The sequence below is a fragment of the Paracraurococcus lichenis genome, assembly GCF_030657435.1.
Taxonomy (GTDB): Bacteria; Pseudomonadota; Alphaproteobacteria; order Acetobacterales; family Acetobacteraceae; genus Paracraurococcus; species Paracraurococcus lichenis.
Genome location: NZ_JAUTWS010000042.1, coordinates 1 through 52,281, shown reverse-complemented (window position 1 = coordinate 52,281; position 52,281 = coordinate 1). Strand labels below are relative to the sequence as shown.

30 protein-coding genes and 2 pseudogenes are annotated in these 52,281 nt (G+C 66.6%); 18 read left to right on the top strand and 14 right to left on the bottom strand.

Annotation, left to right across the window (positions count from 1 at the left end):
- The 5 genes from Q7A36_RS28010 to Q7A36_RS27990 form a co-directional block, all read left to right on the top strand.
- A partial coding sequence (locus Q7A36_RS28010; protein ID WP_305107075.1) for a hypothetical protein occupies positions 1 to 1,041 on the top strand: 1,041 nt, incomplete at its 5' end.
- Between the two features lie 714 nt (positions 1,042 to 1,755).
- On the top strand, positions 1,756 to 2,271 hold the full coding sequence (locus tag Q7A36_RS28005) for an HPF/RaiA family ribosome-associated protein (protein WP_305107074.1): 516 nt from the start codon (positions 1,756 to 1,758) through the stop codon (positions 2,269 to 2,271).
- A gap of 1,450 nt (positions 2,272 to 3,721) precedes the next feature.
- Positions 3,722 to 4,114, top strand: coding sequence for a response regulator (locus Q7A36_RS28000; protein ID WP_305107073.1), 393 nt, complete (start codon positions 3,722 to 3,724; stop codon positions 4,112 to 4,114).
- Positions 4,115 to 4,316: 202 nt separating this feature from the next.
- Entirely contained in the window at positions 4,317 to 4,736 is a 420-nt protein-coding gene (locus Q7A36_RS27995; protein WP_305107072.1) for a MerR family transcriptional regulator, read from the top strand.
- Positions 4,737 to 6,887, top strand: a complete 2,151-nt coding sequence (locus tag Q7A36_RS27990) for a PAS domain S-box protein (protein ID WP_305107071.1) — start codon at positions 4,737 to 4,739, stop codon at positions 6,885 to 6,887.
- Between the two features lie 198 nt (positions 6,888 to 7,085).
- Here Q7A36_RS27990 and Q7A36_RS27985 read toward each other — a convergent pair whose 3' ends face one another.
- The gene (locus Q7A36_RS27985) at positions 7,086 to 9,503 is read right to left on the bottom strand and encodes a PAS domain S-box protein (RefSeq protein WP_305107070.1); all 2,418 of its coding nucleotides are present in this window, start codon (positions 9,501 to 9,503) and stop codon (positions 7,086 to 7,088) included.
- Positions 9,504 to 11,138: 1,635 nt separating this feature from the next.
- On the opposite strand from Q7A36_RS27985, the gene Q7A36_RS27980 reads away from it, so the two are divergent.
- Entirely contained in the window at positions 11,139 to 14,168 is a 3,030-nt protein-coding gene (locus Q7A36_RS27980) for a PAS domain S-box protein (RefSeq protein WP_305107069.1), read from the top strand.
- Positions 14,169 to 14,433: 265 nt separating this feature from the next.
- On the opposite strand, the gene Q7A36_RS27975 is transcribed toward Q7A36_RS27980, so the two are convergent.
- From Q7A36_RS27975 to Q7A36_RS27960, 4 genes and pseudogenes are all read right to left on the bottom strand, one after another.
- The gene (locus Q7A36_RS27975) at positions 14,434 to 15,750 is read right to left on the bottom strand and encodes an ATP-binding protein (RefSeq protein WP_370655715.1); all 1,317 of its coding nucleotides are present in this window, start codon (positions 15,748 to 15,750) and stop codon (positions 14,434 to 14,436) included.
- A pseudogene (locus Q7A36_RS27970) lies at positions 15,751 to 15,987 on the bottom strand (PAS domain-containing protein); the annotation flags it as partial.
- A 30-nt stretch (positions 15,988 to 16,017) separates the two neighbouring features.
- On the bottom strand, positions 16,018 to 19,080 hold the full coding sequence (locus tag Q7A36_RS27965) for a PAS domain S-box protein (protein ID WP_305107068.1): 3,063 nt from the start codon (positions 19,078 to 19,080) through the stop codon (positions 16,018 to 16,020).
- A 68-nt stretch (positions 19,081 to 19,148) separates the two neighbouring features.
- The gene (locus Q7A36_RS27960) at positions 19,149 to 19,913 is read right to left on the bottom strand and encodes a Crp/Fnr family transcriptional regulator (protein WP_305107067.1); all 765 of its coding nucleotides are present in this window, start codon (positions 19,911 to 19,913) and stop codon (positions 19,149 to 19,151) included.
- 666 nt (positions 19,914 to 20,579) lie between these two features.
- Between Q7A36_RS27960 and Q7A36_RS27955 the strand changes: the two genes are divergently transcribed.
- Complete coding sequence (locus tag Q7A36_RS27955) at positions 20,580 to 20,807, top strand: hypothetical protein (RefSeq protein ID WP_305107066.1); 228 nt, start codon at positions 20,580 to 20,582, stop codon at positions 20,805 to 20,807.
- A gap of 42 nt (positions 20,808 to 20,849) precedes the next feature.
- Here the strand turns inward: Q7A36_RS27955 and Q7A36_RS27950 are convergent, their stop codons facing one another.
- Both Q7A36_RS27950 and Q7A36_RS27945 read right to left on the bottom strand, forming a co-directional pair.
- The gene (locus Q7A36_RS27950; protein ID WP_305107065.1) at positions 20,850 to 21,926 is read right to left on the bottom strand and encodes an HWE histidine kinase domain-containing protein; all 1,077 of its coding nucleotides are present in this window, start codon (positions 21,924 to 21,926) and stop codon (positions 20,850 to 20,852) included.
- Between the two features lie 204 nt (positions 21,927 to 22,130).
- A complete protein-coding gene (locus Q7A36_RS27945; RefSeq protein WP_305107064.1) occupies positions 22,131 to 23,855 on the bottom strand; it encodes a sensor histidine kinase in 1,725 nt (574 codons plus the stop codon).
- A gap of 290 nt (positions 23,856 to 24,145) precedes the next feature.
- Here Q7A36_RS27945 and Q7A36_RS27940 point away from each other — a divergent pair, with 290 nt between their 5' ends.
- The gene (locus tag Q7A36_RS27940) at positions 24,146 to 24,727 is read left to right on the top strand and encodes a sigma-70 family RNA polymerase sigma factor (RefSeq protein WP_305107063.1); all 582 of its coding nucleotides are present in this window, start codon (positions 24,146 to 24,148) and stop codon (positions 24,725 to 24,727) included.
- Positions 24,728 to 24,790: 63 nt separating this feature from the next.
- Here the strand turns inward: Q7A36_RS27940 and Q7A36_RS27935 are convergent, their stop codons facing one another.
- Positions 24,791 to 25,165 carry a response regulator gene (locus Q7A36_RS27935; protein ID WP_305107062.1) on the bottom strand — a complete coding sequence of 125 codons (375 nt, stop codon included), beginning with the start codon at positions 25,163 to 25,165 and terminating at the stop codon, positions 24,791 to 24,793.
- A 258-nt stretch (positions 25,166 to 25,423) separates the two neighbouring features.
- On the opposite strand from Q7A36_RS27935, the pseudogene Q7A36_RS41660 reads away from it, so the two are divergent.
- Together Q7A36_RS41660 and Q7A36_RS27925 are read left to right on the top strand one after the other, a co-directional pair.
- Positions 25,424 to 26,671, top strand: a pseudogene (locus tag Q7A36_RS41660) (PAS domain-containing protein); the annotation flags it as partial.
- Between the two features lie 842 nt (positions 26,672 to 27,513).
- The gene (locus tag Q7A36_RS27925) at positions 27,514 to 27,912 is read left to right on the top strand and encodes a response regulator (RefSeq protein WP_305107060.1); all 399 of its coding nucleotides are present in this window, start codon (positions 27,514 to 27,516) and stop codon (positions 27,910 to 27,912) included.
- A gap of 66 nt (positions 27,913 to 27,978) precedes the next feature.
- Here Q7A36_RS27925 and Q7A36_RS27920 read toward each other — a convergent pair whose 3' ends face one another.
- Positions 27,979 to 30,453, bottom strand: coding sequence for a diguanylate cyclase (locus tag Q7A36_RS27920; RefSeq protein WP_305107059.1), 2,475 nt, complete (start codon positions 30,451 to 30,453; stop codon positions 27,979 to 27,981).
- Positions 30,454 to 30,643: 190 nt separating this feature from the next.
- The gene (locus Q7A36_RS27915) at positions 30,644 to 34,159 is read right to left on the bottom strand and encodes an EAL domain-containing protein (protein ID WP_305107058.1); all 3,516 of its coding nucleotides are present in this window, start codon (positions 34,157 to 34,159) and stop codon (positions 30,644 to 30,646) included.
- An 817-nt stretch (positions 34,160 to 34,976) separates the two neighbouring features.
- On the opposite strand from Q7A36_RS27915, the gene Q7A36_RS27910 reads away from it, so the two are divergent.
- The 6 genes from Q7A36_RS27910 (at position 34,977) to Q7A36_RS27885 (ending at position 41,679) form a co-directional block, all read left to right on the top strand.
- On the top strand, positions 34,977 to 36,491 hold the full coding sequence (locus Q7A36_RS27910; protein ID WP_305107057.1) for a sensor histidine kinase: 1,515 nt from the start codon (positions 34,977 to 34,979) through the stop codon (positions 36,489 to 36,491).
- On the top strand, positions 36,476 to 37,867 hold the full coding sequence (locus tag Q7A36_RS27905) for a sigma-54-dependent transcriptional regulator (RefSeq protein ID WP_305107056.1): 1,392 nt from the start codon (positions 36,476 to 36,478) through the stop codon (positions 37,865 to 37,867). Before Q7A36_RS27910 ends, Q7A36_RS27905 begins: the two co-directional genes overlap by 16 nt.
- A gap of 96 nt (positions 37,868 to 37,963) precedes the next feature.
- On the top strand, positions 37,964 to 38,671 hold the full coding sequence (locus Q7A36_RS27900; RefSeq protein WP_305107055.1) for a hypothetical protein: 708 nt from the start codon (positions 37,964 to 37,966) through the stop codon (positions 38,669 to 38,671).
- Between the two features lie 20 nt (positions 38,672 to 38,691).
- Positions 38,692 to 39,936 (top strand): MFS transporter, encoded by a 1,245-nt coding sequence (locus Q7A36_RS27895; protein ID WP_305107054.1) that lies wholly within the window; start codon positions 38,692 to 38,694, stop codon positions 39,934 to 39,936.
- A complete protein-coding gene (locus Q7A36_RS27890; RefSeq protein ID WP_305107053.1) occupies positions 39,933 to 41,201 on the top strand; it encodes an arsenic transporter in 1,269 nt (422 codons plus the stop codon). The genes Q7A36_RS27895 and Q7A36_RS27890 overlap by 4 nt, the downstream gene beginning before the upstream one ends.
- 22 nt (positions 41,202 to 41,223) lie before the next feature.
- Positions 41,224 to 41,679, top strand: a complete 456-nt coding sequence (locus Q7A36_RS27885) for a DMT family transporter (protein WP_305107052.1) — start codon at positions 41,224 to 41,226, stop codon at positions 41,677 to 41,679.
- A gap of 112 nt (positions 41,680 to 41,791) precedes the next feature.
- On the opposite strand, the gene Q7A36_RS27880 is transcribed toward Q7A36_RS27885, so the two are convergent.
- Positions 41,792 to 45,268 carry a bifunctional diguanylate cyclase/phosphodiesterase gene (locus Q7A36_RS27880; protein ID WP_305107051.1) on the bottom strand — a complete coding sequence of 1,159 codons (3,477 nt, stop codon included), beginning with the start codon at positions 45,266 to 45,268 and terminating at the stop codon, positions 41,792 to 41,794.
- A 1,009-nt stretch (positions 45,269 to 46,277) separates the two neighbouring features.
- Here Q7A36_RS27880 and Q7A36_RS27875 point away from each other — a divergent pair.
- Positions 46,278 to 47,729 (top strand): methyl-accepting chemotaxis protein, encoded by a 1,452-nt coding sequence (locus Q7A36_RS27875; protein WP_305107050.1) that lies wholly within the window; start codon positions 46,278 to 46,280, stop codon positions 47,727 to 47,729.
- A gap of 274 nt (positions 47,730 to 48,003) precedes the next feature.
- Here Q7A36_RS27875 and Q7A36_RS27870 read toward each other — a convergent pair whose 3' ends face one another.
- The gene (locus Q7A36_RS27870; RefSeq protein WP_305107049.1) at positions 48,004 to 49,656 is read right to left on the bottom strand and encodes a methyl-accepting chemotaxis protein; all 1,653 of its coding nucleotides are present in this window, start codon (positions 49,654 to 49,656) and stop codon (positions 48,004 to 48,006) included.
- A 381-nt stretch (positions 49,657 to 50,037) separates the two neighbouring features.
- Between Q7A36_RS27870 and Q7A36_RS27865 the strand changes: the two genes are divergently transcribed.
- Complete coding sequence (locus Q7A36_RS27865; protein WP_305107048.1) at positions 50,038 to 50,799, top strand: hypothetical protein; 762 nt, start codon at positions 50,038 to 50,040, stop codon at positions 50,797 to 50,799.
- Between the two features lie 193 nt (positions 50,800 to 50,992).
- On the opposite strand, the gene Q7A36_RS27860 is transcribed toward Q7A36_RS27865, so the two are convergent.
- Both Q7A36_RS27860 and Q7A36_RS27855 read right to left on the bottom strand, forming a co-directional pair.
- Entirely contained in the window at positions 50,993 to 51,283 is a 291-nt protein-coding gene (locus Q7A36_RS27860; protein ID WP_305107047.1) for a hypothetical protein, read from the bottom strand.
- Between the two features lie 23 nt (positions 51,284 to 51,306).
- Positions 51,307 to 51,636 carry a hypothetical protein gene (locus Q7A36_RS27855; protein ID WP_305107046.1) on the bottom strand — a complete coding sequence of 110 codons (330 nt, stop codon included), beginning with the start codon at positions 51,634 to 51,636 and terminating at the stop codon, positions 51,307 to 51,309.
- Between the last annotated feature and the right edge of the window lie 645 nt (positions 51,637 to 52,281).

Genomic DNA, 52,281 nt, shown 5'->3' with positions numbered 1-52,281 from the left:
CGCGTCGATGACCCGTTGACGGACGGTGGCTCCCAGTGCTCCGTTGCATTCGTGGCAGGTATCGGAACACGAGAAAGGGCTATGGGACCGGCACCCACGACCAGCAAGACTCAGGCTCCCGGGGACGGCACCTCGGAAATCAATCCTCATGCCGAGCGGGTCACGGCCGAGCAATTCCAACACCTCGTTGAGGCCTTCTATGGTACCCGCACCCTTGTGTTCGACAAGCACTTCGCCAGCGAAGTGCTGAAGCTGAACACCGGCAACCGGCGAGTGAACCAACGCAAGCTGGCACAGTTGGCGGACCAGATGCGATCCGGTGAATTCGAAAACACTGGCGAGCCGATCATCGTCTCGGCCGAGGGCGTGCTGAACAACGGCCAGCACCGGCTGTTGGCGGTAGTCGAGGCCGACGCGGTCGTTGACATGGATGTCCGCTTCGGGATTCCGCGTCGAGTCTTCACTAAAACCGATACCGGTGCATCTCGGAGCGGGGGAGATGTGCTAACGATTAAGGGAATACCGCAAGGCGGCCCGGTCGCCTCAGCGGTGCGATTGCTCATTCTCTATCGTCGAGGGTTGCCTGACAGCATCCGCCAGTTCGTCAGCAACGACGAGGTGGGCCGCGCCTTCGAACGCTGGAAGGATATCGCCGAGGTAGTCGCGGCGGTGAACGGCTTCGCTTATCCCCGAGGGATTCGCAGTACGCCACTTTATGCCACCGCCTACCTGGCCTCTCGCTCACCGGGAAAGGCAATGCTCCAGGATTGGCTCTACACGGTGGCAACTGGCCTGAATGCCAGCAAAGGTAATCCGGCCTGGCAACTGCGCGAGCGCCTGATCCGGGGCGTCGAAGCGCCAGTTGGAACCCGCGAGGGCCTGCTCGAACGGTTTGCCCTGATGATCAAGTCCTGGAACCTGCACGCGAGCAGTGAAACCGTGAGCATGCGAGAATTCCGCTGGCGCCCGGAGGGGAGGCATCCGGAGCCGTTCCCGAGGTTTGAGGGAGCGCGCCTACCTAGCTACGAGGGCGTAGGATAGCTGCCGACGCACCCTCAGCGTCGCTGCCAGCACGATGACGATGGCTTGGCAGTGATGTGGGGCAGGTCGAGCGATCTGCGTTGAACGCGGCGTCGATCAGATCTGCCTAGTGCGCCGAATGTCTGACGTTGGAATGACCTGATGGCAGTCTTTGCGCGCGTGATGACGGATTGCGCTTACCAACTGCCACGACCAATACCTCGGTCCAGGTGAGCACCTGCCGCATGCACGCGTCAATCATCTCGCCTTTCCAGCAATAGGCAGCATTCCGACTGAATGAGGAATGCCGGAGCATCGCAATCCAGAAGCCGGAGAGCTCGAAGGGCAGGGGGCTGGTAGCAAGCCCCAGCGATCAAGTGGCGAGCCTGGCGAAAGCACCGGGCATGCAATTGATGGTGCCGGGGCCACTCCTATTGATATCTGGTGTCTCGAGCGTACGCCTCCGGCGCCAGCGTTAAACTGCTTGGCACACCGACGGTCGATGACCGGCATTCGAGCATGTGCTGTGGCCGGGACCTGCGGCAACTGCACTGATCAGGTCACCCGGCCGCTATTCGCGACGGCGGAGACGCTCGGACATATGTCAATGCGAAACCAGGGCGATGGTTGCACGCGAGTGTAGTCCCAAAAAGTTGAATGCCAAGTTATGGTTTTTCGTTCTTTGAACCGTGTTCTCGCACTACCGTGTAACTGGTTGTCAGGAACGGAGGCGAGATGTCCAGTTCGCTTGATGCCGATATACCCGAGAACACGCGGGTTATGGTCGCGGGACGACACCTTGACCTTGGAGAGGTTCTGATAGGGCACGTCGAAACGGAAATGCGGACATTGGCGGATAAGTATTTTCGCCGTGCAGCAGATGCAACCGTCACCTTCTCCCGTACAGCCAAGGGAAGCGGCTTCTGCTGCAACATTCGCTTTCACGTGGCTGGAGATCTTGATTTTGATGGGCGTGCATCACACAAGGAAGCCCACGCTGCTCTCTCATTGGCAGTCGAGCACGTGGCCAAGCAACTCCGCCGCACCAAGCGAGCGCGACGCGAGGACAAGCCCGTAAATTTTGGCAAGGCCAACCTCTTCAAGGCGCATGCCGAGCGGGTCACAGAGCCTGATGACGCACTCGGTATGGTTGACACAGACGAAACCGAGTATTTCGAGAGCATGTTCCCATCCGGATCTTCTCCGGTGACCCTTCCCACGCACGCCAGTCTGCCGCTTGCGGCGGAGTAACTTCCAATCGGCCCGCGGGATGCTTGGCGAGCATCCCGCCAACCGCGGGGACCAAGATGGAAGCGACTAAGGCAGCAGATAGGCCTGATGACGCTCCAGGCAGTAGGTCCGGGGCGGATGCGGCGGCAATCTGGGACAACTACATGGGTGCTCTTCTGGCCACGGTGGAAGCGGTCAGAATGTCCAGGGCGGAAGCGGGCAGATGCACGCAGAACGCGGACCATGGCCTCGAAGGCGCGGCAGAGATGCGGCGGCGTTTGGTGGACGGGCCGCCACCCTCCGCCAGCGAACTGGCGGCGGTGCTGCACCATCTTGGGGCTGCAACGGAAGGCGAGAATGGGCGACCCACTGCGCCGCCCGTCCGAATGCCGACGTAGCGAACTTCAACTCCGCTTACACAAGGCCGAGTCGCTGTTACGGCAGCATGCGGCAGCCCTAGATTAACCTGCTTTGTGCCCGTTGCTTGGCGTACTTTGATCGCGGTCGGGCAGGAAGGTGCTACACCGGTTGCAAAGCCTTCGATGGTCGGCCGTCTTCAAGTTCGAGACCATCGGGCGCCGCGAGGTATTGCTGGCCACCCCGCATTTCCAGAGAGGCCCCGAGCAGGGAGGTTCATACTGCCCTTGCCTAAGGTCGACGGCAACGTCCGGCCCTATGCCGAGGTCGCCATCAAGGACTGCGATGGCGACCTTTGAGGCAGCATGCACAGAACACCCGGTCCGGCATGCCTGCGCATCTACGGCTCATAGTGTGCACCGAACGGATCGTATGGCTCTCAGGATGACGTTGTGGGGGTTAAGTCGCCCCGATCGTCAGCCTGTTGTTTCATCAATGTCGACAAGAACTCCTGCGACTGTAGAGCCTCAATCCTGTTCGCCAAGCAACGAAGTTCTGCATCGGCCGCGGTAGCGCCGGTCTCAAACGTTTTCTTCATTCTTTTTTTAGGCAGGAATCAACCTCTCGTAGCCTTCATCGGGCTGCGATAAGCCTGCATCGACAGCCAAATAGAAGAGGTGTTGCGGGGCGTCCTCGGTCACTTCAGATGGTGCTTCGTTGCACGGCAAGCGTACGTAAATAAGAATTAAGGTTAGGTTCTGTATTTGGTCAAAGAGTTTCACTGATTCCTGATGAGAATGCAACAAGGATGGGTGAAGAGCCCTCAAAAGCTTTGAAGCCTCCAAGCTCTATGCCATGAAAAGTATCATCTGTCTGGTATGTAATATTAGACCAGCCGTTCTCGCCTTAGGAACCAAGGGGCACAGGCACCCTCTTGACCTCCAGAGCCAGCGTCATTTCGTCTTCGTCTTGATGGCTCGGTGACACCAAACAGGGCTTGCGTCAGGCACCTGACACCGATCTGCCACTACACGCATTCGTTGTAGTCCTCCCACGAACCACAATCGATCAATGCGGTTACATGCTTTGGGTACCGGGAGCAGGAACGCCCGCCATGGATGTCCTGGTGGTCGAGGACGAGCCACTCGTGCGCGAGGTCGTTGCGGACGGGTTGCAGGATGATGGTCTGTGTGTGGTCGAGGCACCGACCGCTGAGGAAGCCTTGGCGCTGTTCACGAATGACGGCCGTCCGCAGGTCGTCGTCACCGACGTCAACCTGGGTTCCGGAATGGATGGCCTGACGCTGGCCGAGGAGGCGCACAGGCGCTGGCTAGATGTCGGAGTCGTCATCATGACAGGCAATCCGGTCAATGTATTGGGCCGACCCTCTGACCCGTGCGAGCGCATTCTCCTCAAGCCATTCATGCCCACGGTCCTGAGCCAGTGCGTGCGGGAGTTGCTGGGCGGTTCTTGCCGTGACGCCGAGAGACATCCAGCCCAGCAATAACCTCGGAGAGAGTAAGCCGTGGCGCTACCCTCATGACCCAAGGTCGTGTGGGTCGCAATAGGTGTCTCCTAAACCTCGCTTGAGGATTATCGGTTAAGTTTTGAGCAATAAGCTCAAAAAGTAGTAGGGCAGCCCGGGCGAGGGTTGCCCGACCGCGAGAGTCGACTATGTGAACCCTGTAGTCACTACAGGCGTGTGCCGCATGGTTTTGAACAGCCCGATCGGCATTGGTGCCCTGGCAAGAGCTACTGGCGCGAAGCTGGAGACGATCCGCTGGTATGAGCGGGTCGGCATGCTTCCCGCGCCTGATCGGACGTCCGGCAACTTCCGCAGTTACGGAAAAGTTCACCTTGATCGGCTGAGCTTCATTCGGCGGGCCCGCGGCCTGGGCTTTAGCCTCGACGATGTCCGCCAGCTTCTGCGCTTGGCCGACCAGGGACAGGATACGTGCATCGAACGTGAGCAGGTGGCGCGCGCCTACCTGGCCGAGATCGAACGCAGGGTCGCGGACCTGGAGGCCCTAAAGCGCGAACTCCATGGCTTCGTCGAGGCGGATAGCCAGGGGGCACCGACCCCATGCCGCATCCTCCAGGCTCTGTCCGCCCGTCAGGAGGCAGCGTAGTTGGGCACGACCGTAGAGGTGGTGTCCAACGAACCGACCGAGCCGACGGCGGCCTCGGAAGGCAGCAGCCCAAGCCGTGGTTTTCTCAGGCGCCCGCCCGGGCTGCGTGTTCATCTTCTCGGTCTTATCGTTGCCATGCTGCTGCCCGCCCTGCTCATAGGCGGCGTGGCGGCCTGGTCGCTCGCTGCCAGCTATCGCCAATCATTCGAAGCACGGCTCCAAGATACCGTCCGAGCGCTGGCTCTCTTTCTGGACGCCGAAGTCGACGCTCACCTCTCCACGGTTGCCGCCCTTGCCTCGTCGCCGCTGCTTGAGCGAGACGATCTCGCTGCCTTCGACACGTGGGCGCGCCAAGTTGGTAAATCAGTAGGCGGCTGGGTCGTCGTCAACGATGCCGCGCCGGGTCACCAGCAACTCCTGAACACCGGCTTGCCTGAAGGCGCGCCAATGCCACCCCCCTCTCCACCTGGCGAGGGTGCTTGGACAGTGATCCGGCACGCGATCGAGACCGGCAGGCCTGCGGTTTCCGACTTCTTCGTCGGGCGGGGAACCGGTCGGCCGGTGGTCGCCGTGGCCGCACCGGCCATGCAGGCAGGACACATCACCCGCGTGGTCGTCCTCGTCATGGACCCGGCCCGTATGTCCGAAGAACTGCGCATCATGGGGTTATCAGGTACGGCCTTCGCGTCGGTTGCGGACAGCCAGGGCCGCATCCTGGCGCGTTCCCGTGACCATGAACGCTTTGTCGGGACTGTGCCGCCCAGCAGGGAGGTGCCCGAAACCGAGCGCGCAAGAGGGGTTTTCCGAAGCCAATCGGTCTATGGCGAGCCCGCGATCTACGCCTCTCAGACCCTGAGGGCCGCTCCAGGCTGGACCGTGGTCGTGGCCGAACCCTACGAGCGCTATCAGGCAACCTGGGTCTGGCCGCTAGCAGCCCTGGCGGGCAGTGCAGCATTGGCACTCGCCACCGGTCTTGCCGTTGCAGCCAAACTTGCCCGGCGCGTTCTACGGCCGATCACAGCCCTTGCGCGTCAAGCCGAGGCACTGGCCGAGGGGCATGAAGACCGGGGTGGCACTCCAGCGTCGGGCGTGGCCGAGTTCGAGACCCTGCGGCTGGCCAGCGAGCAGGCTGAGGCGGCGCTCGTGGCTCGGGAGGCCGAATACCGGGCCATTTTCGAGACGGCTGGCGCAGGCGTAGCGGAGCAGGACGTGCGGACGCGCTACTACCTGCGGGTCAACCGGCGCTTCTGCGAGATCGTCGGCCGGAGTCAGGACGAACTGATTCAACACCTCCGTCCGAGCGACATTGTCCATCCTGACGACTGGGACCGCAGTCCTTCGATGCGGGCGCTCTCCATCGGCGTCGAGACGGAAGAGGAGTGCCGTCTGGTGCGACCGGACGGCGCCGTGGTTTGGGTCCGAGTCAGCGCAGCCGTATCTGAGCGGGACCGTCAGGGGCGGCCTCTGCGCGTGGTGAGTGTTGTACAGGACGTCACCGAGCGGCGGCGCGCGGAGGAGGCACGGGCGGTTCTGGCGCGCGAGGTCGACCACCGCGCCAAGAATGCCCTTGCCGTCGTGCAGGCGGCGGTGAGGCTGGCCCCCAAAGATGATCCGGCAGCCTACGCGAAGGCCGTGGAAGGACGAGTCACGACTTTGGCGCGCGCACACACCATCCTGGCTGACGCGCAATGGACGGGTGCCGACCTCCGCGTCCTGGCCGAAGCCGAGCTTGAGGCCTTTCTGTCAGGAATGGAGCAAGCCGGAGAAAGTGGTCCGGTTGTCGATCTGGACGGCCCGCCAGTGGTGCTGGTGCCTGCGGCAACGCAGCCGATCTCAATGGCCCTTCATGAACTCGCCACCAACGCCGCGAAGTACGGTGCACTTTCGGCACCAGGTGGGCGGGTCACGGTGTCGTGGTCGGTCGACACGGAGGCTGGTCTGCTCAGGCTCTGCTGGTCCGAACGTGGTGGCCCACCTGTTCAGGGCCCTCCGTCGCGCCGCGGCTTCGGATCGCGGCTCATCGAGACCACTCTGGCCAGGCAACTCGGCGGCTCAATACGTTCAGATTGGCAGCCAGAGGGGCTGGTCTGGGAAGCCGAGTTGCCGTTGGTGAGGTCGGTGAGGGGTGGACAGGCCCACGTGGCGAAGTAGGCAGCATCAAAGGATTCAAAGCCGCGATGACTGCGAGAAGGACAACAGTAGCTTGCCGGTTTCCCAAGGCGCCAGCCACATGCAGCAACGTCGCCGAGCGGCAAGTTGCTGTTTCCTCGAGCCTGTACTTTGTGTTTCCGCCGGGCACGGCGGCTCGAGCGAGAACGTCTGCGTCGGATCTCGCCGACGAACCTGGGGTTAAGGCACCTGCGATTGTGCCGCCCGGTGCAGCGCGGCCCGAACCGCACCGGCCAGCGCCTCGCGCGGGTAGGGTTTGATCAACACCGCGACTGCATCGTGCTCGCGGCCCTCAAGCCACCTGGCACTGCCGTAGCCGGTGGCCAGGACGTAGGGCACATTGCGGGTCTGGAGCAGGTCGACAGCCGGGAAAGAGTAGTCACCGCCGCCCAGGTTCACGTCCAGCACAGCGGCGCTGAGCGGCCTCTCACCGGCGGCCAGGCGCACCGCGTCGGCGAGGGTACGGGCCGGGCCGACAACGTCGCAGCCGAGCTCGTCGAGTGCTGACTCGATCTCCAGGCTCAGCAGCGCTTCATCCTCCACAACAAGGACACGCGGGCGGACACCCTTCTGTGCAGGCTGATGGTTAGTCTGTTCGATCTGCTGGGTGCATGTGACCCGGCGCTCCTCGATCGAGGCCCGAGGTGACGATTCTTTTGTCAGCGATGGTGCTGTGGACATCAGGAACCGAGGCTCAATCTGCATCTCACAATGGAGGCCAGTGTCCGTCCAGATGAGCTCGAAATCGCCGCCGAGTTGCTGGACGACCAGGGAGGTCAGCAGCCGTGAGCCGAAGCCGCGTCGAGTGGGTGCTTGCACCGGCGGGCCGCCCCGCTCCTGCCACACCAGCCTCAACCCGTTTCCTGTCCCCACGGTGTCCCACGACAGGACCACATGGCCTGCGGGTAGAGAGAGGGCGCCGTACTTGGTCGCGTTCGTGGCAAGCTCGTGCAGAACCATCGCCATCGGCTGAACCGCCTCCGGAGAGAGGCGCACCGCAGGTCCGGACAGCGACAGGCGCCCGACGTGCGCCGCCAGTTCGGCTTCGACGAGAGCACGCAGGTCGGCACCTTCCCACTTCTGTGTCGCCAGCAACGAGTGCGCCCGAGCCATGGCTGTGACCCGCCCCTCGACCGAAGCCGCGAAGCGCGCCGCGTCGTCCCGTGGCGTGAGCCGCAGCAGAGATAAGGCGACGGCCAGCGCGTTCTTTGCCCGGTGGTCAACCTCGCGCGCCAGCAGGTTCCGGAGCTCCTCGGCGCGCTTGCGCTCCGTCACGTCACGCACGACGGAGGTGGAGAAGCGCTGGCCACCCGAGGCGAAGGAGGAGACGGAGAGCTCGACCGGGAACTCGCTCCCATCCCGCCGGGCAGCGGTGAGCTCGCGCCTTGGCAGGTCAGTAGAGCTCGGTCGCTCACCGGAGGTGGTTGCTTTCACCTGCGGCATCAGCGTGCCGAGGTCTCGACCGAGCAGGTCCTCCTCAGCATCGTAGCCAAACATTTGCACCACGGATGCATTGGCCGACACGATCCGCCCGGCGGCGTCGGCGACCAGGATGCCATCGGCGGCTGTGTTCACCACCGAGCGCAGCCGCGCCTCGCTCTCGGCCAGGGCCGCCTCCGCCTTCCGGTGCGGGGTGACGTCGACCTCGGCGACCACGCCGCCCACGATCCTGCCCCGGGCATCGCGGACCGGCGCCGCACTGTTGAGAAAGAACCGCCGCTCCCCCGTGCCGAAGCGCGCGCATTCCACGAGTTCGCCGTGCGTGGTCTCGCCCTTGAGCAGCGCGCGGGCCATGGCCCACTCATGAGCCTGGATGCGCTCGCCTGTCTCCGGCCGGTAGCCAACCCACTCGCCGTAGGCCTCCCAACTGGTGGTGTCGGGCGGCACACCCCAGAGTTCGCGGTGTGCCGCGTTGTCCTTGAGGATCCTGCCCGAGACGTTGGCGATGATCACGCCCACCGGCAGGGCATCGAGCACGGCGCGCAGCGTCGCCTCGCTGTCCCGGAGCGCGGCCTCAGCCTCACGCGCCGCTGTCACGTCGGCCACGGACTCCAGCACCGCAACGGGGCGCCCGGCCTGATCGCGCCGCAGAGCCTTCCGCACGGCAACGACCACCTCGCGGCCGTCCCGGGCGCAATGCCGCAGGTCACCTGTCCACTCGCCGTCGTGCTCGAGCGCAGCCTTGATCTCTGGGAAGGGCACGGGGAAAACGGTCCGCAGCAGGTCGTGCGCGTCGCGGCCAACCACCTCCGCGGCGGACCAGCCATACAGGAGCTCGCAGCCCCTCGACCAGAAGCGGATGGGGCCGTCCCAGTCGCGGACCATGGCCATGCCGAGGTCGAGCGTCCCGGCCAACTCGCCGAGCGTCCGGTTCTGTTCGGCCAACGCCTCACTCCGGCGCAGCAAGGCTTCCTCAGCCGTGGCCATCCAGGCCCGCAGGTCCGCAATCTCAGTGATGGCGACCGGCGCATCCGCATCGTTGGCGTCGCGCGTCAGGGGGGTACCGGAGGCCACGGCCTGGGCGCGTCGGACCAGGGCACCGATCGGGCGCACCACGCGCCGGGCAAGGACGTGCGCGGCGCTGAGGCCGAGGACCAATACCACGGCTGCGCCCGCAGCCAGCCATAGCAGCGGCCGCCGCCACGCCGCTCCGTAAACCTGCCATGGCATGCTGACGGCGACGGTCCACCCCGGCGCATACCGGAGCGGTGCAAGGGCGAACAGAGTGTCCGTACCGTCGAGGTTCCCGCCGCGGACCAACTCCTCCGCAACCTTACTTAGGTGCCCGCCCCCCCCCCCGGTAAGGCGCTGATTGGCCAAGGTAGCGGTCGTGGTCATGCGACCGCGCAACAATGCGCCCGTGCCCGTCGACCAAGCTTGCGACCCCACCCGCCTCCAGGCGCTGCGCTTCGAGCAGGTGCGCAAGGCGCCCGGGCGGCAGTGTCATGGTGAGCAGGCGCATGGGTCCGTCCGACGTGAGGGGCATCACCACAGCGGTCGTGGGGTCACCTGTCGAGGGGCTGAGGTACAGGTCCGTCGTTCGTGGGCGTCCAGACGCCGCAACGTCTCGCAGGATCTCCTGCGCCTCGGGCGGGATCGGCGGTATCGCCCCACCAGGAGGTACGAATGTGTTGATGAACGTCGGAAAGCCCGGGGCGGGGCCGCGGGCCAGCACCCCCGTCCCGAGGGCGCGACCCACGGCCCTGGCCTGCACCTCAAAGGCCGCCAAGTCACCGCTTGGTCGCAGGTCTGGGGACTCTGCCAACGTCACAAGCGCTGTGGTCACGGAGTCGATCTCAGAGTCTAGTGCAAGTGCCAGCGCATGGGCTGTGTCCCGAAGGCGCCCTTCGGCTGCCGTCCGATAGCTGTCGACCGCTACCCAGGCCGCCGCGACTCCGCCCCCAAGCGCGGGGGCCAGTACCGCCAGCGCCAGGACCATGATGTGGTCCCGCAACCTGCGGCCCCGTCGTGGAGGGGGCGCCTGATAGCGACTTCCGAGAGACGCAAGCTGGTGCTCGGGCACGGCGGGAGAAGCTTCCGTCGTGACGTGAGGCATTCGGTACGGCTTCTCCTGACCTGCTCTTTTCTGGACGATCCAGACGCAATGGGACAACCGTTAGTAGCATGCAGATTGACTGACGGGGCCAGCAATTACATTCCGTAGGATGTAACCCGACACAGCCACGTAGACGATTCGCGGTTCGTCTGGTCTGCGGGGTAGATTCTGCATAGCGAGCAACCACGCTCGATGCGTTGAACTGCCGCTGTTACGACACAAGACCGCAATATAGCTGTCAGATTTGAAACTATAAGTTGATATAAGCCGAGTTAACGAGTTGAAGCCCGAAACGGTCTTCGAAAGCTCGCAAAATCACTTTCTTTGATGTGGCGATTTCTTGATTGCAGAGGTATGAACTCGACCGGGTGAAACGTATGCCCTCAGTTGAAACCGTTGGGGTAGGGTCGCTCGAGACCTCCGGCGGCGGTGGCGATTGGGGGTGGCCAACAGGTTGGAGCGTGATGCCGTCGGATGGGGGGGTTGTGGAGGCCGGAGGCAGGGGGATTTACCCTTCTAAGCCTGTCACGACGTACGGAAGCCAGCTTTGGTACCTGCTGCTGGCCCGGCTCAGCATGCCGCTGACGGCTTGGCGAACAACGTGGAGTTGGCGAACGACCTTGCCCGGCTCGGCTTCGGGGCCGGGCGGTCCAGCCGGTGAATCGCTTGCCCGGCGATTGCTGTGGCTGCTTGCCGTCGTAATCGTGCCGCTCATCATTTTCCGGGCGGGCACGCTCTGGATGCAGTTTGAGGACGACCGGGCGCAGGCGGAGGCACACCTCCTGGAGCAAGCGCGGACCATGGCGCGCCTGGTGGACCTTGAGTTCGAGCGGACGCAGGCGGTGGCACGCACCTTGGCGACATCCCCCGCTTTGGCCCGCGGTGACCTGGACACCTTTGCCGACGGCCTGCGGGCGGCGCGTGACCTGCTCTCGGAAGGCCTCCCTGTCGGAGCGCCGCCGGTCAGGATGACCCTCGTGGATGCCGCAGGCGCCCGGCTACTCGACACCAGCGCGCCGGACGGCCGTGGCAGGGGCGACCCTGCATTGCCACACGTGCGGGCCGCGATTGCCTCCGGCAAGCCGCAGATATCGGATCTTCATCTCCTAGGCGCGAACAACACCGTGCCCGTCATTGCTGTGGCCGTGCCCGCCCGGATAGCGGCGGTGGAGGGCGAGAACCAGCATTCAGCCATCGCGGCCATCGGCGCGACGCTTCCACGCCAGCGCCTGGTGGCCATCACCGAATTGGTGGACATGCCGCTTGGCGGCTTCATCACCGTGCTTGACCGCCAGGGCGTCATCGTTGCTCGCTCGGTCGGGGACGCCGAGACGGTCGGCAAGCAGTCCAGGCCTGCCGTGCTCCAGGCGATCCGTGCCGCGGAGAGCGGGCTCGCACCGCGTGGGACGCGGACGCTGGAGGGGGTGCCGTCCACCATCGCCTTCGCTCGTGCGCCGCAGAGCGGCTACGTCGTCGAGCTTGGCGTATCGGATGCGGCCTTCCTGGCACAACTTGAAGGGAATGCACGGCGGACCATCGTCATCGGACTGACAGCGGTTGCCTTGTCGCTCCTCCTCGCCATGCGTGTAGCCCGCCGCACGGTTGCGGATTTCCGGCGGGTGCCGGAGGTCGCTGTGGCAGGCGCAGCCATGGGAGGCACACCACCGGAACGCATTGGCCTGCGCGAGGCCGACGATCTCACTGCCGTGCTCGCCGGGATCATCGCTGAGCGGGAGCGCGTCGCGGCCGACGCACGTGCCCTGTTCGAGAACAGCCCGGTTGGCGTTGTCATCAGCGACACCAGCGGGCGTGTGCACGCCGCCAACAATGCCTTCCTCACTCTGATCGGTCGCGAGCGGGCGGACCTGGACAGGCGCAACCTCCGCTTGGACGAGATCACGCCCAAGGAGTGGCTCGCTCGCAATAAGGTGGCGATCGCCGAGGTCGCCGCAACTGGCCGGTGTATGCCCTTCGAGAAGGAGTACCTGCGCCCGGATGGCACGCGCGTCCCAGTCCTGGTTTCCTTCGGTCTGGTCGACCGGGACACCGGGGTAGGAGCCGCCTTCGTGGTAGACCTGAGCGAGCGACGCGCCGCCGAGGCGGCCCTGCGCGAGAGCGAGGCCCGGTTTAGAGCCATCACGGACACCATGCCGCAGATGGTGTGGTCGGCGCGGCCGGATGGCTACCACGACTACTACAACAGGCGCTGGCATGACCTCACCGGCACGGCGCCGGAGCGGGCCGGGGAATGGAGTCCGGTGCTCCACCCTGACGACCGCGAGCACGCCTGGGCGCTCTGGCGGCAGTCACTCGCTACCGGCGAGCCCTTCGAGGTAGAGTACCGGATCCGCATGGCCGACGGTGCCTACCGGTGGATGCTCGGCCGCGCCTTGCCGGTCCGCGATCCGGATACCGGCACCATCACCCGCTGGTTCGGCACCTGCACGGACATCGAGGACACGGTGGCGGCGCGCGAGGCCCTGGCACGGTCGCGCGAGGACCTTGAGCGGCTGGTCGAGGAGCGGACACATGACCTGCGGGAGGCCGAGGCGCGGCTCGCACATGCGCAGCGCATGGAGGCGCTCGGGCAACTGGCAGGCGGCATCGCACACGACTTCAACAACGTGCTCCAGGCCGTGCAGGGCGCTGTCACGCTGATTGAGCGCCGCCCGGCCGATCCGGAAGCTGTCGCTCGGCTCGCCCGCCTCGCACGCGAGGCGACTGGGCGTGGCGCGGCGGTTACCCGGCGCCTGCTGGCCTTCTCCCGTCGTGGCGACCTGCGAGCCGAGCCGCTCGACGCCGCCTCCCTGCTCGGTGGTATGCGCGAGATCCTGGCGCATACTCTGGGTGCAGGGATCGAGGTGCGGGTCGAAACCCAGGAGGGGCTGCTGCCCCTGCTGGCCGACAAGGGGCAACTCGAGACGGTGCTGGTGAATCTCGCTACCAATGCGCGCGACGCCATGTCCGGCCAGGGTGTCCTGAGTCTGACAGCGACGGCCGAGACTGTGTCGCGAGAAGGCCATCCCGCCGGGCTCTCAGCGGGGGAGTATCTTCGTCTCTCCGTTGCCGACACCGGTTCCGGGATGGACCAGGCGACGCTGGCGCGGGTGCTGGAGCCGTTCTTCACCACCAAGGGGATAGGGCGCGGCACTGGCCTCGGCCTTTCTATGGCCAAAGGCTTCGTGGAACAAAGTGGTGGTACACTGGCCATCGAGAGTACGCGGGGGCAGGGCACTGTCGTCGTCCTGTGGCTTCCGACCACGGCAGGCGAAGGGACAACCCGGCCTTCAAGCGGCAAGGAACAGTCAGCCGAGATGCGGACGCATGCACGCATCCTACTCGTCGACGACGAGACTCAGGTCCGTGAGATGATTGCCGAGGAACTTGCGGCGGCGGGATGCACTGTTCTGCCTATGGAGTCCGGAGCGCAGGCGCTGGAGCGACTTGATGCGGGCGAGGCGGTGGACGTGGTCGTGACCGACCTGTCGATGCCGGGCATGGACGGCATTGCCGTGATTCGAGAGGCGCAACGGCGCAGGACCGGGCTGCCCGCTATCCTGCTCACGGGTTACGCGACCAGCGCCGCCGAGTTTGCCATCGGCGACATGGTCAACGGTCCCGTTTGCCTACTGCGTAAGCCGGTTGATGGCGCGGCTCTCGCCGATCAAGTGGCGATCCTGGTTCAGAAGGCGCACCTACAAGGTTAATGTCAGGGCAGGCGTCGTCTCCAAGGCCTACCCGGGAGCTAACCCTCCAAGGCAAGCGCGAGATCACGGGCGGGCTCGAGCGGCTGCTGGCCTGCCCGTGCCCGTTCATGACAATAATCCACGTAGATGGTGCCAAGATTGTAGCCGAGGAGCGGCAAGGTAGCGGCAACCACCAGGACCGCCATGCGTGTTCGGAGCGTCAGGCGCCGCATGATGGTTTGGCTGCGAAGCACGTACCGCAAGGTCGCCACCACTCAGCACCCGATTACTGATTCACCGCGATGGCATGGATGCCTGCCTGACGCAGCACGCGGGCAAGCCGGTCCAACAGAGCTTCGGGCGAGGCTGGCTTACGCAGGAGGGCGAACGGGCCGCCCCGCTCAGCCTCTCGCATCCGCTCCACCTCCGCATCACCCGCATGACCGGTGACTAGAACGGCAGGCAGGCGTAGCAGGCGCAGCCGCACCTCACGCAGCAGGTCAAGACCGTCGAGGGCACCCGGCATGCTCAAGTCGGTCACCAGCGCGTCGGGCCGAAAGCCACCCTCGAGAATAGCGAGGGCCGAGGCTGCATCCTCGGCTTCTCGTACTTGGTATCCATGATCGTCGAGTTGCGCAGCCAGCACCGCCCGGACCTCGGCCTTGTCCTCGGCCAGCAGGATCGCGTTGCCGCCCTCGGGAACTGCACCCCTGTCGGAAGCCGTGTCGTCACTTTCACGCTCCTGGACTGCAACCGCGTCCGGAAGCCGCGGCAGCCAGATCGATACAGTCGTCCCCTCTCCAAGCACGCTCCGTATCGTCAGCCCGCCACCGGATTGCTCGGCGAAGCCATGCGCCATGGCCAGGCCAAGGCCGGTGCCTTTTCCCCGCGGTTTGGTGGTGAAGAAGGGTTCGCTGACGCGGGCCAGAACCTCCGGTGACATGCCCTCACCCTCGTCGCTGACAGAGAGGCGCAAGTAGGTGCCGGGCTGGATGTTATGCGGCGGGTTCTCCGCCCCGGGCACCGTCACCGCCTCAGCCGCGAGGATGAGGGTGCCACCCGCTGCCATCGCATCACGGCCGTTGTTGGTCAGATTGACCAGCACCGCCTCGAGTTGCGCCTTGTCCGCCTGTAACGGCGGCAGGCCGGGCGGAACCACGGTTCTCAACATGAAGTTGGAACCGAGGACAGGCTTGAGGAATTCGGCCAGGCCCTGCAACAACGGGCCGGGCGCCACCGGCTCCGAGCGGAGCTCGCCGCGGCGGGCGAAGGAGAGCAGGCGTCCAGTGACGGCAGCACCGCGGCCCGCCGCCTCGGAGGCCATGCCGAGGTACTTTCGAATGCTGTCGGCGTCAGGCGGCAGCCGCTTCGATGCGAGTGTGATCCCGCCCTGCACGGCCTGGAGGACGTTGTTGAAGTCGTGCGCGATGCCGCCCGCCAGGCGCCCGAGTGCCTCCATCCGCGCGGCCTGCGCCAGCCGCGCCTCGCTTGCGGCCAACGCTCGGCCACGCTCCTCTGCGAGGTGATCGAGTTGCTCGGCCTCGCGCGCCAGAACAGCTTCGGCCTCCCGGCGCGCGGTGACATCGAAGTTCAAGCCGACCATGCGGACGGCACAGCCATCCGGGCCGGGTACCGCATGGCCATGGCCTGCGATCCAGCGGACGCCATCGGCATGGACGACGCGGTACTCGTGGCTGAAGGCGCCATTGCCCGCGGCGATGGCGGCCTGGATGGCCGTGATCAGCCCTGGCACGTTATCGGGGTGAACGGTCGAGCGCGCCACCTTGCTGCTCGGCTGGCCATGCGCAGGGTCAAGGCCGTGGAGCTCGAACTGCCGCGCATCCCACTCTAGCCGGTCCGTCTTGAGATCCTAGGACCAGAACCCCATGCCGCCCGCCTCGAGGGCGAGTTGCAGGCGTGCCTCGCTCTCTCTCGCGCCCGCCTCGGCCCGCTTCTGGTCGTCGATGTCGGTGCAGGTGCCGACCCAACGAAGGATCCGGCCCTCGGCGTCCCGTACCGGCATGCTCCGGGCGAGAAACCAGCGGAAAAGGCCGTCCTGGCGTTGGAGGCGGTACTCATTCTCGTAGGGTTGGCCAGTTCGCACCGCTGCCATCCAAGACTCGACGGCCCGGGACCGATCGTCGGGGTGCATCGCATCCCGCCATCCTTGCCCCGCAGCCTCCTCGAGTGGGAGGCCCGTGTACTCGGTGAAGCGAGGGTTGACGTAGATACTGCGGCCTTGGGCATCTGCCTCGTAGAGCAAGGACGGGATCGCCTCGGCCAGAGCGCGGAACCGCGCCGCGCTGGCCACCAGCGTCGCCTCGGCCGCCACGCGTTGGCTGACGTCGCGGACCACGCCGGTGAAGAACCGTTCGCCGCCGACCTCGAAGGAGCCGACTGAGAGGTCGATCGGGAACTCCGTGCCGTCGCGGCGCCGCCCCATCAGGCTGCGGCCGGGCACGCCGATGACCCGCGCCTTCCCGGTTGCACGATGGGCAGCGAGATAGCCACCATGTCGGGCGGCCTCGGCGGCGGGCATCAGCAACTCGAGGTTCTGGCCGAGTAGCCCGTCCGGCTCGCCATCATAGCCGAAAATGCGTAGTGCGGCGGGATTGGCCAGCACGACGCCACCAGCCGCGTCGGCAACAAGGATGCCGTCCGCTGCGGTATCCACGATGGAGCGCAGCCGCGCCTCGCTCTCAGCGAGCGCTGCTCCGGCATCGCGCCGGTCGGTAACGTCGAAGCCGACGCCGAGTACGCGCCGCGGCGTGCCGTCAGGGCCATGGTCCAGATACCGCCCGACGGTCTCGATCCATCGCTCGGCGCCAGTGTCGGCGCGACGGATGCGGTAGACAATCCGAAAGGCTTGTTCGCCAGCCCTGCCACGACGGTTGGCCTCTTCCACCTCCGGCCAGTCCTCGGGCAGGATCCGGTCGCGCCACATGGCGTTGCTGGCCCGCCCAAACGGGTCCGGCACGTAGCCAAGCATCTCGAACTGGTTGGCGGTCCAGGTGGCAGTGCCGGTCGCCAGGTCGGCATCCCAAATGGCGAGCCCGGTGCTCTCGCTTGCCAGGCGCAGGCGTTCCTCGCTGGCCGCCAGGGCGGCTTCGGCACGGCGCTGAGCCGTCACGTCGGCGAGCACCTCGAGAACGGCCCCGGGCTGATCCGCAGTGGCCGGACGCAGGACCTTGCGCGCCGCCGCGATTACCTCTCGTCCATCGCGGGTGTGGTGGAGGAGGTCGCCCGTCCAGCAACCATCGCGTTCCAGCGCCGCTTGGACCTCTGCGAGCGGTACAGGGAACACCGTCCGGAGCAGGTCATGTGAGACGCGGCCAATCGCCTCTTCGGCTGTCCAGCCGTACAGCCGCTCGCACCCCTTGGACCAGAAGCGGATGACGCCATCCAGGTCGCGCGCCATGAAGGTACCGAGGTCGAGTGTGGCGAGCAGGTCCTTCAGACGTGCCTCGCTAGCGGTGAGCGCTTCCTGGGCACGACGCGCGGCGTCGATGTCGACCAAGGCCACCACACCGCCGACCACCTCGTCGCGCTCGTTCCGTACCGGGCGGCCCGCAATCCGGGTCCAGGCGCGGCTGCCGTCGCCACGCTGGTAGTGAACGTCGATGGAGGGGTTCTCCTCCCCGGCCATAACCATGCGGGCCAGCGGGTACTCGTGTCCGTTAACGCGCGTGCCGTCGGCGTGGAACGAGACCCATTCGTCGTAGCCGTGGATGTCGGGCGAGTGCAGCACGGGATGGCGCAGCATCTGCTCGACATAGCGATTGCCGCCGACGATCCGGCCCGAGGGTAGCTCGGCCATGATCAGGCCGACGGGCACCGTCTCCAGGATGGTACGCAGCCTGGCCTCACTCGCCGCCAACTCGGATACAGCGGTCCGCTCCTCGGTGACGTCGCGGAAGAAGACGGCGATGCCGCCTTCTATGACAGGGAAGGCGCGGAGCACGAACTGGCGGCCAAGCGCCTCGTGGTGCAGTTCAATCTCGGTTGGCACGCGCTCCTTTATGCAAACCCAGTGGGCATGCCAAACCCGTTGGTCCGAGCCTTCGGGAATGACGTCCGAGAACAGTCGCCCGATCAGGTCACGTCCGCCCGCTAGTTGTTCGGTCGCATGCTGATTCAGGAAAGCGAAGCGTCCGTCAGGTCCGAGCGTGTAGACGCCGTCGCTCGTGTTCTCGAGTGCGTTGCGTAGCTGCGCCGCCCCCCGGTCCACCAGCGCCTGCTCCCGTCGCTGCTGCCGCACCTCGATTATCACGGCGGCGAAGCACGCCAGGGTCGTAATCAAGGCCAGCCCGGCTGCCGAGTAGAGGTTCAGGGCAAGCTGCCGCGCAACCGCCGCGGCCTGCGCCTGCCGGATGACGAGAAGGCGCTGTTCCTCCTCGCTTACCTCCAGGAACAAGCGCCGGATCGTTTGCATGATCCGTTGACCCTCGTCGGTGCGCACCACGGCCATCGCGGCGTCGAAATCGCCGCGGCTGCCCAGATCGACGGTCCTGCCCAACTCCGCCAGCTTGTCAGAAACGGCCGTCTCCAGTTCGATGAGCCGCTGCTGCTGAGCGGGGTTGTCGCTGGTCAGTTCGCGCGTTCTCCGCAGCCTTTCCGGCGCCGCGACGAGACCCTCCTCGAAAGGTTGGAGGTAGTCGGGCTGCCGCGTGAGCAGGTAACCACGCTGGCCGGTCTCCGCGTCCTGCACGGCCGAGAGAGCCTCACGCACCTCGGTCAACACCTCCAACGTATGCGCCACCCACTGCTCTGCCTCCCTTGCCTCGTCTGAAGTGCGCAGCCCGGCGACGGTGACGAGGGCAAGGCAGAGGGTGAGTGTGGCGAGGGCTGCGGCGGCGGGCCGCCCGATACGGCGCCAACCGCGCTTAGTGGCGTTCGGATATGCGGCAGGCTTGGTGTGGGTGGTGTCCGACATGCCGGTGATGTACGTTCCGGTGGGTAGTCAAAGGAAGGGAAGTGGGGGCGGCCGGGTCAGGACCTCTCCTAGCGCGCAGGGTCTGCCGCCGGAGCAATCGCGTCCGCTCCACGGGCGCCCTGCGGAAGGCAGTCCGGCAGGAGTTGCGCGAAGCGGCGACGGAGAGCGCCGTGGCACTCGCAGGAGGCGCCCTCCAGTCGGGCACGGTCGAGGACCGTCACGCCCGCGCGGCTGAGCCGGACCAACTCCTCGGCCTGGAGCCCAAGGGCTGCCTCGCCCGCGCTGGCGCGCCGGACACTGAGCATCTCGGCCAGAAACTCCTGGGTCAGCGGCACCGGTGCCGCGGCATCGTCTGCGCGGTCCTGGGCGGTGAGCAGCCAGCGGGCCAAACGGGGTCGGAGAGGGTGCTGCGCGTTGCAGGCGGCGGTTTGAAGCGCCATGGACATCGCAGCCTCGGCGTACCGCGCCAGAAGATGGCGAAGGGACGGTGAGGCGGCAGCCGCTCTGGCCAGATCGGTCGTGAGGATCCGGGTCGCGGTGCCCGGCATCTGCACCACGGCACGGGTGTAGGCCTCGACCGTGGCGTCAGTGGCGTCAACGCTGATCCCGGCAGCGCCTTCCAGGCCGACCGTCACCGTCTCGGTGGTGCCCCCGTCCCGGAGCGGCAAGACGAGCGAAACCATCGTCCCTGCATGGGGGAAGTGAACATGTGACGGGACGTGGCCGGGCTCGAACAGAACCTGGCCACGCACCAAGGTCACCTCCTCAAGGTAAGGTGCGAGGTCTGGCTGGTCCTGGTGCGGCAGGGCCGCCAGCAGGCAGTTGCTCGCCATAGCAGAGCGAGCCGCTCGGGTGCGACGCCTTGGATCGTTCTGTGGCGCCCTCAACTTTGAATGTATTTTGATTTGGTGCAATTCCTACCAGGTAATCGCCTCACCGGACCGGGAGGTGCCTCAAGACGTATACGATCGTCTGCACGGTAGGTAGCAAATCTTCAAATTTATTTTTGAGCTCCAGGACCTTTGGATTGGGAACCGTGGCCCTTTGTTGCTCGGCATAGCCCGGAGCAACCGAACGAGTTGTCTTGGGTTGCCACATGGCATGGGCGGCCGAGGTACGCGTCATCGCTGCCAGCCTTGTCCTGCCGGATCAACAGCGTGTTGTGGGCGCCAGGGCTGTGGCATGAGGTGCCCCCCTTCAGCCGTCGCGCCCGTCGAGCTCCTAGCGAGGGCACGGCGGCGTTCGGGCGGGTCGAGGTCGATGTTTCCCACCTCAACCTTCTGCCGTCTGGGCAATGCTGAATGAGCCCACAGGTGCCTCGTCCGGTGTAGAAGGACGAGGCACTCCGCCAGCACACACGCCGAAATGCTGGCAGCGCAACTATGTGCTGGCGTATCCGTTGCGCTCCCCACAGGGGCGCGAACGCCTCTCTCAACTACGTCTTCCAGCCCTGCCGGAACGCGTGGTCATCACGGGACGGTGCGGGTGCGGCGATGGGGATGGAGGATCGGGAAGAGGACCCGCAAAACGGGGCTGGCGGTGCATCCCAAAATCAGATGTCGTCCGGCGAGGCAGATCCGACGGCCGATAACACACTGATGTCCTGGATCAGCCACGGTCTGCACGAGGCCCTTGACGCCGTCATTGACGAGACGCTGCCATCGGAGTTCTTGCGCATCCTGGATGAGCACGCCGAAAGCCCGGATACCTTTCCCGAGACCGACTGACTGACCGCCCACTACAGACAGGCAAGGGCATGCAGCGCCGTATCAGGGCGTGCCGCCAACCACTGCTCGCAGAGGCATGTTGATGTCGCAGCACAAGCCTGCCGGTTCGAACCGTAGGCTAGTATTGGCCTGCAATTCTCCGGTCAAGCCGCGCTCGAGCAGCCGGGTGCCGAACCCACGATGTGCAGGTGGTGCCTGCATCGGCGGACCATAACGTTCGGCCCACTGCATGAGAAGCCGCTCCTCATTCGCCATCATCTCGGTAGACCAGCAAAGCGACACATAGCCGCCCGCGACCGACAGGGCGCCATGGGTTGCGGCGTTTACCGCAAGCTCGTGCAGCGCAAGACCCAGCGTCACCGCGGCACCCGGGCGCAGCCACACTTCAGGACCGCGAAGGCGAACCCGCGCTGCCTTGTCTTCGAGGTAGTGGGCCAATGGAGCTTCAGCCAAGCCGCGCAGCGATGCGCCAGCCCAGTGCTCCTGCACCAGGATCCGGTGGATCCGGGATAGGGCGAGCAGTCGCGCCATGAACGCCTTGCGCAAGGCATCATCGCAGGACACATCCCGTAGGGTCTGGGCGGCCAACGATTGGACCGCCGAGAGGGTGTTGTTGACCCGATGGTTGACCTCGTGCAGCAGGCGCCGCAGATGCTCCTCCGACTGACGTTGTTCGGTGACATCGCGCTGTACTGCTACCCAGTGCGAAATCCGCCTGGTCTCGTCCCGGACCGGCGTAATGAGCCACTCGACCTCGAACTCGGTGCCGTCCTTGCGGTAGTTGACCGTCGCACCCTGAAAGGGCTCGCCTGCCTCCAAGGCCGCCCGCAGACGGTCGAGGACGGCGCGCTCGGTCTTCGGGCCTTGGAGAAGACGAGGGCTGTGCCCCACGACCTCTTCCCTGGTGTAGCCGGTCAGGCGAACGAAGCCCTCGTTGACGTATTCGATACGGGGGCCAGGTCGGTCGAGGTCTGGCCCTGTGATGACGATTGCCTCGCCCATAGCATTGTAGGCCACTTGCAGCAGGGCCGTATCGGGGTAGACCGATGCTGTCTTTTCGGCCCCAGGCTGGCCGGGTCCGACTTCAACCCGCTCCCCTTCCACCTTCGGCTTAGTCATCGACCACCCGCAACGTTTCATCCTCCTGCGCACGGGCAGCCGCCCTCAACACGGCCCCCAACGCCGAAAGCTCGTTTGAAGGTTCCTCGATGTGGTCGGTCGTTGCGGAAATCGAGAGCGGAAGGTGTGCGCCATGTCAACCGAGCGAACCGTTTGCCTGCTCACTGAACCTTGGCGAATGCCTACCGAGGCTTCGACATCCTCTTACTCCTCTGTCAATCCCGTACCAATGGTTGCAGAGAAGCGGAATTCGACCCCTTCGGGCGTGAAGGTCAGACTCGTGCTGGCGCCGAACTGCTGGACCAGGCCGCGCTCGAGCAGGCGCGAGCCGAAGCCGGTCCGCGTCGGCGGCTCAACCCTGGGACCACCCCGCTCACACCACAGGAGGTTCAACCTCGTGGCGCCATCCCCCTCATCGGCGACGCAGTGCCAAGTGACCTCAACACGTCCTCCAGGGGTCGAGAGCGCGCCGTACTTGGCGGCATTGGTGGCGAGCTCGTGCAGGGCCATGTGCATGGCGATGGCGGCCTCGGGCCGTAGCCAGACCGACGGTCCGGCGGCATGCACGCGAGCCGCTATGTCCCCACCATCGGCGTGTGGCGCCAGGGTACGGCGGATCAGGTCGCCAAGCGCAGCATCCCTCCACGCCCGTTGCGTGAGCATATCATGTGCCTGCGCGAGTGCGATCAGGCGGGACTGGAACCTGCTCTGGAAGGCGTCCGGGTGCTCGGCCCCTCGGGCCGTCTGGGCAGCGATCGACTGCACTGCGGTCAGTGCGTTTTTGACGCGGTGGTTCAGTTCACCCAGCAGCAACGCCTGGCGGGTCTCAGCTTCCTTGGCCGCCGTGATGTCGCGCGCCAGACCGGCGAACCAGAGGATACGACCATCCTCTCCAGGCACGGGGAAGCCGACGTCGCGGATCCAGCGCACCGCACCATCGCTGGGCCGGACAATGCGGTACACGATGTCGAACCGCGCGCCCGCGGGTAGAGCGCCAAGTGCCTCCGCCACCCGGCCGCGGTCCTCCGGATGCAGCAGTTCCGAGCGGTGGCACGGTAGCCCGACGACGGCGGCGCGCGGTTCGCCGCAGACACGTTCGTAGGCCAAGCTGAGATACTCAATCTGTCCGGTCTCGCCGTTGACGATCCAGACCACATCGTCGGTGGTTTCGGCGAAGCCACGGAAGCGGGCCTCACTCAGTCGCAGGGCGGCCTCGGCCCGCTTGGCCTCTTCGATATTGGTGCTGGTGCCGAAAAAGCGCTCTGGGTCAGCTTCCCGTCCCCATCTCCGGCCGCGCAGGGAAAGGGCCCGCGTCTCGAACCACTCGTAGACGCCATCCCGCCCTCGGAGCCGGTGCTCAACCCGCAACTCGCCATGCGTCGTGGCGGCAGCCCACGCGGCCATGACGCGGTCGCGGTCGTCAGGGTGGACGGCTTCCAACCAGCCGAACCCGCGCGCATCGTCGGCGGCGATCCCGGTGTGCTCAACCCAGCGCCGGTTGGCATAGCGCCAGGCGCCGCCGGGCCGGGCGCTCCAGACCAAGTGGGGGAGCGCGTCCGCTGCATCCCGAAGGATGGCATTGACCTCGGCAACCTCCGCCGTACGCTCCGCCACACGCGCCTCGAGATCGCGGTTTGCGCGTTCCCGAGCCTCGTTAGCCTTGGCGAGCGCAGAGGTTTGGGCGTGCAACTTCTCCGCGACAACCCGGAGTTCCTCCGCCTGGGCGCTCACATCATCCTCACACGCCCGGGTCCGTGATTCAGCTTCGGCCAGTTTGGCTTGCAGCACCGAGATTTGCATGTACGCCCGCTTGGCTTCAGCCCTGGCTTCGGCGAGTTCCCGTAGGGCCGCATCCCGCTCCAAGGCATTGGCATCGGCTTCGGCGCGGGCCTCAGCAGCATCTGTTCGCGCGTCCTCAGCGGCAGCCAACGCCTGCTCCAGCGTCTCTGTCGGATCCGGCTTCTGAGGCCTGTCCTCCCTATGTCCTCCAGCCTCGTCCATGAGTGGCCACGCTATTCCACAGCACAGTTACAATGGCCTGCCTGTACTCTGGTTGGCTTGACGTAAAGGTGAGGCAAGCGACGAGAGGAAAGAAGCTGCTGATTTCGTAACAAGACACCTTCCCTCCCGCCCCTGTGACAGACACACGAAGCCGAGATGCAACCCCGCTTTCGTCCGGGTCACTCTCTGACATGAAGGCTTTGCAGACGCGCTCCGAGATGAACTCCACCAGCGATGCTGCGGTGCAGTTCGACTTCCATGCCGAACTGATTGGGATGCTGCCGAAACTCCGAGTTCAGGCTCTTTCGCTGACCCGCAATGGCGCTTCGGCCGACGACCTGGTCCAGGATGCCGTAACCAATGCTCTGGCTGCCCAGGCCAGCTTCATGCCGGGCACCAACTTTTCTGCCTGGATGCATCGCATCCTCCGCAACCGCTTCATCAGTAATATCCGGAAGCGGCGTGAGACCACGGATATCGACGATGCGCCCATGTCGGCCTTGGCCGTCAGTGGTGCACACGAAGACCGGCTTGTACTGAAGGAACTGCACCGAGCCATCGGTCGCCTGCCCGCCGACCAGAGGGTGGCGCTGTTCATGGTCGTGCTCGAAGGCCGCTCCTACGAGGAAGTAGCGGAGGCGACTGGGTGTGCCGTAGGTACGGCCAAAAGCCGGGTCTTCCGCGCCCGGCGGCAACTCCAGGCCTACCTCACCGGCGCTGGCGACTGGACGGCTGTGTCTGCGGCCCTCACACGGCAGGAACGCTATCCCGGTCGTCCCGAGGCGCACGCTTCGGCCTGAACTAGAGGCAGGAGGGATGCTGCCGCCGCACTGGCGGCAGCAGCGCCTCTGAAGAGGAGGACGTCAACGGCGTCCTGACGCGCTGCGCACGGCCTTGACCAGAAGGTCGTAGTCGACCGGCTTTCGTAATAGCGTGATGGGACCGTGAGTTCCGCCAAGCCTACGGAGTTCCGCAAGGCCACCCGCTGGTGGCGCGCCGGTCACGACGACAATCGGCAACCCCGGTTGCTCGGCGCGCAGTGTGCGGATCAAGTCTTCACCGGTCATGTTCGGCATGTTCAAGTCGGTCACCAATACGTCGAGGGTGTCGCCCATGCGCCGTGCCACGGCCAGCGCTTGAGCGCCATCGCTGGCCACCGTCACTTGGCAACCCTCTGCTTCAAGAATGTCGGTGAACGAGAGCGCGATTAGCGCCTCGTCTTCAGCCAGGAGAGCCACGATGTGGCGTCCAGCATCTCCATACACGAGGGTCGGCTCCGATCATCCGCTGAGATCAAACTTAACATCGAGACATAACCTGAGTGAGTGCGAACTCGAACGACTTTATGGCCCAGACAATTTGAGATTCGAGCGGTCCAGACATAAATCTGCCCGAGGACCACGAACACGGTAAGCCATTTGCCCAACTAAACTTTATGCGCGCATTGTTCTATATATATATTTCAACTTACATATCGAATCCAGCAATGTAGGCGGATGCCGTCGACGATGCTAATCGTGAAGGCGATATCCTATGAGGATGCGCGACCGTTGTCCGACTGCTTTGGATCGCCGGGGGACGATGCGGTCGAGGTCGCCCAGCGCCTACGACGGGCGCAAGAGGCGGGCAGCATCCACCTGTTTGAGATTGGACCCGACCAGATAGCTCGGTGTGATGACGGTCTCCGCGCCCTATTTGGCCTGCCCCCTGGCGCGCGGTTCGACCACGCCGCTTGGCTCACCCGCCTCCATCCTGATGACCGAGACCGCTTGGCCGGTGACTTCGCACGCCTGATGCGCGAGGGCGGATCGACAGAGATCGAGTACAGGGTTCGGCGACCCGACGGCACTGTTCGCAGGCTGCTGAGCCGTGCCCAGGTTGTGGCCGATCCCGACCGGCCCGGCTCAGTTTTCGGCGTCACCATGGACGTTACCGAGCAACGTGAGGCTGAAGCGGCGCTCGCGGCCAGCAACGAAGCGGCCCGGCTAGCGGCAGAGCGTGTGCAACTAGCCCTCGACGCAGGCGCGATCATCGGCACCTGGGTCTGGGAGGTGCAGACCGATCACCTAACTGCCGACGAGCGCTTCGCCCGCTCCTTTGGGCTCGACCCGGCGCAGTGTCGAATCGGGATCAGTCTTCGACAAGCCATCGCACCAATCCATCCCGACGACCAGGCACGCGTCCTGAACGCCGTCGCCGAAGGCCTTGCCCGCGGCGGCCCCTACCGCTGCGAATACCGGGTCCGGCAGAATGACGGCGTCTATCGCTGGGTCGAGGCGAACGGCCGCGTCGACCATTCCCCTGAGGGCAAGCCATTGCGCTTCCCCGGCGTGCTGCTCGACATCGAAGGGCGCCGTGCCACGGAAGCAGAACGGGACCGCGCCGTAGCCCTGCTGCGGACCTTCACCGAAGCCGTGCCAGGGGTGGTCTACGCCAAGGACCGCCAAGGCCGGATGCTGCTGGCCAATGAGGGGACGGCACGTCTGATTGGCAAACCTCGGGAAGACTTCCTGGGCCGGACCGACGCCGAGTTTCTCCGGGACAAGCGGCAAGGGGAGGTCATCATGGCAAACGACCGCCGCATCATGGAAAGCGGTGTCGCCGAGCAGATCGAGGAGGAAGTCAGTTTACCTGACGGCACCATGACGATCTGGCTCTCCACCAAGGCGCCGCTGAGGGACGCGACAGGCAAGGTTGTCGGTCTTGTCGGCACCTCGATCGACATCACTGAGCGCAAGCAGGTCGAGGCGGCCCTGGCCCGGAGCCGGATGGACCTCGAAGATCTTGTCGAACAGCGCACACGGGATTTGCAGGAGATCCAGGCCCGCCTCGCGCATGCCCAGCGGATGGAAGCGCTTGGACAACTCGCGGGCGGCATCGCCCATGACTTCAACAATGTATTGCAGGCCATCCGAAGTGGCGCCGTCCTGATTCAGCGTCGGGCAAAGGACTTTGAAGTTGTGCGGCAGCTCGCGCGCATGCTTGTCGATGCCGTGGAACGCGGCACTACCATCACTCGGCGCCTACTCGCCTTCGCACGTCGCGGGGAGCTGAGGGCGGAGCCCCTGGACGCCGCGGCCCTGCTGCAAAGCACGCGTGACATACTGTCCCACACCCTCGGCGCAGGCATCGAGATCCGAGCCGACCTGTCGGACGACTTGCCCTCGGTTCTGGCCGACAAGGGCCAACTGGAGACGGTGCTGGTGAACCTTGCCACCAATGCACGAGACGCCATGGATGGTGCCGGGACCCTGATCTTGTCGGCTCGGTCCGAGATTGTCATGCGTGGTGCAGAGCCGGGTCGACCTATTGCCTTGCTGCCGGGCTCGTACGTCCGGCTGTCTGTGACCGACACCGGCTGCGGCATGGATACCGCGACTTTGGCCCGGGCGTCCGAACATTCTTCACGACCAAGGAGCCGGGTAAGGGCACCGGACTGGGCCTCGCCATGGCGCGCGGCTTCGCCGAGCAGAGTGGCGGCGGGTTGCACATCGAGAGCGCCCCGGAGCGCGGCACGACTGTGTCGCTGTGGCTGCCCGTGGCCAATGCGGATACCGTCGCGGGAGATGTCCCGGTAGCCAGCGACGTGGAGTTGCCCACCAATGGACGCCGCATCCTCCTGATCGACGACGAGGACCTAGTGCGGGAGATGCTGGCCCGCGAGCTAGAAGATCGTGGTCACGAGGTGATCCAGGCGTCGGACGGCGCAACTGCGCTGGCCTTACTTGACGCGGGCGAGGCAGTGGATGCGCTGGTCTCGGACCTGTACATGCCTCGGATGAACGGGCAAGCGCTGATTGCCGAGGCGCAGCGCCGCCGACCCAGCCTCGCCGCCATCCTGCTGACAGGCCATGCGGGCGGTGTTGCCGAGGTTGTAAGCCGCGGGAACGGCGGTGGTGGCTACACCCTGCTGCGCAATCCGGTCAGCAGCGACGAATTGGCCCGGCGCCTGGCGGAACTGCTGGAAGCTGCCCGCGACGGATAGACCAGAGCAGCGCGAAGCAGGTGAGGTTGAGTGGCGTTTGAGGTTGGCCGCTTCATGTGCGCCTTTTCAGACCAGTGCTGCTATCGGTGCCCGACGATGTGCCAGAGCATCCACGGCCAGGGCTGCCAGGTCCGCCAGCAGCGCTCGCTGCGACGGATTGAGGGCTGGCCTGGGAACCTGATCGATTATGCAGAGGGAACCCAGCCGTTGCCCCGTCAGCGGGCATACAAGCGGAGCCCCAGCATAGAACCGGATGCCCGGGGTGCTCGCCACCAAGGGGTTCGCCGAGAAGCGCGGATCGAGCGCTGCGTTCGGGACGACAAGGATCTCCTCGTCGCTGGCAACAAGGTGGCCGCAGAAAGAGATATCCTTCGGCGTGCCTGCTTGTTCGAGGCCAACGCGCGAAACGAATTCCTGCCAGTCCTCACCGACGAGCGAAATGGCAGCGATTGGAGTGCCCAGCAGCGCCGCTGCGAGGCGGGTAACCCGATCGAGTTCTTCCTTGCCCCGACCTGCGAACCACGGCCCCTCATAGGCGGCCACCGCAGCCAGGCGCACCTCCTCCTCAGCGGGCACAGGAGGCAGTGCAGCAGGAGGTGGCACCGAGGCGGCAACCGCGACACGGTTACGCCCGGAGTGCTTGGCTGAATAGAGCGCCGCGTCCGCCGCCGCGACGAGCGCTTCGGCAAACAGATCCGGATCAGCCGCGGGCAATGCTGTCGCGGCGCCGACGCTCACCGTCACCACGCCCAAGGGCAGGTTCGCCGTGTGTTTCAGTCCGACCGCTTCCACCGCGGCACGCACCTGTTCAGCCAACATTTCGGCGCCCGCTGCCGAGGTGTTTGGCAGTAGCACCACGATCTCCTCGCCGCCGTAGCGCGCCACTAGGTCCGCAGGGCGATGGACGGCGGCAGCCACTGCCCCGGCAACAGCCCGCAGGCACGCGTCACCTGCGGGGTGGCCATAAGTGTCGTTGAAGAGCTTGAACCGATCGACGTCGAGCAGTAGCAGGGAGACCGGTGTGCTCTCGCGTCGAGCCCGACTCCACTCCAACGCCAACGCTTCATCGAAAGCCCGACGGTTGGACAGGCCGGTCAGGCCGTCGGTACGCGCCAGGGCAGCCAACCTACCCTCTAGAGCCTTGCGTTCCGTCACGTCGCGCTTGACAGCGATGATACCTTCGGCCCTACCAGTCACGGGATTTAGGATTGCGCGCAAGGAAGTCTCTACCCAGACCTGCTCCAGATCTGGGAGAACGATTCGGTACTCAATCCGGGTAGTAGTCTCGCCTTCGCGCAGACGGGCGATGGCGTCCCGGACGACGGATACGTCCTCTGGGGAGACGTCGTCGAGTAGGTGGCGGCCGACCAGTTCCTCAGCGGGACGCCCAAAAATCGCCTCACTCGCAGGCGAGGTGTAGAGCCGCCTGCCCCCGGCATCGAGACGGCACACACCGTCACCAGAGTTCTCAGTCAGCAAACGGAATGCGGTCTCGCTGGACCGTGCGGCTTGCTCCAGGACCTGGCGGCGCCCGAGCTCGCGGTGCAAGCGGATGAGCAATACGGCCATCGCGCCCACGAGGAGGAGCGTCACCCCGCCGATCACGGCGGCCTTGCGCCGCCAAGCCGAGTAGACGTCATGGACAGCCAAGGCGACATTGATGAAAAGCGGCACACCCTCGAAGTGCCGCTGCGTATAGAACCTCTCCACGCCGTCGACTATGGAAATGGCGACGAACTGCTGCACTCCTGCCTGCTGCGCCCTGCGGAACGCGGGTGCATGACTGAGGTCACGGCCAAGGTTACGTTCGTCGAAAGGGGTGCGGGCGAGGACAAGGCCGTCGTCACGGAGGAGCGTCATGGACCCGCGTGGTCCAAGCTGCATGTCTTCAAATGTTGCCTGGAGGCGCGTCAGGCGGATCACCCCGAGGACGATGCCCGCAAAAGAGCCATCGGGGCGAGACAAACGACGACTAAAGCCGATTGTCCATTGCCCGCCTGCGCGACGGCTGCGGAAGGGCTTGCTGACAAAGAGGCCGAGGTCCGCCCGGTCGCGGTGAGCGGCAAAGTAGTCGCGATCGGTCAGATCGGCCGGGATCGCTGGAGCATCCTGACGACTATCGAATGCAACTTCGCCGTCGTCGTCAAGCAGGAGCACAGCGTCAAGGTAGCGGGTGGCACCAACCTGCTGCATGATCAACAAGCGGCGGAACTCGGGGCTGATCCGCTCCCCATCAGCGTAGGCCATGGTGTCGGCGACGGCTTGCAGGGCTAGGTCGATGGACCTGACCTCGGAGGAGAGGTCGCGCTCGAGGGCGCGGGCCAAGTTGGCGGAGGCGTCCGACGCCCGCGCCCAAGCGTCGCGGCGAGCATCGAGCAGCGCGGCCACCATGACGACAAGCACGGATGCCGAGAGGAGCAGCCCGAGGAACACGGGGCGCCTTCTTGCCAGGCGAACCGCGGGTGCAACGGAGCCTGTTAGCCGGGCCAGGGCGGGTGCGAAGCGGTTCATGATCGCGGCTCCGGCCAAGACCTCGACCATGATATCCGCGATCTCGTGCGAGTATGGCCTTGTCGGTGCCTCATACAGCATGGGGCTGTTAGGTACCGCTACGACCCCGGTTATAGGGGACGGGCGTGTCGGGCAGCGCCAAGTGAGGGGTAGCCTTCTAGTTCAATCCTCCAGACAGGCTGTCACAATGCCGACGCCACCCAGAAAGGATGGGTGTTTCTTAGGCAACGGACGCGTCGCTCCCTGCACATGCCGCCGCGGCAGCAAGTTTTCCCAGCATGGCGGGGACCTCAGCCGCGGGCAGAGGCCTACTGAACAGGTAGCCCTGCGCCTCGCCGCAGCCTTTCCTGCGCAGGGCGACGAACTGTTCCTCGGTCTCGACGCCCTCGGCGGTCGTGGTCATGTCGAGGCCACCGCAGAGATCAGCGACGGCGCGGACGATCGCGTTGCTCTGCCGGGATTCGTCCAGGCCACGGATGAAGCTACGGTCAATCTTGACCTTGTCGAACGGGAAGCGCTGGAGGTAGCTCAGCGAGGAGTAGCCGGTGCCGAAATCGTCCATGGCAATCCGCACGCCGAGCGCCTTCAGCCGGTGCAGGATGGCCAGCGTCGCCTCGGTCTCCCGCAGCATCACCGTCTCGGTGATCTCAAGTTCCAGGCGAGCCGGTGCGAGACCAGAGGCGGCGAGCGCGGCGGCCACGGCGTCCACCAGCCCCGGACTGGCGAACTGGGCGGGGGAGAGATTCACCGCGACCTTGGGGATGCCCGGCCAGGCGACCGCCTCGGCGCAGGCGCGCTCCAGCACCCACTCACCGAGCGGGACGATCAGGCCGATCTCTTCGCAGAGCGGGATAAAGCGGTCGGGCGGCACCAACCCGCGCTCGGGGTGACGCCAGCGCACCAGGGCCTCCAGACCCTGCGCCCGGCGGTCGGCGACACCCACGATGGGCTGGTAGTGCACCTCGAACTCGCCTGCCGCGAGCGCCCTGCGCAGATCGAGCTCGAGGGCACGGCGCATCTGCATGCGCGCGTCCATTTCGGGCTCGAAGAAGCGCCAGGTGCCCCGGCCGTCGGCCTTGGCGCGGTAGAGCGCCATGTCGGCCGCCTTGAGCAGTGCATCGGGGTCCATTCCATCCCCCGGCGCTACGGCCACACCAACCGAGGCTCCGACCGAGATCTGGTGACCCTCCACCTCGAAGGGCGCCCCGACCACCTCCACCAGCCGCCGCGCCAATGCCGTGGCATCATGCGGCTGGTTGACACTGGACTGGACAATGGCGAACTCGTCGCCCCCGAGCCGGGCGAGGATGTCGGTATCGCGCAACTCCGACCGGAGGCGCGCCGCGACGGCGCAGAGTAGTGCGTCGCCGATCGGATGGCCGAGCGTGTCGTTCACCTCCTTGAACCGGTCGAGGTCGAGGCAGAGCACCGCGAAGCTCCCGCTGCGCCTGGCACGGGCGAGCGCCTCTTCCAGCCGCTCGCGGAAGAGGATCCGGTTCGGCAGGCCGGTCAGGGCGTCGTGGTGGGCGAGGTGGGCGATGCGAGCCTCCGCCTCGCGGCTCTCGGTCACATCGATGACGACCCCGACCGCGCCGACGGGACCGCCCGTGACATCGTACTCGTATCGTGTGCGCGCCTCGATATGCCGGACCATGCCGTCTGCTGGACGCCGGATGCGATAGCGGTACGACGCCTCGGGAAGGCGACGGGCATAAGTCTCGGCGAGTTCCGCGGCTATGCGTTCACGGTCTTCGGGCAGCAGTGTTGACGCCCAGGTGGTCATCGAAATCGGGTCGGCACCCTCCGGCAGGCCATGCAATGCCCGCACTTCCGGCGCACAATGGATATCCCCATCAGCGTCGCGGGTGTAGGCGGCGATCCGGCCCACCTCCATGCCGAGCCGCAGCATCGCCTCGCTCGCCCGCAGCCTCTCCTCCGCCTGCCGCCGTTCGGTCACGTCGATGGCCACGCCGACGGAGCCGACCGACCGTCCCCCGGCGTCGAATTCGTAACGGGCACGCATCTCGACGTGCCGGAGGCTGCCATCAGTGGGCCGATGTATGCGGTAGTCCACGGCAATCCTAGCGTCGCCGCGAGCAATGGCGTCCCGCATGGCGTGGGCAAGCCGTTCCCGATCCTCGGGCACGACGGTGGCCATCCAGTCCGCGATTGGGATGGGCTCGTCGCCTGCTGGCAGACCAAAGATTTCCCGCGTCTCCGGGCCACACTGGAGCGCACCGGTGGTGAGGTCGCGTCGGAAGCTGCCGATTCGCCCCACGGTCTGCCCGATCCGCAGCATCTCCTCACTGCTGCGTAGCTTCTCAGCCGCGGTCCGGCTCTCCGTGATGTCCTGCGCGACCGCGACATAGCGGTGTGGGCGACCATCAGTGTCGCGCGCCGACACGGCCATGCTGAGGCGAACCCAGACGACCGAGCCATCCGGGCGTAGGTAGCGCTTCTCAGCATCCCGGGCACCACCAGGCGAGCCGACCGTGCGCCAGCGGGCCAGGTCGGCCTCTCGATCCTCCGGATGGACGACATCGGCGGGGCCGAGGCCGCCGAGGAGCTCGGCCTCGGACCGGCCGGTCATATCGCGGAAGCGGGCATTGACCCGTACGAAGCGGCATTCCATTGCGTCGAGCTCGGCGACGCCCGCTGTGCCTGTCTCGAAGACGGCTCGCAACGCTTCATCGCGTTCGGTCCGGGCGCGAGCAGCCGCCTCTCTTTCCCGGGATAAGGCGAGTTCTGCCTCAACCGAGGCCGCAGCGATCCGAGCACGCGCCCGCTGTCCGGCTAAAAATACCCCAGCGACTATAAGGCCATCAAAGAAGAGTACGGCCAGGCCCACGCGCCATACCTCGCGCCGCCAAGCTGCCAGTACCTCGTCCTCTGCACGCGTCGCCACAATCACGAGGGGGTAGCCATCGAGCGCTTGCACCCCCAGGACGCGTCCCGAGCCGTCGAGCGGGCTTCTACTCCGCAGCGATCCGCCCTCCGTCACGGGCAGGAGCTTGGTGAAGACATCACTCCGGGCAAAGGAGGTGCCGATCGCGTCCTCGGCCCAAGGATGGCGCGCGAGCAGCGTCCCGTCGCGGCGCATGAGTGCCACGGAGCTTCCCCGCCCGAGCGCGAGCCTGCCGAAGAAGGCTTCGAAGCGCCGCAGATCGATCTGTGCGCCTGCGATCCCGAGCAGGCGCCCGTCATACCCGCGGATGCGGCGGACGATGAAGATGGACCACTTGCCGTCGACCTTGTTCTGCACCGCTGTGCCCAGGGACGTGTCCGGGCCCCCGTCGGCCATCAGCGCCTGGAAGTAGTCCCGTTCACCGATGTCGATGACTGGGGGCGGAAACATGCCCGAGGTCGCCAGGAGCCTGCCGCCGAGATCGGCAAGAAAGACGCGGTCGACGCGCGGCATGCCGGTCGCACGTGCCCGCAACGCGTCGTGCGCCGCGCGCGTGGCAAGGTACTCGCTGAAGTCCCGTGGGGTGGAGACGCCCTCTGCACGCACCCAGTCGGCAACACCCTCCTCCAGTTGCTCCGTGGCCCGGACCCCGTCGCCAACCCACTCTGCCAGCACGACCGAGAGATTGCGCACCTCGCGCTCCGCATCCCGCAGCGCCGCCTCGCGCTGGGTGGCAAGATAGCCCAGCGCGCCGAGCGCGATTGCGACGCCGAATGCTGCACCGAGCAGGACCCGCCAGCGCAAGGCACGCTTGTCATTGGCAGCCGTCACGGACTGCATGCTCCTCGGGACGCGACGCCTATCGTCCTGCAACTCGCGGGCGTGAGAGGCGGGGGCAGACATAGTAGCGGCTCCGGCCCCCACAGGCGATTACCGCACCGGCAGGGGCTTGGCCGGGCAGGACAGCGGCGGCGCCCGACGAACGCGCGACGCTATCCCTATCGAAAGATGCCAAAGCCGAACATGGATGAGGTGCCTCGGACTGCTGCGCCGGTGCCAGCACCATGTGCGAGACCACGAGATATGGGTTGGCCCGACGCAGCGTCAGACTTCCTGCAAACTTTGCTCAAGCAGGCCAAGCCGCGGCCCGAGGGCGCGACGTTGTTCTCGCCTTCCAGGCTGTAAAAGGGGAAATGACAGAGCATTGGTGCGTGGCGGCCTCTTGGTCGACCTTGGCGTCTCGACGTCTCGTTCCCGGCGCGTTTTGTAGGGAAGTAAGCGCCGTTTCGAAGCGCGAACTGTAGTGGAAATGCCAGATTCAGCTAATAAATTCATGGACTTGTCGGTGCTGAATCGCGCGCGTGCGCGAAGAGAAATTATAGAGGCCGGGACGAAGTCCGGCAGGCTGGTGCAGACCGCCGTCTCCATGTGCCTCAATGCCGAGCCGCGCAGCCGTTCGGTGTACGCGGCAGGGGCACCTGCCCTGAAGGGCAGGAAGGAGGTCAGGGGTTTGCGCACCGCCAAGAAGGCACCTGTGCGTGTCTTGGAACGTTGATGGTGCATCCCGTAATGGCCGGGCAGCCTGACCCTTCCTCTGCCGGGCTCGCTATCTTGCCGTACCTGCTGACCGGCATCACAAGCGACCGCTATGGGTAGATTGATCGGGCGGTTCATCCCGAGGTCGCTGGCCGGGTGGTTCGCGGCATGCTGGGGCCTGTTCCTGCTCGCCGCCATTGTCGCGGGATCGACGCTGGTCTCGCTCTACCGCGACGGCACCACCGAGCGCCTCCGCCGGGCGGAGGCCGCGCTGGCGCGCGGCTGCGACGCCATCACCGAACGCTATCGCTTTGCCACGACCGGCTCGGCCCGGATCGACTGGCAGGACCCGGAGACGGTTCAACTCCTGACCGCCGCCACGCTGGTTGCGCTGCGCGACCTGCCCGGCGTTGAGGGCGGCCTGTGGCGCTCCGGAGCGGGGCCGTTGGCCTATGCCTACCCGACCTACGAGGGGGCTGGCCCTAAGACGGACGTTCCTGCGGCCGAGCTCTCTCGCATTGGCGAGACGGCCGAGGCCGCCATCCTTCGCGGCGTCCCGGTAATCAGGCGCTACGATGCACGCACGCAGGCCTTGCTGCTACGCGCCTGCCCGCTGCCCGGCACCTCCCTCAATCTTGCGGCTTGGGTCATGGACCGGGTCATCCTGTTCGGCGGACCCGCCTACCTACGGGCGGCCGCCGCACTGGCCGTTCTGACGGCCGTCTTGCTGGGATCGGCGGCCTGGCTCGGCTGGCTGCTCTGGGGCTGGTCGCGCCGCCTGCGCCAGATCGAGGCGGCGCTGGCCGGATCCGGCGCCGAGGACCTGCCGCGCCTTGCCGCCACCGGCCAGCGCGACCTCGACCGCGTGGTGCAGGCCGTCAACGGCGCGGCCGGGCGCTTGGCCGAGGCGCGCCGGGCTGCCGCAGCGGCCGCCGCACGGGCCAATGAGGCCGAGCGCCTGGCCGGTCTCGGCCGGGTGGCAGCAGGTGTCGCGCATGAGGTACGCAACCCGATCGCCGCCATGCGGCTGAAGGCCGAGAACGCTCTCGCCGCCCGCGATCCCGACCGGATGAGGCGCGCCCTGGACGTCGTGCTGGCCCAGGTTGGCCGTCTCGACACGCTCACCCGCGACCTGCTCGACGCCGCCCGCGGAGGTGCGCCACTCCGGCGCCATGCGACGGACCTGGGCGCGCTGGTGGGCGACCGCGTCGCCTTCTACCGTGAGCAGGCCGGTGCGGCGGGCGTCTCGCTCGAAGCAGGGGGCGACGCGATCCCGCCTGCCGCGCTCGACGGCGAGCGGCTGGAGCGTGCGCTCGACAATCTCATCCTCAATGCCTTGCAGGCGACGCCGCCGGGCGGCCGGGTCGAGGTCGCGGCGTGCCGGGGGGAGGACGGCCTCGTGCTGTCGGTGGCCGATACCGGCCGCGGCGTGCCGGAGGCGCTCCGCGCGCACCTGTTCGAGCCCTTTGCCTCCGGACGCCCGGAGGGAACCGGCCTCGGCCTGGCCCAGGTCAGGGAGGCGGCGGAGGCGCACGGCGGGCGCGTTCGCGCGTTGCACCGCGACGATGGCACGACCATCGAAATCATCCTGCCCGAGGGACCCGCCGCTGCATGGCCCGCATCCTGATCGCCGACGATGACACGGGCGTCCGCGAGGGGCTGGCGGAGGCCGTGTCGGACCTCGGCCATGAAACAGTGGAGGCGGCGGACGGCGAGACGGCCCTCGCGGCGGCATGCCAGGGCATTGCGGCCGTCCTGCTCGACCTCCGCATGCCCGGCGCGCTGGACGGCATGGAGGTCCTGCGGCGGCTGCGCGACCGCGCCGGTGCTCCGCCCGTGGCCATCCTCACGGCCTATGCCTCCTCGACCAACACCATCGAGGCCATGCGCCTCGGCGCATTCGACCACCTGACCAAGCCGGTCGGGCGGGCCGACGTCGCCGACCTCCTCGGCCGCATGCTCCGCGCCGGGACAGCGGAGCGGTTGCCTTACGGCGGAGCGACAGAGGACAACCCCGATGCCCTCATCGGCGTGAGCACCGCGATGCGGGAGGTGCAGAAGATCATCGGCCGGGTTGCGGACGGTGACGCGACGGTCCTCGTCACCGGCGAGACCGGGACGGGCAAGGAGGTGGTGGCCCGTGCCCTGCACCGCTTCGGCCGCCGCGCGGCCGGGCCCTTTGTCGCGCTGAACTGTGCCGCCATCCCGGCCGATCTCCTGGAAGCCGAGCTCTTCGGTCATGCCAAGGGTGCCTTCACCGGCGCGCTGGCCGAACGTCACGGCGCCTTCCGCGAGGCGCATGGCGGCACGCTGTTCCTCGACGAGATCGGCGACATGGACCTCGCCATGCAAGCCAAGATCCTGCGCGTGGTGCAGGAGAGGGAGGTGACGCCGCTCGGCGGCAGGGCGGTGCGTGTTGACGTGCGGATCGTCGCGGCGACCCACCGCGACCTCCTCGTCCGGGTGCGGGATGGCGCCTTCCGCGAGGACCTGTACTACCGGCTCGCCGTGGTGCCGGTGCATCTGCCGCCGCTGCGTGAGAGGCCAGCCGACGTGGTGCCGCTGGCCGAGCACTTCCTGGCCCGCCTGCCCGGGCAGCGGCGGCTCAATGCCGATGCGGCTTCACGGCTGCTGGCGCATCCCTGGCCCGGCAATGCGCGCGAGCTCCGCAACGCCATGGAGCGCGCTGCCGCGCTCGGCCGCGGCGAGGTCATCGGTGCGGCGGACCTAGCCTTCCTTGACGGCGTGGATCTCCGGCCAGGGGGAACGGAGGACTGGCTCGCGGGCGATCTGCCAACCGCAGTTGCGCGGCTGGAGCGTGCCATGATCCTCCGGACGTTGCGCGAAACCGAGGGCAATCGAGCCGAAGCAGCCCGGCGGCTCGGCATCCACCGCCAACTGCTCTATACGAAAATGCGGCAGTTCGGTCTGGCAATGGTGTCCGAAGAGAAGACGGGCACCGTCCGGACCGCGGACGGCCGCGACTCTGAACCAGACCTCTAAGTTGCTGGTTTCACTGCTATTGTTCTCTGGCATGCGGTTTGCGCTCTCCGGATCCAGTCCGCCGATGCAGCGGTGGTCCTGGATGGAGACACTGCCATGCCGAGGCTCAGCAAACCCATTCCGCTCCTTGCCGCCCTGCTCGCCTTATCTCTGGGTGGCGCGGCGCTGGTCTGCGCCCAACCTGTCCCGCCCACCTTCGGCCCGACCGGCTTCGATCCGGCGCAACTGCCGGAGACCCGCGGTGTCCTCGCACGATACACACTGACCCTGCGCGGCGAGGTCGACGGCTTTCTATTGCAGGACGGCACGCAGGTGCGCGTGCCGCCACACCTCTCGACCCAACTCGTCTATGCCGTGCACCCCGGCGACGCGGTGACGGTGCGTGGCCTGCGGGCGCTCGGCGCGCCGCTGGTCTCCGCCGTCTCCGTTGCCCGCGACGCGGGTGGGCCACCGGTGGTCGATATGGGCGGCGGTCCCCGCGGTGCCCTCCGCCCGGTAGATGTGCAGGGCCGGGTGCAGATGCCGCTGCGCGGCCCCCGCGGTGAGGTGAACGGGGTACTCCTGGAGGACGGCACGCAGGTGCACCTGCCGCCACCCGAGGCCGAGCGCTTCGCTGACCTATTCCGCCCCGGACAAACGCTCGCCGCCCGAGGCGATGGCCTGACCACTCCGCTCGGTACCGTGCTCGAGGCGGATGCGATCGGCCCTGGCCCGGACCGGCTGGCCGAGATCGGCAGGCCGTCCCGTCCGCTGCGGGACGACCGCGGTCCCGGGACCCTGCCGCCGCGCCCGCCGCGCGGCTGAGCCCGGGGAGCCCGGCCGCCATGCGCACTGCCCGCGCCCTCGACGCGCTGAACTTCTTTCTCGCCGACGTCCGCGACGGTCTCGGCCCCTATCTCGCCGTCTACCTGCTCGCGGTGCATCACTGGGACCAAGCGGAGACGGGCCTGGTGCTCTCCATCGCGGGTGTCGCCGGTTTGCTCGCCCAGGTTCCGGCAGGGGCGCTGGTGGACAAACTGCGCGCCAAGCGCGGGCTGCTCGCTGCCGCCGCCATCACCGTGACGGCGGTCTGCCTGGCGATCCCGCTCTGGCCGAGCTTCTGGCCGGTGGCTGCCGCACAAGTCGCCAGCGGTGCGGCCTCGGCGGTCTTTCCGCCAGCTATCGCCGCCATCACGCTCGGCCTGGTCGGGCACGCAGCTTTCACCCGGCGGACCGGCCGCAACGAGGCCTGGAACCACGCCGGGAACGCCTTTGCCGCCACGGGCGCAGGGGTGCTGTCCCTCTGGTGGGGGCCGATCGCGGTGTTCGCCCTGCTCGGCGGCATGGCACTGGCCAGCCTCGCCGCGGTTCTCGCCATCCCGGGACGGGAGATTGACCATGACTTGGCGCGAGGGCTCGATGGCGCCGCCGAGGGCGGGAAGTGCGAGGAGCCCTCGGCCTGGCGGGTGCTACTGACCTGCCGCCCGCTGCTGGTCTTCGCGGTCAGCATGGCGCTGTTCCACGTCGCTAATGCGGCCATGCTGCCGCTGGTCGGGCAGAAGCTGGCCGAGCAGGACCTCAACCGCGGCACGGCGCTGCTCTCGGCCTGCATCGTCGGGGCGCAGGTCGTCATGGTGCCGATGGCCTGGCTGGTTGGCGCCCGGGCCGACACCTGGGGACGCAAGCCGCTCTTTCTCGCGGGCTTCGCCGTGCTGGCGGCTCGCGGTACTCTCTACACCCTCTCAGACGATCCCTACTGGCTGCTGGCGGTGCAGGCGATGGACGGCGTCGGCGCCGGGCTGTTCGGCGCATTGCTGCCGATTGTTGTCGCTGACCTGACGCGCGGCACCGGCCACTTCAACGTCAGCCTCGGCGCGATCGCCACCGCCCAGGGCGTCGGCGCCTCGCTGAGCAACGCCGCGGCCGGATGGGTGACCGTCCAGGCCGGGTACGACGCTGCCTTCCTGTCACTGGCTGGGGTGGCGATGCTAGGGGCTCTGGCGTTTTGGCTGCTCATGCCGGAGACGCGGGCCGAGGTTGCTGGCACCGAGCAGCGGTACGGACGCCGGGTGGAAAGGGCGACAGTGTGATCGCCGCGCTCTCCGCCTCGCCCTGGACGACCTGGATCATCGCCGCCGCCGCGACCGCGGGCGTGATCCTGCGCCCTTTCGCCTGGCCAGAATGGATATGGGCGGTCGCGGGGGCGGCGTTGCTCACTGGCCTCGGCCTCCTCTCCCCGGCCGAGGCGCTGGACGGCATCGCCAAGGGCACGGATGTCTACCTGTTCCTCACGGGCATGATGCTGCTGGTCGAGCTCGCGCGGCAGGAGGGATTGTTCGACTGGCTGGCGGCTCACGCGGCGCGGCATGCCAGGGGTTCGGCCACACGGCTGTTCGCGCTGGTCTACGCCGTCGGCACGCTGGTCACGGTGTTCCTGTCGAACGACGCGACGGCGGTGGTCCTCACCCCGGCCGTGGCGGCTGTGGCTCGGGCGGCCGAGGTCGGGGAGCCGCTGCCCTACCTGCTGGTTTGTGCCTTCATCGCCAACGCGGCGAGCTTCGTGCTGCCGATCTCGAATCCGGCCAATCTGGTGATCTATGGCAGCCACATGCCGCCGCTACTCGAGTGGCTGCCGCGCTACGCCTTGCCCTCGATCCTGGCCATCGGCGCTACCTTTCTTGTCCTGCGATGGACGCAGCGGACGCCGCTGCGAGAGCCGGTCTCGTCCGACATTGAGATGGCCGAGCTCTCGCCGGGCGGCCGCATGGCGGCCTGGGGTATCGCGGGTACCGCGGCGGCACTGCTCGCGGCCTCAGCTTTCGACCTACAACTCGGCCTGCCGACCTTCCTGGCGGGTGTGACCACCGCGGGTATGGTGCTCCTGCGCTCACGTTGCGGCCTCCGGGAAGTAGTGAGTGGCGTCTCCTGGGGCGTGCTGCCGCTGGTTGCGGGGCTTTTCGTCCTGGTGGAAGCGCTCGAGCAGACCGGCGTTACACGTGCTATCGCGACGCAGTTGCACAGCCTGGTGCAGCAGTCCGCGACCCTTGCAACATGGGCTTCCGGTGTTGTCCTCGCGCTCGGCTGCAACCTGGCGAACAACCTGCCCGTCGGCTTGGTCGCGGGCCGCGTCGTGGAACTGGCCCAGGTACCCGAGACGGTGCGCGCAGCGGTGCTGATCGGCGTGGACCTCGGCCCAAACCTGTCGGTCACCGGATCACTGGCGACCATCTTGTGGCTCGTTGCGCTGCGTCGCGAGGGCCTGGCAGTGGGCGCATGGACCTTCCTCAAGCTCGGCGCGGTGGTGATGCCACCCGCCCTGCTGCTCGCCATCGGGGGCTTGTTCGTCTTCGGCTGAAAGCAAGGGATCACGATTTCCAATGCAGACCATCAGCGCAGCATGGCTCTATCCCATCATCCTCGCCTGCGGTGCCCTTCAGGCATGGGGGCCGCCGATGAACGGCGCGCTGCGCCAGGCACTCGCCAACCCCTGGCTCGCCAGCGTCGTGTCATTTCTGCCGATTGTCGCTCTCCTCGGCATCGTCTTTCTGTGCCAGCCACGCCCTATGCCGACCGTCGAGGGCGTATCCGGCATGCCCTGGTGGGCACCGCTCGGCGGCGTCATCGGCGCCTTTGCCGTGGTCGCCGGGCTGCTCTTCGTTGATCGGGTCGGCGCAGGAGTCTTTGGCGGCCTGACGATCACTGCGAGCATCCTGATGTCGCTGCTGATCGACCACTACGGCCTGTTCGGCATGCCGGAACACGGCCTCAACCTCGGTCGGGTGCTCGGCGGCGCGTTGATGGTCGTGGGTATAGCGCTGGTTGCCGCGTTCTGATGTCTACTTGAGTGCGCCGGTGGCCTGGATGGGGGCGGGCGTACAACTCGGGCTCGATGACTACGATGGCTGGAGTTGGCGTCATATCGGGACGCCAGAACGGTTGTGTCTGTCAGGCGGCCGAGACATTGCTCCCTACATGCTCGGCCGCAGTAGCGAGTTGTAGTAGCATCGCGGGGACTTCGGCGGCGTGGACCGACCTGCTGAACAGGTAGCCTTGCGCCTCGCTACATCCCTTGCGGCGCAGAGCCGCGAACTGTTCCTCTGTCTCCACCCCCTCGGCCGTGGTGGTCATCTCCAGACCCTTGCAGAGGTGTGCCACCGCACGCACGATCGCGTTGCTCTGACGGGTCTGGTCCAGCCCGCGGGTGAAACCGCGGTCAATCTTCACCTTGTCAAACGGGAAACGCTGGAGGTAGCTCAGCGAGGAGTACCCGGTTCCGAAGTCGTCCATGACGATACGAACGCCTAGCGCCTTCAGCCGGTGCATCGTGGCCAGCGTCGCCTCGGTCTCCCGCAGCAGCACCGTCTCGGTGATCTCAAGCTCGAGCCTGCCGGGCTCCAGTTGCGCCTCCGCCAGCGCGCCCGCCACCGCGTCCACGAGCCCTGGGCTGGCGAACTGGGCCGGAGAGAGGTTCACGGCCACTTTGAGAGCACCGGGCCAGTGCGCCGTCTCTGCGCAGGCGCGCCGTAACACCCACTCGCCGAGCGGGACGATAAGGCCGATCTCCTCGGCGAGCGGGATGAAGCGGTCCGGCGGCATTAGGCCGCGCTCAGGGTGACGCCAGCGGACCAGCGCCTCCAGGCCGGTGACCTTCCGATCGTCGACCCTAACGACTGGCTGGTAGTGCACCTCGAACTCGCCTGCGTCGAGCGCCCGGTGCAGGTCTAGCTCGAGGGCGCGACGCATTTGCGCACGCTGGTCCATCTCCGGCTCGAAGAAGCGCCAGGTACCCCGGCCGTCGGACTTGGCTTGGTACAGCGCCATGTCGGCCGCTCTCAGCAGGGCATCACCATCGACCCCGTCCTGCGGCGCGACGGCAATGCCGATGCTCGTGCCTATCGTGACCCGATGGCCGTCGAGGTCGAAGGGCATTGACAGCACCTCGACGAGGCGCCGCGCCAGCGTCACGGTGTCGCTCGCCTGGTCAGCGCCGGACTGCACGATGGCGAACTCGTCGCCACCAAGGCGGGCGAGGGTATCCGTCTCACGCATTTCCGCCCTGAGGCGCGCGGCGACATTACGCAGCAAGACGTCGCCCGCGGGGTGGCCGAGGGTGTCGTTGACCTCCTTGAAGCGGTCGAGGTCGAGGCAGAGCACCGCGAAGCCCTCGCCCCGTCGCATCCGGGCCAGCGCCTCGTTTAGGCGCTTGCGGAACAGCGCCCGGTTCGGCAGGCCCGTCAGAGTATCGTGGTGCGCCAGATGGGCGATGCGGTCCTCGGCCTCGCGTCGTTCGGTGACGTCGATGACCACTCCCACCGCAGCGAGCCGACGCCCGTCGGCGTCGTACTCGTAGCGGACGCGCGCCTCAATGTGGCGCAGCGCGCCGTCGGAAGAGCGGCGGATACGGTATTCGGTCGCTCCTCCAGGTGCACGGACGGGCGCCGCACGTTCAATTCCTCTCCGAAGGCGCTCCAAATCCTCCGGTAGCATCGGGGCAAACCACACCTCGGCTGGGATCGTCGCTACCCCCGGTGGAAGGCCGTAGATAATTCGCGTCTCGGCGCCGACGGTGACCACATCCGCCTCGAAGTCGTGGCGGAAGGTGCCGATGCGTCCGACCTTGAGGCTGAGACGCAGCAGCGCCTCGGCTTCGCGCGCCTCGGTGACGTCGACGACGACCCCGACCGCGCCGACTGTCCGACCCTCGGCATCGCGGTGGTAACGCGCGCGGGCCTCAATGTGCCGGACTTTGCCATCGCCTGGTCGACGCATCCGGTAATGAAAGGACCCCTCGGGCACACCGCTTGCGCGGGCATCGGCAAGCGCGGCCACAATGCGTCCGCGATCTTCAGGCAGGATCGTGGCGAGCCAAATGGCCGTTGATATCGGCTCGTCACCCTTTGGGAGTCCGTGCAATACCCGAGTCTGTGCCCCGCAGTGGATGTTGCCCTCGGCGTCACGGGTGTAGGTGCCGATATGACCGATCTCCATGCCGAGCCGCAGCATTTCCTCGCTGGCGCGTAGTCGATCCTCGGCCTCCCGACGTTCGGTGACGTCGTGGGCGACGGCAACGCAGCGAGTTGGGCGGCCTTCCGTGTCGCGCGCCGATACGGTGAGGCTCAGGCGAACCCAAACCGTGGAGCCGTCCGGACGTAGGAAGCGCTCCTCAAAGTCCCGGGCCCCAGCAGCTTCGATCGCTCGCCAGCTCGCCACTTCGGCCTCAATGTGGTCGGGATGGAAGACATCCGTCAGGCCAAGCCCGCCCAGGAGGTCGGCCGCCGTCCGTCCTGTCATCGAGCAGAAGCGGGCGTTGACCCGCACGAAGCGTTGGCCAGCGATGTCGATCTCTGCAACGCCGACTGTCCCTGCCTCGAACACCGCACGCAGGGCGCCGTCGCGCTCGGCCAAGGCCCGCGCAGCATTCTCGCGCTCTCGGGCCGCCGCCTCGCGCTCGTGCGACAGGGCAAGTTCGGCCTCGGCCGTGGCTTGGGCGGCTCGGGTCCGGCGGAGCGCGGCCCGGGCTCGCGCCTGCCGGTCCCAGAGCCGGGCACCGATGAGCACCAATGCCGCCAGCAGTGAGGCGCCGACGCCCAGGCGGATGGCTTCGTGCCGCCAGGGCTCGAGCACCTCGTCGGTCGCACGCGTCGCCAGGATCGCCAAGGGATAGCCGCCAAGCACCTGCGCCCCGAGGATCCGGTCTTTACCATCGATCGCGCTCCGGGACCGAAGCACCCCGCCGCCGCTCGCAAGCAGTCCGAGGAGCGCATCTGATCGCGTGATGACGGTGCCGATGGTAGCGTCAGGCCAGGGATGGCGGGCCAATAGAAGGCCGTCGCGACGGACCAGAGCGATGGAGCCCGTCCGGCCGAGGGCGAGCCGCCCGAATGGCGCCTCGAACCTCCGAAGGTCAATGGCAGCGCCCGCGACCCCGAGAAAGCTGCCGTTTGCCGCTCGCAGGCGGCGGGCGACGAAGACAGTCCACCGGCCGTCGATGCGGTTCCGCGTAGGGGCGCTCAGGAAAATATCCGGTCCGCTCTCGCTGCGCAGGGCCTCGAAGTAGTCGCGCCCTGTCACATCGATGCTTGGCGTCGGGAAGACGCCGGAAGTGACGATGAGCTTGCCTACGTGGTCGACGAGCAGCAGGCGGTCCACCCGAGGCAGAGCGGCAGCCCTGCCACGCAGGGCTTCATACGCCCACGTGGTTGCGAACCGTTCGTGGAACTCGTCTGCGGTGGCGACACCTTCGGCACGCACCCATTCCGCTATGCCGCCCTCTAGTTGCTCGACGGCGCGGAAGCCATCCTCGACCGAGTCGGCCAGCACCAGGGAGAGATTCCGCACCTCGCGCTCAGTGTCCCGCAGCGCCGCGTCGTGCTGCGCGGCCAGGTAACCCAGAGCCACAAGCACGACGAAGAGCGCAAGCACGGCGGCACATAGCATCCGCCACAGCGAGGCTCGCCTGTCCTCGGCAGTACCCGACGTTGTCGTGCCGGGCCGGAGGTGGCGCGTGAGGTTCAGCCAACTGCGGGCAAGCGGGCGGGGGGTAGGCATGGGATGGCTTCGGACCCCAATGCGTTCTCGCCTCCCGTCCGGGATGGACGGGGTAGGGCAGTGGCGGCGTTTCGGCAGCACGCTGCTTCCATTACCGCGAAGCGGCGGGCCAAGGTTTATGCCCGTGCCTCAGATGAAATCGATGTGCAAGATACCGCACGATCGTCGCCTAGCCCGCCCAATCCTGGGAGTTTTTCCCGCGAGTGTGTTGTGCAGCGGGTGGGCTACCAGGGCTCGTGCGGCAGCCGATTGCCTCGGGTCGGAGGCGTCCTCTTTTACCGCTTGGCGCGTCCTTCCGAAGCAGCAAAGCGTGTTGCCGAACGGCAGGGTGCTCATTGGTGGAATTGAGTTAGATCTATTAACCTTCTGATTTAGATAGTATGATCTCCACAAGAGTCGTGTCCGAGAAAGAACGCAGGTTCAGCAATGCCGACGAGGCCTGCACGTCCAGCCAGCACCTCGCTGCATGAGGCTCCCGAAGCAGCCTCGGCGGGAACTACTGGCTACCGCTTTAGGGCGGCCTGAGGCGCATGCGGCTCTGCCCGCCCCCTGCCTTGCTCGTGTGCCTTCTCGGCCGGTTGCCGGTGCCCTTGCTCGGCACGGCAATGCTCCGTCCTGTGCCGGGAGACGATCTCGCGGCCGTGCTCGTCCCTGGTGACAATCCTACCCGGGTGTTGGACGCCATGGCTGCGTCAGGAGGCACTTGGAGCCTTCTCCGGATTATCGCCACGCCCATCCCGGTACTGCTGGTCCGCCCCGGTGACGAGGACTGGCATGCCACCCTCAGCGGCCTACGCCGCGCCCGCGGTGTCCTGCTCGTCACGCGGGGGTCCACCATCAATGACTGCTTCAGCCCGCCCCCGATCCGCAAAGGCTAGACCCCGTGAACCTCGACACCTTGCGCCAGCGTGTTGGTGCGCTGGTCGTTCTCCTGCTCTGGGGCCTGACGGCCGCAGTGGGAATGGCATCCCTCGCCGGAGGTGGCTTCACCGGGGTGGTCATCTCCGCGCTGGCGGCCGGTGCGGCGACCTGGACTCATCTCGCCGCGTCAGGCGGACCACTGGCGCGTAACACGGCCGCTGCGGCCATGGTCTGCGCCGTCTCCGCTCTGGTCTGGGCGGCGCCGACCGGGCTGCGCACCGACATGCACATGGCCTACTTCGCCGGATTGGCGCTGCTGGCCGGGTTCTGTGACCTGCGCCCGATCGCGGTGGCGACCGTCCTGACGGCTGTCCACCATCTCGGCCTCGGGCTGTTGGCACCTCTTATGGTGTTCCCCGATGCCGACGGCGTGCTCGTCCGTGTCGTCGTGCACGCCGTCATCCTCCTCATCGAAGCCGGGGCACTGGCCTGGGTGGCGAGCGGGATTGAGCGCTCTGCCGCCGCGGGCCTGGCCGCCGCCGAGCAGCGGGCCGAGCAGGCGCGTGCCGAGGGCGCGGAGGTTGGGCGCGCCCTGCATCGAGTTCAAGAGAACGCGGCAGCGGAGGCACGCGCCGCCAGGTGGGGCCTCGCCACCCGGGTCGAGGACGCGATTGGCGCCGTAGCAACCCATGTTGCCGAGGCCGCTGTCGCGCTCGAGGCTGCGGCACGTTCCCTTGCAGAGGATGCCCGCGCGGCCGCAGGGGAGGCCGCGACCGCCGCCGCGGCGACCGGCGCCGCGATGGGTGACGCGCAGACCGTGGCGGCGTCGGCGGAGGAACTCGCCGCGCCGACCTTGGAGATTGCGCGGCAGGTCCAGCATGCCTCCAGAATTTCCTCGGATGCCGTGGTGCGGGTGCGGGCCGCCGACCGGGCCGTCGCAGGCCTTACTGAGACGGCCGAGCGCATTGGGACTGTGGTGCAGGTCATCACCCAGATCGCCGGGCAGACCAACCTGCTGGCGCTGAACGCGACGATCGAAGCGGCGCGAGCAGGCGAGTCGGGAAAGGGCTTTGCGGTCGTCGCGGGCGAGGTGAAGACGCTGGCCGTCCAGACCGCGCGGGCCACCGAGGAAATTGCCGCGCAAATCGGGCAGGTGCAGGCGGCGACTGCCGAGACTGTCGCTGCGCTTAGCGGCATCGGTCAGGCCGTCGAAGCCGTAGGTGAGGTAGCTGCGGCCATCGCGGGCGCAGTAACCGAACAGCAGGCCGCCACGCAGGAGAGCGCGGGTGCGGTGGGCCACGTCGCGGCACGGACGCGGAGCGCCACAGAGGCTGTCGGCCGGGCCCGAGGACGCGCAGAGAGTGCGGCCGAGGCCTGCTCCGCACTCACCCAGACCGCGGCGGCCCTGAAGCAGCAGGGTGACGTGCTTCGGCAGGAACTCTCTGCCGCCCTGGATGGGTTGCGGGCGGCGTGAGGTGGGTCGGAGCGGATCCGACCCTGTAGCGAGGACGGGCTCGCGCCGGACCTCGACGGGCTGACTATGCTATCCGGTCACATTGCCGACGGGCGTTCAAAGGGCACACAGATCCACGAAATGGACTGAGCACAGATTGTGCCATTGTGGTCGCCCCGGAGTCAGTTCGAGACACCCCCATCAAGGAGGCCGCGTGGTGGACTGGCCTGCGCGGCAAGGTTCCTCGGCCTGCAAATTTGCCGTGCCGACCTAACACACGCGCCCGCCCCCTTCGTCAGGCCGATCGCTTGACCTCCGAGCGCCTGGCGATGGCGGCAAGCCTGGCCTGTTGCTGTGCGTCGGCTTCAACGGATAGGCCAAACGTACCGTCGGCGTGCTTCAGCTTCACCGTGCAGGAGATCTGCATCCCGTCCAGCATGAGCGTTCCCGTCGACCCCAGGGTGAGGTGCTCCGCCGTGCGGATGCGCGCGCCGCCGACTGAGAGGTCCAGCACCTGCACTTCAAACGGCCGACCGCCAGCGATGGACGCCTGTGCTATAAGGCTGACGGCAGACCTTTCCCCGTCGCGGCGATCAACGTCCTGCGTCGAGGTGCGGACAACGCGGATGACTGTGTTCCGCAGGCCCGTGACCTCGGTTCCGAGCAGGTCCGAAATCTGCTGCACGGCCCCGGCCTGGGCATCAGCATCCTGGGCTGCCTGCTGGACATTGCTGGTCTGGGCTGACATCAGCTTCGCGGCTGCCGCGGCGGCGGTCATGCTCCGCGCGATCTCCGACGTCGAGGCGCTCTGCTGCTCGACAGCGGCGGCCACTGAGGTGGTGATGCTCTCCATTTCTCCGATCGTCGTGGCAATGTGCCCGACCGCCTTCGCAGCCGCCATGGTGGCCTGCTGCACCGCGCTGATCTGGCGGTTGATCTCCTCGGTCGAGCGGGCGGTCTGGGTCGCCAACTGCTTGACCTCGCTCGCCACGACGGCAAAACCCTTGCCACCCTCTCCCGCTCGAGCCGCCTCGATCGTGGCGTTCAAGGCCAGCAGGTTAGTCTGGCCCGCCACATCGGCGATCATGCGGGCGACCTGGCCGATGTTCTCCGCCTGCTGGGAGAGCGCCGCAATGCTCGCCTGCGCCTCGCGCCCGGCCTCGACGGCGGTCGTCGCCACCCGGCGGGTCTTCACCACCTGCTGGGTGATCTCCGCGACCGAGCTGGTGAGCTGGTCCGCCGCTGCGGCTACCTCCTCGGCCGTGTGCAATGTCTGGTTGGCCGCGCCTGACGCCTGCTTGGCACTGGAGCCGGTCTGCGCCGCCGTGCCGGACATGGCCTTGGCGGTGGCGGCCAGTTCGGCGGTCAGGTCGCCGACCTTCTCGACTGCGGTGCCCGCCTCGCGCTCAATGGTCTCGGCCATCTCCCGCAAGGCTGCGGCGCGGCTGGCCTGCTCAGCCTTGGCATAGGTTTCCAGCAACACCTCAAGGTCCAGCCAGGCGAGCTTGTTCAGGGCTGTCCAGAGAGCCATGCCCTGGGCGGCGGTGCCACGTCCGAGCAGGCGCCCGGTTGTGAGACTGGCTTCGAGGCCAAGATCGCGGACAACGGCGTTGGTGACGCTTGAATGGCAGATGGCGACTGCGTAGCCGGGCACTCGATTTTCGTAGAAAGCTGAAGCGAGCGCTTCAGCGGACTCCTGGAAGCCGCTGCCGAGCCTGCCGGAGACGACGCGCTGCCAATGGCTGACCCGGACGGCATGGACCTTCGGGTCCATTAGAGTTTTCTGAATTTCGGGCCAGTTGGAGAACGCCCCGTGCAGGTCGGTGAGCAGCTTCGGCATGCGCGCTTCCAGGTGAGCAGCCTGAGTACGCAAGACGGCCATGTCAACGGACGTGATCCCGAAGGCAGCGAGGCGCTTCTGCTGGTCGGGGGAGAACGCTTCGGTCATTTTACGTCCAATGGCCACGGTGTTTCCGTCCGGACCATAGGATGTTTCCATGGCGGGTTTCTGAACCGCATAAGACCGGGTCCGGCCGTCTACAATGGCCGTGGTTGCGTGGTTCGGCCCCCGTGGCGAAAGCGCACCAATCTCCGTCCCGGTGACCAACCGGTCGCCGCCGCCCCGAGGTCTGCATCGGCACCCATCCGAAAGAACCGTCGGTGACAACAGACGCTCCAGGTGGAAGTGCGCGGGCGCACGGCCCGTGCGGGACTGGGTCCGGTAGAGGTCTGCAAATCGCAAGTCTGGGCAGGTTGCGGCGGGTATGGGACGGCGATGCATGACGCACCGCCCACGAGCCGACATTCCAAGGCTGCCTGGGAGGAAGGGATGCTTGAACTCGTCTCACTCCGCACACAACCCGACCTGCGGGCGCAGGTGTTCGGCCAGGTGTTCCGGGCGCTTTGGCCTGCCTTCATGCAGGAGGACCCTACGGCCGACCTCTTCTTCGCTCGGGCGCACCGAGAGGCCTACCTTGATACTGCGTTTGCCGTGGTCGATCCGGCTCGGCCCGAAGTGGCGGTCGGGCGTGCCTTCGCGGTGCCCTTCGCCTTCGGGGAGGACGGCCGGGAGGAACTGCCTGACGCGGGTTGGGACGGTGTCGTCCGCTGGGCACACGAGGATCGTACCCTCGGCAGAGCGCCAAATGCCCTCAGTGCATTGGAGATCACTCTCCTGCCATCCCACTGGGGGCGGAGTGCTTCCGGCGTGGTGCTCGACGCCATGCGGCGACGCGCGCACGACCTAGACCTCCGCCACTTCTTCGCGCCGGTGCGGCCTACGGAGAAGCACCTCGAGCCATTCGTGCCCATGGTGGAGTACGCGGCTCGAAGGAGGGTGGATGGCCTACCAGCCGACCCGTGGCTGCGGGTCCACGTGCGCGCAGGGGGTGCGATTGTGAAGGTCGCGCCGACCAGTATGGTGGTCCCAGGCACGATCGCGGACTGGCGGCGCTGGACAGGCATGGAATTCAGCGAGTCCGGCAGCATCGCTGTGCCGGGCGCGCTCGCCCCGGTGCACGTCTCCCTGGAACAGGACCACGCTGTCTACGTCGAACCGAACGTCTGGTTGCGCCACACCGTCCCGGATTGAGCATAACCGATCCCGCGTGTGCTCCGGCAAGGTCTCATGTCGCCGCGGTGCTGACGTGGCGGCCGTGCATGGTCAGCCACAGCGGGAATCGTGCTCAGGAGGCTCGGCCACGGTGCTCGTGCTCTCTCCGGGCCTCACCGAGACCGGTTACGGCAAGGGTAGGGCGGCGAGGTTCCACCTCCCTTTAACGTCGCTAGCCGACCTGCTTGAGTTCGGCGAGCGACACCTCGCCGAACTGGTCGGTGAACGTAGGTGAGTGATCGGCGCCCCGGCGCTGTGACACGCCACTGATGCGGTGACTGCCGGTATCGTATAGCGTCACCTTCCCACCCTGCTTAATGGCGAGACGGCGGGCGTCGGGGAAGAAGGCGTAATGGATGTCGTTCTGGCCGCCACTCGATGCAGGTTGGCCGAGGCCTTCAGGCCACCAAGCCGGACTGAAGTCCAACGGCTGCATCGGTGGCATGGGCTTGAGAGGCTCCATGAATCCTTCCTTCTAAACGGACTTCAACGACCCTTCAGCGGCCCACCCATGTTGGCGAAGATCTGCCGATCCTTGTTCTCTTGCATCAGCATCGAGAAGCTTGGGATTTTCTCGAAACCGAGGCCCTGGGGAACACCCGTGTCGGGGTCGGGCTGGACCTTGGCGTAGCTCTCGCCCGCAATTTTCTCCCACTTGCCCGCAGGCTTCTTGACCTCAAGGTTCACCACAGTCGCCTTGAAGACCATACGAACGATGGCCTCCTTGGGCGCGGACGGCTTGGTGAGGCTCGGTGCGCCCGCCATGACCTGCCAGCCATTCTTCACGGCCCAGGCCGTCAGTTCATCCTTGTCCATCAGGTAGTTCTTTCGTGGATCTCGCCCGCCACGGGAGTTGGGCAGAGCAGTGGCACCAAGACCATCGCACCCCTGGCCGTTGGCACCAGAATTGGCAACAGAATTCTGCATTGCCGGAGACCTTCGCAGCACGGCGTGTGTCGGAGCGAAAACGGCCTGCCAGGTCGGTGACCAATAGAGCGACCCGAACACCTCGCCCGGACTGCGGCCTTGGACGTGGAGCGCCCAGGAGCAGAGCAGGACGGCCGGGAGCTCCGGCACCAAGGCGCCTGCCAGTACCGCCAAGTTCCGGCGCATGTCGCCGGGTATCCCAAGGCGGCGACGCCGATCAGCATGTGGGAGGGGGTCTGCATGCCACGCCAGCGCCGATGTTGTTCCGCAATGATGCCCACAAATCAGAAGCTTAACCGCTAAAAAGCGGGAGAATCGTAGACTCTAGAGGGGCGTAGATGCCGTAGCAGCTCCTTTGCAGGATGGCGATCTCTGACTAAAGTCAGAGGATGCACGAGCGCCATATCGAGCAGGTTCGCCGCTTCAACCGAGCCGCCACGCTGCACATCGGCGCGTTGGAGAACAGCTACCTGTGGGGTGCGGCACGGTTCGATGAGACAGACGGCTGCGGTAGAAATCACCGCAACCGGAGGT

Excerpts from the sequence above, each read along its gene's own strand:
- Q7A36_RS28005 (WP_305107074.1), top strand. The coding sequence starts at position 1,756 with ATGTCCAGTTCGCTTGATGCCGATATACCCGAGAACACGCGGGTTATG.
- Q7A36_RS28000 (WP_305107073.1), top strand. The coding sequence starts at position 3,722 with ATGGATGTCCTGGTGGTCGAGGACGAGCCACTCGTGCGCGAGGTCGTT.
- Q7A36_RS27995 (WP_305107072.1), top strand. The coding sequence starts at position 4,317 with ATGGTTTTGAACAGCCCGATCGGCATTGGTGCCCTGGCAAGAGCTACT.
- Q7A36_RS27975 (WP_370655715.1), bottom strand. The coding sequence starts at position 15,750 with ATGGTCGGCTTGAACTTCGATGTCACCGCGCGCCGGGAGGCCGAAGCT.
- Q7A36_RS27965 (WP_305107068.1), bottom strand. The coding sequence starts at position 19,080 with ATGTCGGACACCACCCACACCAAGCCTGCCGCATATCCGAACGCCACT.
- Q7A36_RS27960 (WP_305107067.1), bottom strand. The coding sequence starts at position 19,913 with ATGGCGAGCAACTGCCTGCTGGCGGCCCTGCCGCACCAGGACCAGCCA.
- Q7A36_RS27955 (WP_305107066.1), top strand. The coding sequence starts at position 20,580 with ATGGAGGATCGGGAAGAGGACCCGCAAAACGGGGCTGGCGGTGCATCC.
- Q7A36_RS27950 (WP_305107065.1), bottom strand. The coding sequence starts at position 21,926 with ATGACTAAGCCGAAGGTGGAAGGGGAGCGGGTTGAAGTCGGACCCGGC.
- Q7A36_RS27940 (WP_305107063.1), top strand. The coding sequence starts at position 24,146 with ATGAACTCCACCAGCGATGCTGCGGTGCAGTTCGACTTCCATGCCGAA.
- Q7A36_RS27920 (WP_305107059.1), bottom strand. The coding sequence starts at position 30,453 with ATGGTCGAGGTCTTGGCCGGAGCCGCGATCATGAACCGCTTCGCACCC.
- Q7A36_RS27910 (WP_305107057.1), top strand. The coding sequence starts at position 34,977 with ATGGGTAGATTGATCGGGCGGTTCATCCCGAGGTCGCTGGCCGGGTGG.
- Q7A36_RS27905 (WP_305107056.1), top strand. The coding sequence starts at position 36,476 with ATGGCCCGCATCCTGATCGCCGACGATGACACGGGCGTCCGCGAGGGG.
- Q7A36_RS27900 (WP_305107055.1), top strand. The coding sequence starts at position 37,964 with ATGCCGAGGCTCAGCAAACCCATTCCGCTCCTTGCCGCCCTGCTCGCC.
- Q7A36_RS27895 (WP_305107054.1), top strand. The coding sequence starts at position 38,692 with ATGCGCACTGCCCGCGCCCTCGACGCGCTGAACTTCTTTCTCGCCGAC.
- Q7A36_RS27885 (WP_305107052.1), top strand. The coding sequence starts at position 41,224 with ATGCAGACCATCAGCGCAGCATGGCTCTATCCCATCATCCTCGCCTGC.
- Q7A36_RS27870 (WP_305107049.1), bottom strand. The coding sequence starts at position 49,656 with ATGACCGAAGCGTTCTCCCCCGACCAGCAGAAGCGCCTCGCTGCCTTC.
- Q7A36_RS27865 (WP_305107048.1), top strand. The coding sequence starts at position 50,038 with ATGCTTGAACTCGTCTCACTCCGCACACAACCCGACCTGCGGGCGCAG.
- Q7A36_RS27860 (WP_305107047.1), bottom strand. The coding sequence starts at position 51,283 with ATGGAGCCTCTCAAGCCCATGCCACCGATGCAGCCGTTGGACTTCAGT.
- Q7A36_RS27855 (WP_305107046.1), bottom strand. The coding sequence starts at position 51,636 with ATGGACAAGGATGAACTGACGGCCTGGGCCGTGAAGAATGGCTGGCAG.